Genomic DNA, 57,671 nt, shown 5'->3' with positions numbered 1-57,671 from the left:
CCTGTAATATCTAGTACATAAAGTGATAAGGCAAACCTTAAAAGCGCAGACCCTAAAATAGAAATAATTTGCCCAATCACCATAAGGTTAAAATCTGTTGAAAAGCCTTTTCTATTAATCTGTGATTCCATTCATTAGACCCCTTCCTTTAACATTCATGACCCTTTTGAAAGTGTAGAAATTGTATTGTAAGAAGAAAGACATTACTAAAAATACTTATCGTACTTAACCAAATGAGCCACTCCATTTGCGTACTCCAAGACATTATTAGCAATAAGAACCCCACGATAATGGATACATAATTTCCAGTACGACTAATTTTTGAAATCCGATAAAATTTTTCCTTAACCTCATACGCAGATTTCTTTATTTTACGTTTCATAAGATAAACTTTTTCTGTTAACTTCTGCTTAGTATCTTTTGCTTTTTGAGGATAAAAAAATGGTGTATCTCCTTTAATCATGGCGTTCTTCATCTCCATATCGTCGTTTTAATAACTCAGTTAAAACTCGCTCTTGGAAGTCCGAAATCCGTTCTGGTTCCTCAATCTCCATATTTACCGTTTCTTCATACCCATCTAGTTCCTCACCATCAAAACGGTAAAGTTTTTGCAATAACTTCCACAATGTTTCAATTTCCTCAGTTTTAAAGTCTTTAAAGATATCTGCTAAAAAGTAAGTAGACTTCTCCGAACAAACAATCAAAGCTTTTTTTCCCTCTGAAGTAATCTCGACATTGATCGATCTTTTATCTAATTTACTTGGTATCGTTTGGACATATCCTTTTTTCACAAGACTCGTTATTAACTTATTCGCAGTTTGCTTAGTTGTCCCAAGCTTTTTAGCGATATTTACGAGCGTTGTATTTTCTACTGGTAAATGGGCAATGGCAATAAGAGCCATATGCTGTCTCGAAGTTAATACCTCTAAATATTCATCTCCTCTTATTTGAACTTTATTGACAACTGAAAACAATGTCGCATAACTTTGCTGCATAAAATGCAATTCCTTCAATAAAAGATTTAAATCCATATGTAGCACCTCTCTATTTAGTCACCATGTTTACCAAATGATACATAACGGTTCCCAAGAAGTCAACATGGTGACTTTTATACCTTTCAAATAGAATGAGATACCACACCAGTAGACCGACTGTCGGTTTATAATATTATATGATATCCCTCCAAAAAAAGGAACTTATTTTAAACATTCTTCTTGATAAATCCAGGAAATTTTCCATAGGAATAAATCCCTATCTATTCAATCATTTTATACCATTTCATACTAAATTATGTTAAAATTAATTTTTATCATTCCAATATTCCTTTTTATAGTATATTATATTCGTTGTTTCCTTTTATTGAAAAACTTGATTAAATAGGTGATTTCGTGAATCGATATTTTCAATTTTTGTTCCTTTGCCATAGATTACCAAGCCGATCTTTTTTTTATAGAGGTGTTCAATTTCCGATTTGCGCACGTTGCACAGGAATTTGTATTGGATATGTAATTGGCATTATATTGGCGTTATTTAAAGTTTTACCTTTTTTTTATGCTCTTATTTTAACAATTCCTATGATTATAGACGGAACGGGACAATTATTTAATAAATGGCTTAGTACTAACTATCGGCGATTAGTAACAGGAATACTCGGTGGAATAGGTATTGTTTTTATGATTTTACACGCCGCTCTCTTATTTTGGAATCTAACTATTTATCTCTATAAAAAAGGAGAATATATTGGTTCATTAATTTTTAACTAAGGAGACTGAAAATGTTTTGTACCTATTGTGCATCCAATCTATCAGAACAGGCAGAAATTTGCCCAAATTGTGGTGTTAGAAAATTCAAAGTACATAATTACTGCCAGAATTGTGGGAATGAATTAAATGCTTTACAAGAAATGTGTACTTCATGCGGTATTATTTTAAAAAAATCTCCAAAGGGTACTCATCCATTAGTTCCTGCATTACTTACATTTCTAATACCTGGTGTAGGCCAAATCATTAATAATCAAATGGGGAAGGGATTTCTTTGCTTATTTATATCTACAATAATTATTTTTTTCATTCCTTTTCCTTTAGGATTCATTTTTGTTGGTTTACCCATTTTAATTGATGCTTATTTAATCGGGAAAAAAAACAATGAAGGAAAAACAGTAGGAAAATGGGAATTCTTTTAATTTTAGGAGGTATAATTTAATATGTTTTGTCCACACTGTAATGAAGAAATTGCGGCACAAGCAGAAATTTGTCCAAAATGTGGTGTTCGTGTAAATAATACAAACCCCGAGGATAAACCAAATATAGCTATTAACATCCTTTCTTTTTGTTGTGTACCGCTCTTAGGGATTATTATGTACTTTGTATGGAAAGATGAAAAGCCTAAAGCAGCTAAATCCGCTTTAATATGGGGGCTGATTGCAATCGCTGTATATGTAGTAATAATGCTCTTATTTGGAATATTAGGGTTTGTACTTGGTTCTGTTGACGAGTATAATTATTAAAAAGAGGCTTGGTCTTAGCTATCGAAACTTTAAAAAGCGCGAGAAATCAATTTTAAAACATTGATTTCTCGCGTTTTTCTGATGTGGAATTTTTTATGTTCCTGCCACCTATCCTCATCACCTTCTCATTTCATATTCAGTTCATAAAGACATGCTATAGTTAGTAACATAAAAGATTCATATTTTATTGTTGATGAATTCGAAGGAGGATTTATTTTGCAGGAGGCTTCAAAAGATACGACAAAACTGAAGGATTGGCGGCGCTTTGTTCGCTTAGTCAAACAGGCTGAGCCACCAATATGGCTTTTAATTATTGCATTAATAATGAGTTTAGCAACTACGGGCGTAGGCTTTATCGTTCCGTTATTTACAAAAAAATTAGTCGATGGCTTTTCATTAGCATCCCTTGATTATTGGCAAATACTTTTATTAGGGATTGCTTTTATCGCGCAGGCTATTGCGGGTGGACTTTCCATTTATTATTTAAACCGTGTCGGACATCATGTTGTCGCGAAATTACGAGATCAGCTTTGGAGAAAGCTACTTCACTTACCAATTCCTTATTATGATGAGAACGATACAGGCGAAACATTAAGTCGTGTTACGAATGACACAGCTGTTGTCAAGGATCTCATTACGGAACATCTTGCGAACTGTTTATCAGGCGTTATTTCTATTATTGGATCGACCATCATTCTATTAATCTTAGACTGGAAAATGACCTTAGTCATGCTGATTGCTGTTCCGCTTGCTATGGTTATTTTAATGCTGTTAGGAAGACGAATGTTTGTCATTTCAAAAGGAATGCAAGATGAGACAGCAAAATTTACGGCTGTGCTCAATCAAGTTTTACCTGAAACGCGCTTAGTAAAAGCTTCAAATGCCGAGAATATTGAATATGAGCGTGGCAAGAAAGGCATTACAAACCTCTTTACGTTTGGTTTAAAAGAGTCTAAAATCCATGCTCTTATTTCGCCTCTCATTTCGTTTGTATTAATGTCAGTTCTTGTGGCTATTATTGGTTATGGCGGTGTACGAGTTTCTTCAGGAGAGCTTACAGCTGGCGACATGGTGGCATTTATTTTATATTTAATCCAAATCATCATGCCGATGACCCAATTAACAATGTTCTTTACACAGCTACAAAAAGCAATGGGTGCTACTGAGCGAATTAGTGCATTACTTGAGCATGAGGAAGAAAATATTTTCGAAGGAAACACATTAGAAAAAGTGGATCAACCGATTTATGTAAAAAATGTTGACTTTGCATATGGAGAAGACCTAATTTTATCGAATATTAATTTTACCATTGAACCAGGTAAAGTTACCGCCATCGTCGGACCTAGTGGCGGAGGAAAAACAACAACATTTTCTCTGTTAGAAAGATATTATCAGCCTACTAACGGAAGTATTACACTTGGAGAAACCCCTATCAACACGTACTCCCTACATTCTTGGAGAAGCCAAATCGGCTACGTTGCTCAGGAGAGTGCGCTGCTATCTGGAACGATTCGTGAAAATATTTGCTATGGCATTGACAGAGAAGTGCAGGATGAAGAGCTTGATAGAGTTGCTAAAATGGCCTATGCCGATCAATTTATTAATGAATTACCAGAGCAATTTGATACAGCGGTAGGAGAACGTGGCATTAAGCTTTCTGGCGGTCAACGACAACGAATTTCTATCGCTAGAGCTCTTTTGCGTGACCCTCAAATATTAATGCTAGATGAAGCAACATCTAGTCTAGATAGTAAATCGGAAATCTATGTTCAAAAAGCATTAGATAATTTAATGCAAGGTAGAACAACGCTTGTAATTGCACACCGCCTTTCTACAGTAGTAGATGCAGATCAAATACTTTTTGTGGAGAAAGGACATATTACGGGCAGTGGCACTCATGATACTCTATTTGAGACTCATGATATGTATCGAGAGTTTGCCAAGCAACAATTACGTATTAAAGAGGAATAACGAAGGGATTTGTTAGCATGACAAAACTATTAATTGTAGATGATGATGCGCATATTCGGGAATTAGTTAAGGTATTTTTACAAAATGAAGGTTTAGAGGTAATTGAAGCTACGGACGGTGTGGATGCACTGTCCAAATTGGATTCCGATAAGGTGGATATGATTATTATGGATATTATGATGCCAAATATGGATGGCTGGGAATTATGCGAAGAAATTCGTTCATTTAATGATAATCTACCAATCTTAATGTTAACCGCAAAGGGAGAAACCTCGCAAAAGGTAAAGGGTTTTCATCTTGGGACAGATGATTATCTTGTTAAACCATTTGAGCCTGCAGAGCTGATCGTCCGTGTGAAATCAATACTTAAAAGATACCATATTTCCCTATCTCAACTTGTGGAAGCCGGCAATATTAAGTTAAATCGTAATACACATGAAGTCTTGTATAGCGGTGAATCTTTAACACTTCGTTTAAAGGAATTTGAACTATTATTTACGTTAGCAAGCTATGCTGGAAAAACTTTTTCACGTGAACAGCTAATCGAAGAAATTTGGGGATACGACTATGAAGGTGATGAACGAACAGTCGATGTTCACATTAAAAGACTTCGTCAACGTTTCCCTCAAGAAACAAGCGGATTTTCTATTCGTACAATTCGCGGCCTAGGCTATCGATTGGAACTTGTTTCATGAGAAGACTAAAAAATTTTTTAAAGCTTTTTTTAACTTTAATGCTTCTTCTTATCATTAGCATCGTCTTTGCCTTTATTTCCTACCACATAACGTCCTGGATTTATGATTGGTTAGGCAAACATCCACAAGGTTTCTGGCTTCAATTATGGACCGTAGTTGGTGTTTTTGTTCTCTTTGCTTGCTCAGTCATCATCACCTTTTTAATTGGGCTAAAAAGACAACGGAACTATTGGAATACGATTGTAGATGCATTAAGCCGGATTGCTAAAGGTGATTTTTCTGTCAAATTAGATCTGAAAGCAGATGACGAAGATCAATTTGGTCAATTAATACATGGCATCAACCATATGGCAGTCGAATTAGGTGAAATGGAAAGAATGCGCCAAGAATTTATTTCGAATGTATCTCATGAAATTCAGTCGCCTCTAACATCTATTAACGGCTTTGCTAAAGCATTGAAAAACATAGACCTCCCAGAGGATAAGCGACAGCATTATTTAACAATCATTGAGATGGAAAGTAATCGACTATCAAAAATTAGTGACAATTTACTAAAGCTAACGTCGTTAGAATCACAACACCACCCCTTCGAGCCAAGGCATTACCGACTTGATAAGCAATTGCGTAATGTCGTACTATCGCTAGAACCAAATTGGTTAGCTAAAAATATCGACATGGATATGCAATTAGAAAATATTTCGCTAATGGCGGATGAAGATTTAATGAATCAAGTATGGATGAATTTACTAAGCAACAGCATTAAATTCACGCCAACTACTGGCACTATTACAATATCAATGACAAAACAAATGGACACGATCACTATTGCCATTCGTGATAATGGTATCGGTTTAACAACGGAACAACAAAAGCATGTATTTGAGCGATTTTATAAGGCTGACCAATCAAGGACGGCTGAGAATGGCGGCAGTGGTTTAGGACTATCTATTGTGAAAAAAATCATCGATATGCATAACGGAACCATTACTGTTGAAAGCAAGCTTGCTGAATATACAACGTTTTTTGTAACACTGCCAGTAGAAATAGATCAGACTCGTGCAAACGAATAGAAGATTCAATCTTCGTCCGCACGAGTCTATTAGGCAGATGAACTAGTAAGCTATTTTTCTAAAATATTGATAAACTTTTTCGAGTCTTCTGCTTTGTCTCCCCTTCCCACTCTCCATGTTGCCAAATTCAAAAAACTTCACTTGTTTAATGCCAACAAAATTAAATAACGCTCTTTTCATTAATATTTTATGAGCATTATTTAGCCATAATAGTGGATATTTTGTTGGCCCCTTCATTGTCGAAATACACACCACTGATTTTCCTTTAAGAAGCCCCTCAGGAAATAGTCCTTTTTTATCTTTATAAGCAAAATTGGCCGAAAACAATTGATCAATATACCCTAGAAGCATTGCTGGTGGCCTTCCCCACCATATCGGATAAACAAAAACGATTTTATCAGCCCACCTAATTTGTTCTCGATATTTCTCAAGTTTTGGATCACGAAACATATCACGACGGCGTTTATGTTCATGGAATACTAAAAGCGGATCAAATTGCTCCTCGTATAAGTCTAGTACTTGAATATCCCTTATGAAAGGATTGTCATTACAGCCCTTCTTAACCTCCTGTAAAAAAGCATAATTCAAACTTTTATGATTGGGATATGTATAAATAATTAATGTGTTCATCATGCACCTTCCATTACTTATCATTTGATAACTAAATAATAAACCGCCTGATTTTAGTTGTCAAATGATAATTGTTTTAAGATAAGTTTTTTGTTATCTTGTCAATAAGAGGTGGTCACGTTTGGACAAAAAAGAATTATTTAATCAGTTTGTAGCATTTACAACAGCGGTACATCAAGTAACACATGAACTAACTCAAAACGTTAAAATCGATAATATTACACCTGTACAATATAAAATTCTAGAATATATAAAAGTAAGCCAACCAGTTACGCCTACTGAAATTAGTGATTGTCAGCATATGTCCTTACCAAATACAAGTCGTGAATTACGGAAATTACAGGAAAGAAAGTTAATTAAAAAAATTAACGATACCGAAGATCGTAGAAAGCACTATGTTTGCCTTACAGAAGATGGAGAAAAAGTAATGGAGAAAGCATTTGCCTGTATAGAAGAGCGTTTTCAACAGCTTATTCAACATGCATCTAAAAAAGACTTAGATGACATTCATCATGCATTAAACATTCTTGACCAAAAGGTTTTTAATCCAAAATCATAAAAAACCTGCATTGCTTTTCATTAGGAAAAGCAATGCAGGTTTTTTCATTGTTTATTAAATTGACATAGAAAGCGTTCTACACCTGGGTATTTCTCTCCTAGGCTAGTTACGAAAAAACCATAGCGTCGATAAAAATCTACGGCCTCATAATCTGTTTCAGCAACAATTGATGGGTACTTACTTGCTATAAAATTAATCATTTTACTCCCAATGTTTTTTCCTCTTTGATCAGCTAATACAGCAATATGCTTAATCTCGCACTCTGATAAGCTGATTTGTTCTATACCAATACAACCAGCAATTTCACCTTCGAATTCAATGCTATACAATGTCCTATTCGATAAAAGTATATATTTTTCATACTCTTGTTGAACTTTTTCATCCGAAGTTGCAAAAGAAAGTAGTTTTCTAATAGCTGGAGAAATAGTTTTTGCTTGAACTATATTCATAACTTACCTCCTTAAATGTTGGAAGCAGGAATGACAACAGCATGACAAGCTTTTTCATAAAATTCAATTGGACCTGCTCCTCCTATAATTGCATATTCATATCCAATTTCGTGCATATCTTTTAAACAATGATGGAGGAGGGAATATCCTATCCCCTTTACTCGATTAGATTTCGCTACACCCATTGGGCCAAAATAACATTTTTTATTTTGATAAACGTCAAATCCAGCAAATCCAATAAGATCTCCCTTACTATCAAAAGCTACATAGATGGAAGGCGCAGTACTTAAAAATGCACTTTTTAATTGTTTCTGACCACTCTTGCGAAAAATGACTTTCTACAAAATGAATTAGCTTGTTTTTATCATCGCGATTGACTCTACGAATATTACTATAAATCAAATCTGGGAAATTGTAATTGTGAAGATGAGCAACCATATCCCGCGAAGTCGTACCAAGTTTTAAAATCATTTTCTTGTCTTTTTCTGAAACGAATTCCTCAAGCATATTCGCCTTTATTATTGCTTTAAGTAAGTGTCCTTCATTTATATAAACCTGGTTATAGTTTTGCATATAACAAGTGGCTTGTTCCAATACTGTTAAAACATCATTTGTTATTGGAACATTAAATAAAGTATGGCTCGTAACCTTCTTGTCTGATTTTGTATTAAGTTCATTAACCAAATTTCTTATAGAAGCTTCATCTATAGTACATTTTAATACAATTTCGCCAAGGACCCCCTCTTTTTCTTTTAAAGAAGCAAGTAAAAAATGAATAGGCTGTAACACTTTATGTTGTGAAGAGGTAGCTTCTTTTTCTGCATTCTTGAAGATTCTTAGCATACGATTTGTTAATTTTATATTAGATGAATTCATTTGCCCCTCATCCCTTCGTTTTATCTGACCTTAATGATCGAGCTATATGTAATTTTTAATTGTCAGAACTTTATCTTATCATTAATCATTTTTTCTATAAATAAAATTTGAACTACTTCGTGGGGATCCCCTTTGCTTTTTCCATTTATAGATCATTAATGCCTATACATCGTCACCCATTTGCTTTTTCTTTAATAGAATAAGGATGTATAGAAGGAGGAGACATAAGTGGAAGTAGCGGTGTTAGACAGGAAGTGGATAGAAGAACATTTTGTAACACTTCCATTATGGCAACAGTCAGCATATACCGACTTCGCTGCCATGGTTGCAGATGAAGCAAATACGTTTCCCTGTATTCCAGCTAGAAAAGGTTTTTTATCGAACGAGCTTCGCTATAGTTTTATCGGAGATCCACGAGAGGAGCAATCGATAAAGACGTTAGCACGATGCTTAAAGGAATATGATAAGTGCGCTAAAACGTTTGGTAAATATACAACACATACCATTTTCTTCAAAACCCCTAATGATATGCATAAAAATTTCGATGTTGAAGATTACAGAAATTTATTTTGGTCTGTTTTAAACAATTTGACGAAATTCGATGATATCGATTGGCCAAAGGAAATTCCAACCGATCCAGCGCAGCATGAATGGGAATTTTGTTTTAACGGTGAGCCTTATTTTGTGTCTTGTGCAACGCCCGCACATAAATTGCGCAAGAGTCGTAATTTTTCTACTTTATTAATGGCCTTTCAGCCACGCTGGATATTTGAAGAAATGAACGACTCTACTGTCTTTGGTCGAAAGTTAAAGAAGCTTATTCGTCAACGTATTAACGAATACGATGCTATTCCAGCTCATAGTGATTTAAAATGGTATGGGCAAGAAGGTAGTTATGAATGGAAGCAGTATTTTTTAAGTGATGATAATAGTAGTGCATCGAAATGTCCTTTTTTACGAATGCAACATTCTCTGCAGAACAAAGAACAATAATCAATTATGCCTCGGTATTATTGTGTCTGAATTGGCTTTGTGCTAGCACAAAGCACTCCTTTCCGATTCCGTGCCATCCGCCGGAGGCTTTGGGCCAACAGATGTTTTTTGCGCGAAAGCGAAGCGTCAGCAGCATGATGTTTTTTGCGCGAAAGCGTAGCGACAGGTACAGATGTTTGGACACCCGCTGAAAGAAGTTAAACATGCTTACCGTGTTTTTGCCTTTTCATGACAATCCAAGTCGCAATTCCTATGATGATGATAAAAAGCAGGCTCACGAAAAAACCGAGTCTGCTTGTTTTTTCTCCTAACGTCCCAGACACCGTCACTACAATGAGCAACATCCCGATACTATTCTTCACATGCTCCCACTTTGACAGCTCCATTAGCTTTCTATATGTCACTAATATAAAGAGCCAGTTATAAATTAGCATTAAGCCTGCCGCTGTAACCAAATATTCAAAAATCTTTTCTGGCATAAGAAAGCCTATAACAATAGTGATGATTAAACCACTAGCTAAAAAAAGAAATGCAGGAAATGGAATCTTCATCTTCCCTTTTTTCGCCAAAGCCGTTGGAGCATCATGATCCTCTGCCAATGTAATGAGAATCGTTATAACCGCATATAAAGAGGCGACCATTGTTGAAAAACCTGCAATAATTAACACGCCATTAAAAATGTCTGCAAAAAAAGGAATGTGATAGCCATTAAGCGCTGTAATAAATGGGCTTTCCTCAATATTAAAGTCCTTCCAAGAAACAAGCGTCAAAGCAAGCATAATAGCCATTATAAAAATGACAGTTATAGTAATAATCATGACTTTTCCAGCTTTCGGTGCTTCTTTAGGATTTTTTAAATCAATGACCATTAATCCCATAACTTCAATCCCACCAAATGCATAAAAGGCATATAGCAGCCCAAGCCATAGTCCTTTCACACCTTGTGAGAAAAATTCTTCATAATTTGCATGCAGTGAATCGAGTGTCGTTGATTCCGAATTAAATCCTTTTATTAGTAAGACAACCGCTACTATAATAAACATCACAACCGCTGCTGCCTTTAACGCACCAAAAATATTTTGAAATTTTTCAAAGCCCTTCATACCCGTAAGAATAACAGCTAATCCAAGTGCAGCATAAATAGACGCAGCAACCCATAATGGAAGCGTTGGAAACCACAGTTTTGTGAAAATACCAAGCGCCGTCAATTGGCTACCCATAATGAGCATCTCAGAAATCAAGTAAATCCAGCCATTACTAAATCCTGCCCAATTGCCAAAAGCTTGCTTTGCATAAGTACGGAATGAACCCTTATCTGGATTATCAACTGACATCTTAACAAGAGCATCATAGACAATATACGTAGCAATTGCCGCTAACAAAAAAGGAATCACAACAGCAGGACCACTTTTATGAATGGCCATACTTGTCCCAAGAAAAAATCCTGTTCCTAGTGTACAACCTATACCGAGAAGAGAAAGCTGCCACCAAGACAACCTCCCTTTACTTGTTTTAGATGTCATTTTGATCAACCCTCCTGCCTTTTTGCTACTTTCTTAACAATGGCAATGTCATGCAACGAATGCCACCACCGCCTTTTTCAAGCTCTGTGACATCAATTTCTATCAAATTCTTCTTTTGCAATAGTGGATGCTTCGTCCATTGCTGCTTCGTTGCTTGCTTACTAATTAACAGTGTTTCGGGATTAAGATTGATAAAATTAATATCAGGGATTGTGTTATATTTTTCAAGCCAGTAAACGTCAAAGCCATGGTGATTTAAAAATTGCTCAGTCATTTCAAAACGATTTGTTTCAGCTGTGAATACATGAACAGGAAAATAACGCATAAAGTTTTTAGCTATTAGCATATTAGCGTTCGTCACATTACAATTCATATCTAAATGAAGTGTATCGGAGCGTCTTGGCAAATCAATGATCGCAATTTCCGAAAATCCTTCTTGGAAGATACGATCCTTGATACTTTCCACAGCCTCTAATGTTGTTCTCATCCCAATATTAATAAGTACGGCATCTTTATTTAAAATCAGCACGTCTCCACATTCTAAAGCAGTCGAAGGTTGTTTAACTTTTAAATTTTTTTCTGGAAACCACTTTACTAATAATGAGTGTGCATGTGGATACTCTGGACGCCTTAGCGAACTACCTGCCTCTCCAAGGAAAATACTATTTCCTATAACACAGGCAAGATCGCGTACAAAGTATCTATTAATAAGCTGCTCACTTACTGTTTTCTGATCAGTTGTTAGCTCTTTCGAATAATCAATAACATGGACACCCGCATTTTCTAGTGTTGTCTTAAATTCCATAAAATTCTCCATTGCTTTAACATGATTAACAGTAGCATCCCATCCTACATTTTCAGCTATTGTTAAATCTGGTACATCTAATTTTGAAGGTGCACAAAGCATAACAACCTTAAGTTCTTCATGCTCCGACCAACAATTCGGTTGAAATGAGTCCATATTGTATTCTCCCCTTCTTCATTCCTATCACTGTTAGCGTTACCACCAAGATTGGGATTATACAAATTAAAGGAGGATTTTTTTGTTATTTAGATAATTCATATATATAAGTATAAAAACAATTAAAGAAATGAGTGTAACTATGGAATATTATAAATTTTTAAGACAATATGTAGGACACCAACCCATCATTTTACCTGGTTCAGTTGTATTAATTCTTAATAACGCAAATGAAGTGTTATTACAAAAAAGATACGATGGAGGTTGGGGTCTTCCAGGTGGTTTAATGGAATTAGGAGAAAGCTTAGAAGATACCGCAAAAAGAGAAGTGTTAGAAGAAACAGGATTGGTTATAGCGGACCTAAAGTTATTAGATATTTTTTCTGGTCCAGAGTATTATCTTAAAGTTCCGAATGGGGATGAATTTTACTCAGTTACGGCAGTCTATTATACAAGAAATGTTAAAGGCAATTTAGTTATTGATTATAAAGAATCAGAGACAATGCAATATTTCTCACTATTAAATTTACCGGATGGATTAGATAGCAGATATATTGAACCATATATAACGCAGTTAGTTATAGAATAAGATTTAGAGAGAAAACTTATTACGTCTTCTCTCATTATAGTGTTGAAAATGCACTTTTTAATGTAGGAAAATCAATGCTAATGAACTACTTATTGTAAGCCTCTATCAATGAAAATATTGGTGATAAGCTTGCTCAGCATCCATTTCTCTAGTAAATATTAACATATCGTTTGTTAGTGGATAATACGAATCAAAGAGAAGTAGCCCCAGTTCATTTGGATTATCAGGATTGTTCACCACTGCCGCTTCCTGTATGTTTACTACTTGCTGAATAGATGGATGTTGATAAAAAATGAAAACTATATCCCCTGCACTATATTGCTTTTGCTTCATTCCATCACCTTCCTAAGCCTTTCCATTAGTTTGGTGTAAGAAGATGTTAAATATAATCAATTTTTGATTTCTCATATAGATTTTATTTAAATGCAGAAATTTCATGGTTATGGGAGCTTATCTGTTTGGAATGGAAATGTTCTTGGTGCAACACTTATAGGCAACGGGGCAAGAACATTATAAACTAGTTGATCGTGTTGGTAATAATCTCGCTCACGGTGCTGGCTTGTGGGATCAATTAGCGATAGTCTTCCTGTCAATGTTGGTTAGCCGATAATTCGTGTTAGTGAAATGAGGAAGAGAGGGGGATTAATTAAATCTGATAAAGTAGAAAAGGATTTATTGAGCGAGTGAGGCTTCCCAAAATGTTCATACCACAACTAATTGCAGGCCAGTTTCTCTTATAAAATCAAAAAAGCAAGTCACCTTTTAATGATGACTTGCTTTCTCTTCAATTTATTTCGTCAAATCAATTTTTTTATTTAATAAATAAATAGTCATACCACCAACAGTCATGGATAGCAATTCTCCAACACCTACTGTAAACCAGGTTGCCCAAAACGGAAGATCATAGAGAATTGTTAATTGTCCTGCAACGGTGAACATTGATATAGCAAAAATCAATGCAGTTATAACCATCTTCACAATATCATTTGTTATATTTTTCGTTACTCTTCGGCAAAGAATTAAAACGAGAAATGTCGCAATTCCACCAATAGGTACATCTAATATCCACGTTGGTGACATGAAATTTGCGAGTACTACTCCTAGAGTCACTGCTAACACATAGCGCTTATTGTATAGGGCCAGGTAGTTAAACATCTCCGATAAGCGTAGTTGAACTGCCCCAAAACTAATAACTGACAATAAAACAGTTACAGCCACATATAAAGCTGCAACAAGTGCCGTCTTTGTAAGTTCGGTTACAGAAGTACGGCTAGAATCTTTTACAATAGATGTATTCAATTTTATTCTCCTTTGTAAAATAGCACATCCGCTATTTTAGTAATAACTACGGCCAAAGGAAGAGAGCTTTTGCCCTATCTGAAGTGCCGCAGTGCAAGCTAAATTTTTGCTTACTTGCGTATTATAGCAGAAGAATATCTTATAGAACAATACTATTTCGTCAGCCAGCCGCCATCAATCGGCATAACAGCTCCATGAATATAATCAGCTGCTGAACTTGCTAAATAAAGTGTTAAACTTGCCACTTCACTTGGTTGAGCCCAGCGTCCAGCAGGCGTTTCATCGGCGACCCATTTTGCAATTGCACCGTCACCTTCAAAATCCGCTTTGTTCATCGGTGTTTGAATGGCTCCCGGTGCAATGGCGTTGGCACGAATTCCTGCACGACAATAATCTAAGTCTAACTGCTTCGTATAGCCAACAATTGCATGTTTAGACGCTGTATATGCCGCACCTCCACCGCCGGCAACAAGTCCAGCAATAGATGCCATATTAACGATTGTTCCAGATTTTCGTTTAACCATATGGGGTAATATCGTATTTGTCACAAAATAAGTACCTTTTACATTGGTATTCATAATTTTATCCCAAAGCGCCTCATCTGTATCAAGCGTTTTAGCAAAGCCATCTAAAACGCCTGCGGTATTTAATAAAATATCTACTTGCTTAAATATAGAAATCGCAGCTTCAAATGCGTGCTCTACATCGTTCTTATTACATACACTACCTACTGTATAGGCAAATAGTTCAGGAAATTGGTTATGTAGATTTACTAACCCTTGCTCATCTAAATCAAACCCGAATACACTCGCCCCATTTTCTAAAAATGCAATAGCTTGGGCTTGACCAATACCTGAAGCAGCCCCCGTTACAAATACCGTTTTACCGTTATATTCTTCAAACTTCATATATATCTCTCCCCAAAAAACAAAGAAACCACCTCATTTGAGATGGCTCTTTCGATTAATTGACAATTACCCAATCTTCCGCTAATAAATCACAAACTGTCGGTGTGAACATTGTATAACCCTCACCACGTACATTAATTAAAAAATAAGGATTCAAAGCCTCGCCATCATGTTCGCTTTGTCCAACAAGCTTCACATACAATTCGGCACCGCCCCAACCTTTACGAATTACTTTTTCTCCCGCTTTTAAGCGTGGTAATATCTCTTCAAACGTCATTAAAATTCATCCTTTATTTACATTCTTTATCGGATTAGTATACTGGAATTCTTGAATGTTGACAACCTGTTAAAACTAGCCCTCAAGTAAAACCGTATAAAGTAGTTGTTGCCCATTAATGTCAGCAATGATTGGAAAAAATCTCTGTTCCACTTTCTCCAGCCTAACGTTGACTTTTAAACCATCCCTAATTTTCTCTACTCATCTCGCAAACATATTTTTTCATTTGCACTTGCTCTGTCTTAACCTCAAGCCCATTTTCCATCAAATAGCTCGCCGCCGGATTGCTTGCTAAAAAGTTAACTGTGGCTAAATTTACTTTATGATTTGTAATGCTTGCGATAAAGTGTGGAATATGTTCCACATTGCCATTCTCCAATAACTCTAATTGATAAAGTACTATGTGGTTAATGGCTCCATCCTGATCCCATACTATTTTATATAACATATAGCCAAGCGCTTCATTATTCTCGTTGTAAAAAACTTTAGCTTCACCTTGTTTATTACTTTGCCAGCTACATTGCCAAGGAACATCTTCCTGATAAAAAGATAAATATGGAAGCTGTTCTGGCCGAATTGTTTCCACATGAATTGCGACTTGCCCCTCTACTTTTGCTTCATATTCGCCACTTAAAAATAACAATTGATTAGTAATTGTATAGCCATACTTCTCATATAACGCAATTGCTACTTTATTCTCTTTTATAGCTTCAAGCGTTGCAACCTCCACCTTCTCTCTTTCATAGATGGCGGTTGTTTCTTCCATTAAAACACGAGAAACACCTTTACCACGATAGTCTGGAGAGATACCTGTTCCGCCATTCCATGAGGTTTTCTTACCATTTATTTGTCTGAAGCCATTTAATACAATACCCACAGGATTATTATGATCAAATGCGACAATTGAAAGCTCTGGCGATAGTCCTTCTCCAACGAGTCGGTTTAAAAACATCTCTTCATTCATTTCTATTTGTACAAAATACCCCTCAAAGCCTTTATTCCAAGTTTTTAAAGTTTCCTCTAAAGTGCATTGTGAGACCGTTTTTATGTCCATACTTTTCTCCCATCCCTAGCTTAATTAGAGCTACTACCTAAAAGTGGTAGATCTTCTAAAGTTAATTTTTTTATTATTTCATACCCATTTCCAGGACCTTTTGGCTTAATAATAACCATTCCCATATTAGAAATATTCCCTAATCCAACACCTTCGGGAAAGCTATGGGCAACAATCACTTGATTCGTACCCTGTGGTGGCTCTCTTTCTAACATCGATTGTAGATTTGATAATATATTTGTTTTTTCAACGATTGGAATGTTTCCACCCAATTTATAAATTTCATATCCAAGTGGATCAATTTGGATATAGGAATAAGGAAATGCGAGCTGTGCCGTTTCAATTGTACGACAAAAAGGACTTACGACAATCGGTGAACTGATCGGGATTTGTAAATAGCGAAGCATTTGTCCAAAGTAAATTGCCTCCCTTCGCCCAACTTCAGACAAATTTCTTTGAGTATAACAATCTTGAAAATTTAAATTTAGCTGATCTACCCCGACAGTTGCTTGGCCATGCCTCGCATACAAAACAAATCCACCCTTTTTCAATAAAGAAAGGATTGATTTATCCAAATATTTCATCTCCTCTTAATAGAGTACCATTTTGATTATTATTAATATATGAAATGAATTGCTCAAAAAATGTAAAAATGAAAGTTGAAAATGCTTTTCACATAGTGAATGAGTTACTTCACCAGTAGAGCAGCTAATTTAGTCTGCAATTCCTTTATTTCGCCGGATGAACTTCTATTTTAGCCGCTAAACCCCTTTACTTCGCCGCTAAAACTCCCACTTTAGCCACTAAACCCCTTTACTTCGCCGCTAAAACTCCCTATTTAGCCGTTTGCCGTAAGGGGGAAACTTTGTTATATGGGTACCGTCAGGAAAATGCGAATTTACAACGCTAAGCCCATTTTCCTGACGGTACCTCTTATGCAGTTTTAATTTAATCCTATTCATCAGATTTTTGAAATCTTATTCTATCCTTATTTGTTGGAATTCCATTATTTACTTTTTCCCATTTGCCATTTTTAAATAATTCGTATTGTTCAAAAGCAAAAGGCAATCCGTGTGCAGTAGTGATGTCACTACTATCCATAAGTTGAAAATGCAAATGCGGAGCAAAGGAGTTACCTGAATGACCAACTCTAGCAATTACTTCACCTTTTTTTACACTCTGACCAACTGAAACCTGAATTGCCCCTGTTTGAAGATGGACTAATGCAGCATATACATTGTCGCCACATTCTATAATGATGTAGTTGCCAGCAACTGATTGTATGTCGTCTTTCTTCGGGTCAAAATAATGAGCATTTTTATAAGCGTTAGACATATCTGAAAGCAATTTTGTTCGTGGTCGTTCTTTATAACCATCCTCTGCTTGGACAATAACCCCATCGCAAGGAGCATATACCTCTTGCCCCCAACAATAATATTCATCTAAGGGGACCCCAAAAAGTAGATAATGCGCCAAACTAACGCGATAGGCGGGCCAGCCCTTTCTTTCCCAATCCACTTGTATAAAGTCATAAGCATATCTTGATGCTAATTTGTTTGTGCCGTGACTCGGAATTTTTGTACCTGGAGTGTTAGGAGAGTGCCATTCTCCTCTCAAAGGAAACTCTACAATTATCGGCTCACGCGCATCAATCATCTCATATCCCTCCCCCGTCGATTCTTTACCTACATTATTGAAAATGACTAGTGCTACAAGGGGAAGTCCCAGTACAATACAGACACGTGCAGTCAACCGTTTTTTTCGTGTTGAACGCACATTTCCCAACCCCTTATTCATTTAATTTTGTAGAATACTTTTCTAAGTTCATCAAAATATCCATCAAGTTTTTCAACAACGAGTTCATAGTTTAAAGACTGCGATTCTGAATTTCTAATATCATCTAATATTTCATTAGTAAATCCAATATTAGACCAAAGTATAAACTGCTTGCACTTTTCTATATCCAACCCTTTTCTAAACTTATCTTCATCTATTTCATCAAATAATTTAGGATAACAGCTTGAATGTTCTTTGTTTGTTCTATTTTCAAGTTCCTCATTAACCTCGTTGGAATTAGTAGTTCCTGAAAGTTTATTAAACTCTAAAATCCAAGGGGACTTTTCCGATAGTTTAATTTGCAAAAGATATGATTGACGCAATCTGTCAAAAATATCTTTCGTATCATAATTCATCAATTCAAAATATTCTTTTTTAATTAGGTCAGAGAAGTAATCATACACAACAAGAAATAGCTCCTGCTTGCTACTGACATAGTGGAACATAAGGGCTTTAGAAATTCCGGCTTCTTTTGCTATTACATTTGTTGAAGCGTTGTCATACCCCTGTGATGAAAATTCTTTTAACGCTGCATTTAGAATTGCGTTCCTTCTTTGAGAGTCTAAATCTAATAACTTTGTCAACATTCGTCACTCCTTTATAAGAAACATGATTAACCTATTAGGTCAATTCCGTTTTAAGGTTATTTACCTAAAAGGTCAACGAATGTGTTAGTTCAACAAGAATTACACAATTTTATTATTAAATTTTGAATGCAAACAACTTTTAAGAGCCTTATTACAATAAAATGAAATACACGACTTTAGTGATTCCAGCGATCATTTCGGAGGAGCAATCCGTCACTTCGGAGGTTCTTTCCATTAATTCAGAGATTCTATCCATGATTTCGGACGTTCTATCCATGATTTCGGATGTTCTATCCATCATTTCGAAGGTTCTATCCACGATTTGGGGCGTTCTATCCATCATTCCGAATAAACTATCCACGACTTGGGGCGTTCTATCCATCATTCCAAAGGTTCTATCCATGACTTCGGACGTTCTATCCATCTTTTCGAAGGTTCTATCCACGACTTGGGGCGTTCTATCCATCTTTTTGAAGGTTCAATCCATGATTTGGGGCGTTCTATCCATCTTTTCGAGGGTTCTATCCACGATTTGGAGCGTTCTATCCATCATTTCGAGGGTTCTATTCACGACTTTAGTGATTCTAGAAGATATCAAGAAGATAATGCTATAAAGGAATATATGCATATGACGAATGAACATAAAGATCCATCTAAGGGCTTGGAGCCGTTCAAAGATTATACTGAGTTTGAAGATTATGTTTTAAAACGGATGGCGGATGAATTAGGAACAACACAGCTAGAAGGAGAAGATTCAATTAGAGCAATTACTAAATTTTTATCAAAGATTGAGGAGGAACATAAAGACTATTTAGAGAGTGTTGCTTAGAAATGCGTGCGTGTAATAATTGCAAATAAAGCCGTCCAATCCGACGACTTTATTTGCATTACTTTAACACTTGACTTTTAGTTTGGAAATTTACTTTATTGGAATGGTTACTATTGCTGTTGTCTCTAAACGTTTTGATGAATCGATAGAAATTTGACCGTCGTACTTATTAACAATTTCATTCACAATAAACAAGCCCTGGCCTCTTATTTTACCAGCTTCTGGTTTTTTAGTAGAAAATCCTTGCTTGAATATTTGCCCTGCTTCTACAATATTTGGTCCAGTATTTGTAACCTTAAATTCATATTGCTTGTCATCAGCTTTACAGCAAATTGTTATTTTACGTTGCTCATCCGATAATTCATTTGCCGCATCAATCGCATTATCTATTAAATTCGACAAGATTTTGATTAAATCTGTTGTTTTAATTTTATTAAATGCATCCTGTGATACTGAAAAATCCATATCAATATTATGATTTTGTGCAGTTAGTTTTTTCGTTTGTAATAAGATTGCCAAGCCAGGATGATCAATATTTAATTTGAGTGACTTAATAGCCTGAACCTCTTTGGATAGTGAATATAAATATTGTTTGGCCTGATCAGGTTTGTCTAATTGCAGAAATCCATGCAGTACTTGTATATGATTTGTGAAATCATGTCTTAAAGAGGACACGGAAGTGATTAAAGTTTTAATTTCTGCTTGATATGTATCTTCTGTCGCTTCAACTTCCTCCGCCACTTCTTTTTGATACCATCTCTGTAAGAAGAAAACTGAGCCAATCACGATTAAAATAAGTACACCATTAAAAATAAAGACTAAAAGATTGTCTTCGATCACTTTTCCCTTAATGTCATTTAATGTGTCTGCACTAATATCAATTCCTATGTATGCAATAACCGCCCCTGTTTCATCCTTAATCGGTGCACCAACAGTTAAGTAGGAGCCATATATAGAATCTTGTATTACATCTGTTATAAATGTTTCTCCATTATAAGCTTTTTGCACTTGTGTCTCGGGTACTGTACAGTCCATTCCGATATAAAAGCCTTTAACTTCACTTGGTAAACCCATAATCATTGCTTTGGATACCTTTGGATTTTCAATATCTAATGTATAAACAAATAAAGCACCTATTTTTACTCTTGCATCGTTTAAGTAGCTTCTTATTTGCCAATAATACTCATTTTCCTCGGGGTTATCTAAAAATTGTTTGTACGCCTCTACATCAATAGTAGATGCGATAGAAATAGCCGCTTTCAGACTTTGGTTCGCTATTGACTCTTCTACTGTCTTTTTCATTTTTATATAAGATGTAAAGATGTTTAAACTTGTAAACAGTACTAATAAGAGAGTTGATAGTATTAAAATTAGTTTTATTTTTCGTGTTTTCATACAAACTGGTACTTCCTTATCTATAGACATGAATAATGCCTTAATTTAGTTGGGCTTGGCTTTCGCAAATACAAAAATCTTTGCCGAAGTTAACATCATGTCATACTCTCCACTGGGGAAATGATTTCAATCCATTATTGTAAACTTCTTTTTTATGGTTGTTCAATTATGCCTCAGCATAATTACTTCCGGAATCAGCTTGGGTAAATGCATACGATTCAGGATTCTTCGCCTCTCTAAATAACAATATTCGTTCTTATCTTATCATCCCAAGAGAGTTTTGACTATTACCAACCCACATTTATCGCCACTTACTTTTTTGGGCTATCTCCTTCCCATTATTGACGTTGGAGAAGTCTGTCTGGAACTGATAAAATGCTAAAACAATTTTTATTTTTCGAGCGAAACATCGTTCCAGTCGCAACCATTAGTTTAATAATCCTTCTCTAGAAAGTAAACTAAAAAGGAGAAGAATTTTTATCATGCCCCCTCCTTATTATATATTGCTTATTCCATTCCATCTTTGTAGTTTAAATCAATCCAACCTTTTAACTTTTTAGGAAGCGTTAGAGCTTCGTTCAAATAATCTTTAAAAGAAATTGTTATCGGTTCTGCGTCCTCCCCTATTCCAACGATAACTTCTAGAAGCTTTGGCGAATAAACTACAGTATGTAATGTGCCAAAGTATTGTTGATAGTGTTTGAAAAATAACGGAGAATTTCCATTATTAAAATGTCGGTATGCAGCGATTGTAGTCAAATTCTTTTCTATTAAATTATTTATAAAATGTTTTCGATTGACGGACCCTTGAATGTTTTTCTTATTTTTCTCTTTCATACTCGTTGTTTGAAAATGATTCGTACAAATTAACGGATTTTCATATCTTAATTCCTGCTTATGTGGAGAAGCTTCTACTACTATAGATTGTCCGCTTTGATCTGTCATTGAGTAATTGTAACAATAACCATGTGGGAGTTCTGTAATTAATTTAAGTGCTTCTTCAATATTTTTACATTGCTCTAATAATATTCGGACAATCGTTGAAGCGATAAAGCCCTCACCATGGTAATCATTGTTGACAAAATGCAGACCGACAACTAGCCCATATTCATTCATCCCATCAAGTCTACCGATAATTTGTTGGCTAAATCCAACACTTGCATATCCATTCATTGGATTAGAAAATACAAGTCTTGCATCATACAATGTTGGACTAAAATCATAGTTTCTAATATAATTTCCATCTAGCACAAAAGATGTACAGCCCATTTCAGGAAAGGTAATATTATAGCCACTATATATATCAATGACAGAATCCAGCGTTTGAGCTAATCCAACGGCCAATCCTTCCATTTCTTGCAAAAGACTAGGGGAATGAAATTGTAGTAGTTGTTTTGCCATTTGGACATTTATAAAATTCAGAGATTCATTCTGTATTGGATGAGAAGTTGATAGTAGTTCTTTACTTTGCTGAAGCCCAATTTGATAGTAACTGCCCCTTACATTTATAACTTTTACGATTAATTCTTCATAAGATCTCATTACTTTTCTCTCCTTACCTACTGTAATTGGTTTTCTATATTCATCTTAAAGCTTCAAGTAAATATAAGGTCAAGAAATAAAAAGATCAGGCCTATAAAAGCCTGATCTCTACATTCTAAATATTTATTTTTTCCTACTCGATGTCTTTGTCTCATCCTGCACATTTAAGAATTTGGGTCGCGTACGATAACCTGCAGGAGATAAGCGAACTAAAGATCTTTTAATGTCCGTCCAATCTAAATCTGCGCCCATACTTAAGTACGGAACACCTAATACTCGTAAGTTTGCGGTATAAAGAAGTATGAAAAACACCGAAATGAAGAATCCAAATAATCCTAAAAAGGCAGATGCTAAAATGATGATTACCCTGAGAATGCTCATCGCTGTTACGATGGACTGATTGACAAGTGTATAGGCTGCAATACTTGAAGTAGCTATAACTACAATCATGGAAGCGCTCGTAACACCCGATTTAATAGCTGCATCTCCAATAATTAATCCCCCGACAACACTTATTGAACCACTGATAACATTGGGTAGATGAATATTTGCTTCTCGAAATAATTCGAACATAAAAAGCATCATTAATATTTCAAGAGTAGTTGGAAATGGGAGTCCCATTCTTGATTCAACGACAGTTGCCAATAGGATGAATGGCAGTTGTTCTTGATGGTGGGTCGTTAATGCAAGCCAAAAACCTGGTAAAAGTATACTTATTAAGATAGCTATTATTCGTAGTATACGCTCCATAGAACTTACAATAATCGGATACTCATTATCCTCACCGGATTTAAAAAGTAACATTGAATTAGCCGGGGTAATGATGGCATATGATACTCCATCAACTATAATGATAATGCGTCCTCTACTTAAAGCTTGTACAGCAAAATCAGGGCGTCCAGTATAATCGTGTCTAGGTAGAATTTTTGCACTTTGCTCAATTCTCTCCATCAATAAATCCCCACTAAATACAACATCCGTATCAATTCGTTGCAGCTGTAGTTTTATTTGCTCAAGCATTTTTTGATTGACGATATCTTCAAAATAAAGTACAGCTACAGTTGTTTTGGATCGTTTACCAAGTTCATATGTCTCAACACTTAATGAATTAGTAGGAATCCGTTTTCGTAATAAAGCAATATTGATAAAAACATCCTCAATAAAATCATCTCTCGGACCTTTGACAACTAATTCAAGGGTTGTTTCTTTAGGCTCTCGATTCGGTTTTTTAGCGATATAGCTTGAATATAACAAATTCATATCTTCAAAATAAAGTAAAACATGTCCTTTATAAACTCTTGTAATAGCTTCATCTTTACTTGTTATTTTCTGAAGATGGGGAACGTGTAAATTGTTTTGTATATGTTCTTCTAACATTTCCTCTGTTGTTGCAGTAAATAATGATTGAACTCGTTGCACAATAACGGTCTGCAGTAACCGCTCATCAACCATCGCTTCACATTTTATCAAATGTACTTTATGTTGCTGAAAGGAATACTCTTGGAATATCACATCAGCAGAGCGTTGAAATAGTGACTTCAAAGATTTCAAATTTAATTCTTGTTCCATTGAAGAAATATCCATCAACTCCTACTGAGCCAGCCCCTAATTAGTACATTTATGAGTAATAACATAAATACACTTACGGATATTTTCCCCATTGTCTAAAAAAATATTCAAGAAAACTTTAATGTTTATAATACTTTTTCAGAATAATTCATCTGCGAAATTTTCATACTATTATTAGGAAAAATTTATCCAATCATCTTCTTTAAATTTGCCATTTCAATAGCGGACATTGCTGCATCATAGCCTTTATTTCCTGATTTAGTCCCTGCACGCTCAATCGCTTGTTCAATATTTTCTGTAGTTACAATGCCAAAAATAACAGGTACATTTGTAGTTAGTGACACATTTGCAATTCCTTTTGCTGATTCATTACATACATAATCATAATGTGTTGTTGAGCCACGGATTACTGTACCTAATCCAATAATTGCATCATATTTCTTTGTTTCAGCTAACTGTTTCGCGATGAATGGCACTTCAAATGCACCAGGAACCCATGCTACATCGATAGAATTCTCATCCACACCATGACGCTTTAAACCATCTAATGCACCGTCTAATAATTTGCTTGTAATAAATTCGTTGAAACGACCAACTACTACTGCTATTTTTAAATCCGTACCAATTAATTGTGCTTCAAATGTTTTAACCATTTTGAATCTCTCCTCTATTATTTAGTCTAATCATCATAACGTGGGGTTGATTTCCGTTCCGACTGGGCGCTTTGTTATTGCTTTCGCGCAGAGCAGAGCTTCCTGAGGGCGTCCGATGAGCCCCTTCGCTTGCGCTCCAGGGTCTCGGGCCAACACGATGTTGATCACGAATTATCACAGGACGTGATGGTTTTAGCCTTCGTTCCTCTATCCGCTAATCCTCAAGGAGTCGCCCAGTCTCCACTCCAATCAACTTATATACATAAAGTACGTTTTAACAAATGTCATTCCAAACTTTTGTTGATGATCCTTTATATTGTCTGTGTGTTTTCTTCCATTATTAGTTTAAGACGATAAGTGGCCAATGCTTCAATTGAAATCATTTTTAAATCATGTTGCGCTGCATATTTAACAAGGTCATTAAAGCGTAGCATTTTGCCATTGTCCCCCATAATTTCACAAATAATGCCCGCAGGAATACTATGACACAGCTTGGCCAAATCAATTGTAGCTTCCGTATGTCCTCTACGCTCTAATACACCATTGTCCTTTGCAATTAACGGGAATACATGGCCCGGTCTACGAAAATCCGCAGCTTTTGCCTGTGGTTTTAGCATTTTTTGTATAGTCATTGCCCGTTCAAAGGCGCTAATTCCAGTTGTTGTGTCTACATGATCTATACTAACGGTAAATGCCGTTTGATGATTATCAGTATTAATACTAACCATTGGCTTTAATGCTAATTTTTGTGCAAGCTCCTGCGAAATCGGCGTACAAATAAGACCTCTTCCATAGGTCGCCATAAAGTTAATCGTTTCTGGGGTCATAAATTCCGCAAGTGCGAGTAAGTCCCCTTCGTTTTCTCGGTCCTCATCATCTACTACGATAATCATCTTCCCTTGTTTTAAATCCTCTATTGCTTCTTCAATTGAATGTAGCAATATCGCCACCTCCAGTTCTTAAAGTGTTATTAGATCAATTATGCCTCGGCATAATTGCGTCCGGATTGCTTAGGCCTGCAAGCATGACGTTGGTCACTCAGCCGTTTCCACAGAACGTGGCGTTCTTAGACTAAGTTCCTCTATTTCAGCGGATGTTTTTTGTACCGAAAGCGTAGCGACAGGTACAGATGTTTTGGCTTCGCTGAAAGAAGTTAAAACCCGTTTTTTGCTAAGAAGTCTCTTGAAATGGTTGGTTCCTGTCCATACTTAAGTTGATGCAAAATGTATTTTCCAACTAAATCGGTTTCTATATTGACGAGATCACCAATTTTTTTCATACCTAAAATTGTTTCCTTGTATGTGTGAGGTATCAGTGATACTGTGACACCGTTTTTCTCGACCTGAAAGAGTGTTAGACTCGTTCCGTCAATTGTGATGGAGCCCTTTGGAATACAGTAGCTCGTTAACTCCTTCGATAGTTCAATATCAATATAGACTGCATTTGCTAATGGCCGCTTGCGCACTATTTTCCCTACCCCGTCAACATGTCCGGATACAAAATGACCACCGAAACGTCCATTAGCTGGCATAGCGCGTTCTAAATTTACCGGATCTCCAACTGCGAGCTGCTGTAAATTTGTTGCGCTCACTGTTTCAGGCATTACATCCATCGTTAGCTCTTGTCCATTAAAATATATCACTGTTAAACAAACACCATTGACCGCTATACTGTCCCCTAGCTTTACATCCTCTACCATTTTCTTTGAAATAACGGTGATTTTCATACTTTGTCGATCGCTTTGCATGGTTTTTACGGTGCCAATATCCTCAACAATTCCTGTAAACATTTTTTCACCTGCTTTCATTCATTTAATAATTTCCGCTCAAACAAAAAACCCCTTAGAATAAAGGGGTTTGGGAGTTCATATACATAAGACGTCAACAAATAAACCTTATGGATATAATATTTTTTCCATAGGCTGTCATCTCATCGTTCTTCTCCCATCCAGACTGTCACTGTCGGTTTTGGATTTGCACCAAATCAGCTTGCGCTCACGGACTTTGAATTTCTTCATCACCGCCGATTGGGAATTTCACCCTACCCCGAAGAACTACTGCTATTCAATTTTTTAGCCAAATAAAACAAAAACTACTTCCCGACTATAAAATGGGAAGTAGTTAACATAAAAGCATACTCAAATACACCTTATAAACTCAAGCGAATTTAAAAAGCTCATACTTTTACCCTTCTCCCATCCAGACTATAACTGTCGGTTTTGGATTTGCACCAAATCAGCTTGCGCTCACGGACTTTGAATTTCTTCATCACCGCCGATTGGGAATTTCACCCTACCCTGAAGGATATTTTTATTTAGCTATTTCTTACGATAACACTAATTTATTTTATTATCCAGATAATTCTTTATAAATTTTTTTCTATAGTTCATTTCACATTCGCAAGTTTGCCTATCGTTGCGTTTGTAAATTGCTACAAAAACAATGAATTTATACAGTCAAACTACCATCAACAGAGACAACAGCATCAGCCATGAAGCTTGCTTTATCTGATGCTAAGAATAGGACCGCTTCTGCTACTTATTCTGGTTCACCATGGCGTCCCATACGTACACGTGACATTTCTTCTGGTACGTACCCTGTTTTTTCAAGTGTTTCACCAACACTTTGAAATAATGGTGTAACGATGCCGCCTGGACACACAGCATTAATACGAATACTTTTATTTGCATACTCGACCGTGACGCCTTTCGTTAAACCGATTACCGCATGTTACTTGCGGAATATACAGCGATACTGCGTTCTGAACGAATACCTGCCGATGAAGCAGTATTAATAATCGATCCTTTACCCTGCTTTTCCATTACTGGAATAGCACATTTCATGCCAAACCATTCCTCTTTTGATTAAATACTGCCTAACCTGGCCAGTATCAATTCAACTATCGCGTCCTGAATAATGGCGATTTCTCCTATATTTTTTCGCTTCCTTCACATGCTATGTTGTACCATCCCATTTGTCATAAGCAAAAAATTAATAAACACTTACATAATGAATAACAATAATTTAATTATGCTAAAACTAACTAAGTAAGCTAAAATCTACTATATAATTAAGGAACCTCTATTCAATTAGCACGTTACTTTATAATGGCATTTTTTAAATCTGCTTGACATTAAAAAATTAGTGATATTGTGAGTCATTTTCGTGCCATTTTAACAATGAACGCATAAGTACAATCAGATTCCTTTCTCACATTGGAGGCTTTTTATTGCAAAACATCTTGAAAAAAAAATCTAAATTTATATTTTATACCTTTATCGCAATTTGCTTTATCGCTTCTGTTTTTTTCGTTTATCACAACGAAGCATTTTATGATCGTCCAATTGCGGAAGTTATAAAAACGGAATTAAAAGAATCAAACCCTGTAACAGATATGTATGAAAATGAAGATCATTTATATACTCAGCAAATTACAGCTGTATTAAAAAATGGTAAAAAAAAAGGTAAGCTTATTCATTTTACAAATGAGTATTCAGCATCTGGGGCTTTTGATCAAGAGTACCATGTTGGGAATAAATTATTTGTTTCCATTAAAGTAAATACAGACAAAAATGGAGATTTAACTGGGGCTATTTTAGACGTGAAACGTGATCAGTTTGTCTTGATAGTGGCGTGGATTTTTATTTTTGCTTTGCTAATTGTCGGTAAAAGACAAGGATTATTTTCAATCATCAGTTTAATTGTAAATTCGCTTGTATTATCATACGCTTTGGATTTATATATAAATTCTAATATAAATTTGATATTTATTAGCGGGGTATGTGTTCTTTTATTTACGGTCATTTCTTTAATTCTCATTAACGGCTTGAATGAAAAAACATATGCAGCGATAGTGGCAACACTTATAGGAACATTTATTTCTATATTGATTAGTGCTTTAGTTTTGTGGATTACATCCGAGAATGGGCTTCGATATGAAGAAATGCAATTTTTAACGCGTCCATATCGAGTGATTTTTATGGCTGGGTTATTTATTGGAGCACTAGGAGCTGTAATGGATGTCTCCATCACAATGGCTTCTTCAATGTTCGCTTTATTTGAGCAAAACGAAGAAATATCTGACCAAGCATTGAAAACCTCAGGGATGGACATCGGGAAAGACATTATGGGAACGATTACAAGTATTTTGTTTTTTGTTTATATTTGTGGCTCAATCCCTATGTTGATTTTATATTTAAAAAACTCTTATCCATTAGGGCAAACACTTTCCATGAATCTTTCATTAGAATTAGCTAGGGCCCTAGCAGGTGGAATCGGTGTTGTCTTAACGATTCCAATCAGTTTATACACTTCTATTTTTTTCATTAATCGAAAGAGGGCAAAATAATGAATGTATTAGTATGGTTAACTGCCATTTTATTCATATTGATGAATGTTATCGGTGGAAAAAAAGGAGTACGATCTTTTCTATCTTTATTTTTAAACTTTGGAGTACTCTTTATCACCATCTTTTTAATGACCAATCAGAAAAATAGTCCAATTATATTAACGCTCATTGCCTGTACCGTCATTAGCTGGATTAGCTTATTTTTTATTAATGAAATGAGTAGTAAAACAGTAACTGCATTCATTTCTACAATGATTACGATTGTAATTTTATTACTATTCATTGTTTTTGTAACGGAGAAATCAATGATTCGAGGATTCGGGGAAGAATCCTCTGAAGAGATTAGCATATTTTCTCTTTATATTGGCGTCAATTTTGTGCAAATTGGAGCTTCCGTTATTATTATGAGTACGATTGGAGCAATTTTGGATGTTGCCATTTCTATTGCTACTTCCATGCATGAGATTCTTCATCATAATCCGTTAATTAGCAGAAAAAAATTATTTACATCAGGTTTAAGCATTGGAAGGGACATTTTAGGTACAGATACAAATACATTATTTTTCGCTTTCTTTGGTGGATATTTAAGCTTGCTCATTTGGTTCAAAGATTTATCTTATTCAATTGGTGAAATCATTAATTCTAAAGTATTTGCCACTGAACTTATTATGATATTTTGCGCAGGCATTGGAATCGCACTTATCATTCCTATCACTTCCTCGGTAAATGCATATTATTTAACAAAAAAACGAGATACAACATCACAAGATGCTTCATAATAGTCGTACCTGTCATCCAGCTCAATACTAACGGATGACAGGTACTTTTTTTGTCCATTCAACTACATAAAAACTGTATAGATAATTTCATTATTGATTTCGACACATTTTTCGGTACAATTTTTACCAAAGAAGTTGCCATAAGCCCCTTTACCCTGAAAAAATATTTACCCATTAGTAAAAAAATTATTCATCTGGGGTCATTTATAATACGCTGTTACATATTCTGTATAATCATGTCATTATTTTAAAATAGGCAGTAACATTTTCAAGAAAAAGACGTCTTTACAATTAGATGATTAAAGGAGAAAGTTTGTCATGAAATATATAATCTTTGATTTTGATGGAACACTGGCTGATTCAACAGCAGTGTTTGCATCAGCTTGGAATACGATTGCGCAAAAGTATAAATTTAAAGGAATAGAGTTAAAGGAAATCGAATCATTAAAAAAACTATCTATAGCGGAACGCAGTAAATTATTCGACTTCCCTATGTATAAATTGCCCATGATTTTACCACAGTTTTATCGCCTGTACCGCCAGTCATTAAATGATGTTCATCTTTATGATGGTATTAAAGAAGTCCTTACGGAAATTGATCAAAGAGGCTATAAAATCCTTATTATTTCCTCCAATTCACAGGAGAACATTTTAGAATTTCTAAAAATGAACGGTATTCATTGTGTGTCAAATGTTCTTTCTTCAAACCGTATTTTTGGAAAGGATAAAGTGATAAAAAGTTTTTTAAAGGGCTCGGGCATTACACCTTCAGAAGTTATATACATTGGTGATGAACAAAGAGATATTGTAGCCTGCAAAAAAGTGGGCGTGCCTATTATTTGGGTTAGTTGGGGATATGACGCTATTGAAGTTGTACAACAAGAGGATCCCGAGTACAAAGTAGCTACACCACAAGAAATTTTAAATATCATATAAGCTAAGAGGATCATAGCAATTAAAAAATTGCTATGATCCTCTTGTTGTTGAAAAAATTATTGTGGGAATGATTTAGGGTGTTCAGATATACCACTGTCGCTCCGCTTTCGCATATAAAAAACATTGCTGCAGCTTCATTTTATTAGAGGAACAGATTGAAGATACATATTAAGCGAAGTGGTTGATTGGAGTGGAGACTGGGCGACTCCTTGGGGATTAGCAATAGAGGAACGAAGGCTAAAACCATCACATCCTGTGATAACGCCTTCGTGACTAACATCCTGCTGTTGCCGCTGCCGCTACGCTTTCGCGCAGATGAAACCCTTTTGCTGTTGCTTCGTTGCACTACGCTTTCAATGAAACCCTTTTGCTGACGCTTCGTTAGCACTACGCTTTCGCACAAAAAAACATCTGTTGCCCTAAGCGGCTCATCGGTCGCCCCCAGGAAGCTTTGCTCTGTGCGAAAGCGAAGCGTCAGCAACCAAGCGCCCAGTCGGAACGGAAATCAACTCCTCGTTTTGTAAAGAGCAATACTATTGCTTTTTCAAGATTTCTACATATTTTTCCGCTGTTCTTACCTCAACTGTAAGAGAATTTTTACTATAGCTAGCTTTAATTAAAAAAGGTACGTTAGTTGTATTTTGAAATCTGAAATCTAAGCCACCATAGGAAACTGTAGCGTCTCTTCCTTTTGGAACGTACCCGACATCTAAAGAATGGTGATGACGTTCAACAAATTTTACTGGTATTTGATCAACCGCATTAAATAAGGTTGAGGACGTTTGACAGATACCTCCCCCAATGCCCATCACAACCTTTTTGTTGATGATTTCTGGTGCAGGCTGATAACCATTTACTTCGTCCCTAGGTCCAACGACTGTATTAAAGGAGAAAGAATCTCCACTTCCAACGATAACATTATTAATTGCCTTCGCAGAAAGTTCAATATTTTTATTTCTTCCTACATCATGCGTATTGAAGTAAGTTGTATAGGATGCCACAACCACGTCTTCTAAATATGGAATATCTTCAAAATTATAGCCGCTTTCTGTAACAGATAGAGGCATCTCCACTGTACCACCAGTTGCTGATGCTTCTAATATTCTCTCTACTAATTCACTTTCTTTTAAAACAGTTAAAGGACTACCTTTAATTACTTTTCCTTGATCGTCCAGCTTATCAAGTATCATACGCTTATCATAGCCGGTTGTATTTTCATTCCCTCTCGCTAAACCTTTTGCTAATTGCTCAATTTGTTTTGTATACGATAGTCTATCACGTTCATAGTCCATTTCTTGCGGTGAAATGGTTTGTACGATGGCTTGTGTAGAAGGATCTACAATTTCAACAACGACTGGCTCTGCTTGTTGTTGTTCAAAGGTAACAGGCTTTTTTACACCATCAGCTTTATGCTCTGACTCTTGAACTTGTTGTTCTTGTTTTTTCTCATCCGCAGATTTCCCCTGACAGCCAATTAGCCCAATCGTACAAATAATACATAGTGTGGTTATCCACTTCTTTTTCAAATAAAACACCTTCCCTATCTTCATACTACAGAGACATCTTATTCGTGTATTGCTGATAGTGTGTTTCATTTCATTATTTTTATTTGTTTATAAAATGAAAACACTCTACAAAGTTGAGTGACATTGTAGAGTGCTATTTTTTATAGATGCAGGGCACGGTACATCCCTTTATCAATTTTTTCATTTTGCATATTTCACATTAAACCTAAAGATCAATACTATATAAATCCAATCATAAATAAAAATTGCAAGCGAAATGATAGTAATCAATGGTGTTCTAAAATACAAATAGAAGCAAACTGCTGCTAACACAGTTCCAATCATTTTACAAATGGCTATGCCCATTGATTGTCCACTTAAGTTCCCTCTTTGAATGAATAAGGCGATAAAAAGCCCTGACATCATCAGATTTTGGAAAAACGCGGCATATATGCCTGCCGTATCTTTGAATTCATGCATCATCGCTAAAATCGTGAGAAAGCTTACTACGAGTGTTATGAAAAAAGATGTATAAAATACCTTTCTCGGAATAATTTTTTTATACTCCTTATAACCATAAAGTAAAAATTGCATCAAAATGAAGATATCCAAAAGAAACCACAGGAAAGTAAGGATCCTTTGCAAGTCATTTAGCGGATACATAAATGAAAAAATAAATTCCCATGAAATATTGGCACAAATTGCGGCCATGGGCATCCCATATCTCTTATCCTTTATTCCTTGTTTGATGATTAATATATATGTAATAATCCAAAATAGCCACATGCCGAATTGGGAAATCAGTATGAATTTTTCTTGAGTCAAATCTACAAACTCCTTCCCTCTAATTATCATTCTTCGATTACTATATGTGAAGAAATCAATTCTTTATGTCAAAAGAATTGTAGAAAATACTCAAGGCTCTTAAAAATCTTAAGAGTAAGCGCCTATACATTCATTAAGCAATCATATATAGTAAGACGAGGTGATGATATGAAAAATAAAATTTATTTTGATAACGACCAATTTATCGCAGGCACTACCTTAAAGGATGACATCGAGCTAGAACAAAACAATTTGGCACTACATACATGTGTGAATGAAGCTGATGTGCTAGAAAACCGAGAAAAATTGGCAACTACATTGCATTGTAACTTGAATAATTTTATTTGCACTCAACAAACACACAGTGCCAATTTCCATAAAGTCACGATTTCTGATAAAGGACGCGGCGCAGAGCAAATGGACACTGCCATTAGTAATACCGATGCACTTTATACATTAGAGCCAAATTTACTTTTATGTAGTTTTACAGCAGATTGCGTACCTGTCATTTTTTATAATGAAGTTAATGGTCTTATTGGCGTAGTACATTCAGGCTGGCAAGGCACAGTTAAGGAAGTCACACCAAGGCTTCTCGAACATTTGATAGAGCATGAACAATGTAATCCACAAGATTTTCACGTACAAATCGGTATGGCACTTAGTCAGGAGAAATTTGAGGTGGATACAGATGTCTATGAAAAATTTCACAACCTAGGCTATGCTGAGGATTTTATGTATTACAATGCACAAACAAATAAATATCATATCGATAATCAACAAACTGTGAAAAAGCAATGTGAGCTTGCAGGTATCCCTTCTAAGCAGATTTCGATTGATTCAACGTGTACATTCCTTAGCCCAGATGGTTTTTCTTACCGTCAAGATAAACAGGCTGGCAGACATTTAAGCTTTATTATGCGAAAAGAACAGTAGTTAAAAGGGACAATCCAATTATTAATGGAGTGTCCCTTTTGTAGTATTGAAAACCAAAATGGTTAAGAAAAGTCGTTTCATTTTATCACAATAAATTAGAGTGATATGCCTGAGGATACATGCTAAGTGGTTGATTGGAGTGAAGGCTGGCAGTGGATTTTTTCTGTGCGAGAGCGAAGCGTCAACAACAAAAGCAGCTCATCAGACACCCCAGGAAGCTCTGCGCGAAAGCGAATCGGCAGCAACAAAACGCTCAGTCAGAACGGAAATCACCCCTCGTTTTGCAAAAATGACAATATCTTTATCACAAAAGCAAAAAGGATGTATCTCATAAATGAAATACACCCTTTCAACATTTCATTATTTATTAACTCGTCGTTCTTTTCCAATTCTAAAAACATAATAGCTAATGATAACAAGAGCTAAGAAAATAATTCCCACAATAAGTGAAACTCTAGTATCATCATTAAACCACATACCGATTAGCACCATTACTAAAAAGGCAATTGTTATATAGTTTGTAAATGGTGCAAAGGGCATTTTGAACGGGTGCTTTGACAGTTGTTCACCTTTTATTTTTCTAAATCGTATTTGACTTATTAAAATAACAAACCAAGGAATCATCCCCGGTAATACACTTGCACTGTATACATATACAAATAAATTTTTTGGCGCTATGTAGCTTAGAACAACACCGATGACCAAACCAACTAACACGCCTACTGTGCCGAAAATAGGAACACCATTACTAGAAAGCTTTGCAAAAAATTTAGGTGCCTGTCCATTCATGGCAAGCGTATACAGCATACGTCCCGCACTATAAATGCCACTATTACAGCCTGACATTGCTGCTGTAATGACAACAAAATTAATAATTCCTGCCGCAGCGGTAATTCCAACCTTTGCAAAAGTTGCAACAAATGGGCTACCAATCGTACCTAATTCATCCCACGGATAAACTGTTACGATGACAAAGATTGCACCGATATAAAATATTAAAATACGCCAAATAATACTTTGAATCGCATTCGTAATCGTTTTTTGAGGATTTTTCGCTTCTCCTGCCGTAATCCCAATAAGCTCAACGCCTTGATAGGCTGCAACTACTAATGATAACGCAAAGAAGAAGCCTGTCCAGCCACCTGTAAAGAAGCCTCCATGATTCCAAAGGTTCGATAATCCGATTGCCACACCTTCGTTACCAATACCAAAGAAAATAAGACCAAAGCCCGCAACAATCATTAAAACAATCGTCACAATTTTAATCATGGCAAACCAAAACTCAAATTCTCCAAACGTTTTAACAGAAATGAAGTTGGCAACGCCTAAAATCACCATTGCAATTAAACCTGGAATCCATGCTGGTAAATCAGGATACCAGTACTGCATATATGTTCCTACTGCTATAATCTCTGACATCCCAACAATGATCCACTGAAACCAGTTACTCCATGCCGTTAAATAACCGGCTAATGGGTGTATATATTTATAGCCAAACGTTGCAAAGGAACCTGTACTTGGCTCCATATAAAGCATTTCTCCCATTGCTCGCATAATGAAAAAAATAAAAATACCTGCTATAGCATATGCAAGGAGCACGGAAGGCCCTGTCCATTGAATGGCACTAGCAGAACCCATAAACAGGCCCACGCCAATAGTTCCACCAAGAGCAATCATTTGGATATGACGAGCATCTAATCCCCTTTTTAATTCTTTATTTGCCACTAAATTACGCCTCTTTCTAAAGTTCTTTCTACAATGAATTATCTTATAATAATAATAAATTCCGTTAAAAAACACAATTGTATTTTTAGGAAAAACACGATTATGGCAATACGACAATGATTCTGAGCATTGTGTTCTATCCGTCACTTTGGATGTTCTATCCACTGTTTCGGGGGTTCTATCCACGACTTTGAATGTTCTATCCACGATTTCGGCGGTTCTATCCACGACTTTGAATGTTCTATCCATCACTTTGGCTGTTATTACAATTGGATTAGCTGTTGTAGCAACAATTTTATCTTGCTTTTGCCGTAAACGGATCAACTTAGGGTAAAAGCCTATTTTATTACGTAAAAAAACTCTATTCCATCATGTAACAATGAATGGAATAGAGTCTACTTTGTTACTGTAATAACGTCTGTTCTTGGAGCTTTGCAGAGAAATATTTGCGTGCATCCGCTGTTAGAATTTGCAGCAGAACAACCTCTTCTTGACGCGCAAATTCTACAAACATTCCACTTAGATTTTCATAAACATATTTGATTTTAAAGCCACTATCTAAATAATGATCCACTTTTTTTATTTCTTCTGTGCTTTGTTGATGTTCTGACATACTATCACTCCACCTTTCCGTTATCAACCTCTTAAAAATACGTTTGGTGTTTAATTCATCCCGCTTTAACGGCCGTAATTTGTCTTTGCCGAAAGCGAAGCGTCAGGTACAAAATCAGTGGGTGATGAAGAGGAACCCCACGTTTCACTTTATTCAGCACCTTTTATATCTAACACCGGATCTGGTTGTTCAACGACACTATCCTCATTTGGAACAACGGTTGGAGCAGGCGCTTGTTGCTGTCCAAATAGTTCATCCAAATTGTGACCAGCTGTAATCCCTAAATATTTTGCATCACTTGGATCTTTTAGCTCAGCTTGAGGGTATTTTTTGAACCACCAATACTTCGCTAATACATAATATACAAGTGCCCCTACAAAGAACCCTACTAATGAAGAATAAGTGGAGAATATATTTGCCACTGCACCACCGATAACCCAAGCGATTAAACCAGCTATGTTAAAGCCCTTCAAATATTTAAACTGACCCTCTAAGTCATAAAGTGCTTTTACATGCACGCGACGTTTACGGATTAAATAATAATCGGCAAATAGAATACCAACGATGGCTGTTAAAATTCCCCCGATAATTAAAAGTGCATTGACTAACACATCAAATAAACTCCATGGTTGTGCTAGAATACCAATGATTCCTGCAATAACAACCCCCACCCAAAACGGCACTTTTGGCCCACCGATATTCGAGAAGATCGTTGCAGCTGGGATAACATTTGCAGAGGTGTTAGTCGACCATTGTGCTAATACAATCATTAACAGTAAGATTCCTAAAATAAAGCCACTTGCGCTTTGCTGTAGTGCATTGATTGGATCAGCAGAAGCAACAGCCATATAGCACACGGCACCAATTGTTACTATGAAAGTATTTGTAATCGGCATGACGATTAATGAGCCAACTAGCTGTGTTTTATTGCGTTTGAACCAATTACGTTCATTTTTCGGTGCTTTAAAGAAGCGTGAAAGTGAAGGCATATCGGCTGCTAGCGTCGACCAAAATCCCATATTCGCCATAATCACTACCATAAATGCAGTGAAGGCTGAGAATCCTGTTGTTGGCGCTTCCACCCACGTCCAAATATTTTTCCCTTGAGCTACTGCATGATCTGCCAGTGTATAATACATCCAGCAGGAAATTAAAATGATAACTGGTGCTGCTAAATCTGCAAAGCGTTCAATAGATTTAATACCTAGTGATGTATTAAATAACTGAAGTGCTGCAAAGACAATGAAACAGACAAACCAATTATCAAAACTAAAAAGTAAATTTAAAATGCCGTTTATCGCTAATGCTCCAAAATAAGTATTCAGACCGAACCAACAGGCAGCCGTTACACCTCGGACAAGTGACGGAATATGTGTGCCAAATGTACCGAACGGAGCACGCATATATACTGGGAATGATAAGCCATGTTCAATGCCTATATCTCCAATTAACGTCATAAATACACCAATTAGACAAGAGCCAATCAACGTTGCTAAAATCACCATTGGCAATGGTAAGCTTATAATTGCTGTGCCACCTATTGCAAAAGCCGCTAATACAATTGCCATCCCTATCCAAATTACTGCAAAACCAAATGTTCCGATATTTCTTTGTTGATGTGTCACTGGAAGTAAATCTGGGGATTTTAAATAATTCCCATCACGTTCCATATAATCTCTCCTTTTTTATCAAATTTCCGTGACAACTTACATGAGGTTATTCCTTCCTCCAACGAAAATGCTGAAGGAAGGTGGAATTTCAGTTTATCTTCCTTCGACAAAATACTCCCACCTCAGAAGGTAGTGAGACGAATGAAGATTAAGCATACAAACGCAATTAAGCCAAGGTGAAATTGATTTTAGACTTTTTACTTAGATAGACTGCTAATTAAAGATTGACGTTCATTCCAAGTCATTGGTGGAACTGTAGATTTGCGTTCAACCATTGTAATAGCATCATCTACAGGACAAACAATTGAGCATAAATTACAGCCTACACAATCCTCTTCCCGCACTTTCAGCATTGGGCGGCCATCTTCTGAATATAAGTCGATACATTGATGCGATGTATCCTCACATGCAATATGGCACTTGTTACAGTTAATGCAAACATCATTATTAATTTCAGCCACGATTTTATAATTTAAGTCCAGGTCACCCCAATTGGAATATCTAGAAACTGAGCGACCTACTAAATCCATGACAGAGGCAATGCCTTTATCGTCTAAATAGTTATTGAGTCCATCAATCATATCCTCAACAATACTAAAGCCATGATGCATTGCTGCTGTACAAACTTGCACGCCTGTAGCTCCCATTAATATAAACTCAGCAGCATCTTGCCAGTTGGAAATACCACCAATGCCCGAAATAGGAACATTGATTAATGGATTACGAGCACACTCTGCAACCATATTGAGCGCAATTGGTTTAACGGCAGGACCACAATAGCCACCATGTGCACCCTTTCCAGCTACATGAGGCACTGTATTCCATGTATCTAAGTCAACACCAGCCAAGCTGTTAATTGTATTAATCATACTAATGGCATCCGCTCCACCTCTTGTAGCCGCTTCTGCCGTTACCGTAATGTCGGTAATGTTCGGTGTTAACTTCACAATTACTGGAGTTTTCGCAGCCTCTTTCACCCAGTACGTTTGCTTTTCCACCAACTCAGGTACTTGACCAGAGGCAGACCCCATTCCTCGTTCTGCCATCCCATGTGGGCAACCAAAGTTAAGCTCAAGACCATCAACTCCCACATCTTCTACTCGTTTAACAATCTCATGCCACTTTTCTTGCTTTGGCTCCACCATTAAGGAAGCGATAATTGCGTGATGCGGAAACCTTTTTTTCGTTTCATAAATTTCTTGTAAATTTACCTCTAACGGACGATCCGTAATCAATTCAATATTATTGAAGCCAGCTACTCTTTGTCCGTTAAAGCTAACAGCTGCAAAGCGTGAAGAAACATTTAAAATCGGATCCCCCAATGTCTTCCATACAGCACCACCCCACCCCGCTTCAAATGCACGTTGTACTTGATAGCCTGAATTCGTTGGCGGTGCCGACGCAAGCCAAAATGGATTAGGCGATTTGATGCCCGCTAAGTCAATACGTAAGTCTGCCATAGTAGTTCCTCCCTTATGCAATCTCACTTGGTTTTATCAATTATGCCTCGGCATAATTGTGTCTGGAATCGGCTTTGTGCTAGCACAAAGAACTCCTTTCCGATTCCGTGACATCCGCCGGAGGCTTTAACTTCTTTCAGCCTGTTGAAAAGTAGCTTAAATCTGCATTCATCTCATCACCTATAGAGGAGGGAGACTTCCGCTGAAAGAAGTTAAACGTTCATGGATCTTGTATGCTGCGTCTTTTCCTTGCTGTACAGCGGTTACAACCATCGCCTCGCCCTGGCCATTTCCGAAGACGACATCTCCACACGCAAATACTTTGTCATTCGAAGTTTGCATTGTCGTTTCATCAATATCAACAACACCATTTGTATGCTGTAAGCCAAAAGCTTCAATCAATGATACAAAACGTGTTTGCCCGATTGCCTTAATAACAGCATCCACTTCAATAATAAAATTGGACCCCTTAATCTCCTCAGGTCTTTGACGACCATCAGCACCCGCTTCACCGAGCTTCATTTTCGTACATTCGATACCTACGACCTCACCTGACTCATTACCAATAATTTTTTTCGGTGCTGTTAACCACTTAAACTCCACACCATCTTGCTTGGCAAATTCATATTCAAATTTGTAAGCAGTCATTTCTTTTTGTGTTCTTCTATAAAGAATTTGAACATTATCAGCACCTAAACGCACTGCACATGTAGCACCGTCAATCGCGGTATTTCCCGCACCAATGACAGCCACCCGCTTCCCAACTATATCTTTTGTAAGCGGTCCCATTTTTGTCTTTCTGACAAACTCTATTGCATCATGTACACCGTCTAAATCTTCTCCTTCAATGCCTAGATTCGGCACAGCTCCCATACCAACTGCTAAAATTACACTGTCATATTGCTCCAAAATTTCTTCAGCAGAAATATCTATACCGACAGTTGTGTTTGTTTTGATTTCCACACCAAGCTTTTCGATTTGTTCAATTTCCCAATCAACGACTTCATTTGGTAAACGGAACGACACAATACCATAGCTTCCTAGGCCACCAGCTTTCGATTCAGCTTCATAAATAGTGACCTGATAACCAAATCGACTTAGTTCACGAGCAGCCGATAAACCAGCAGGACCTGCACCAATAATCGCTACCTTATGTCCATTGTTTTGCCCTTGCTTAAATAGCTGAGCGTTCGTTGCCATTGCCCAATCTGTTGCAAAGCGCTGTAGCTCTCCGATTTTAATTGGCTTTGTTGAGGAATTTAACACACACGCCCCTTCACATAGTTCCTCCGTTGGACAAACCCTTGCACAGCTTGCACCAATTGGATTTGCTTCTAATATAGTCGTAGCAGAGCCCTTCATATTACCAGAAGCAATTTTTTTTATGAAATTTGGGATTTGAATACTCGTTGGACAGGCTTTAATGCACGGTGCATCATAGCAATAAAGACAACGATTAGATTCCTCTATTGCTTCATTCTTTGTCATCCTGCTAGTCAATTCCATAAAATTACGGTTTAACTGTTGGGACATTGCATTTTCTTGATTCGGAGCCATTTCCACATCCCCCTCATGTGTTCATTTTTTCCTTCTTATTACACCTAGGCGTAATTGATGCTAGGACCATTGAAAAAAGCCACATTCAACATTCATCTCACCACCTATAGAGGTAGATAGTCTTCTGTAGCTAAATGAAGATATTACGAGACCGATTGCTCTGTTCTCCATCCAAAGCAATCGGTCATAAAGTGAAACTTTAATCAGTGGGGGTCTCTTCATCCCCCATTGATTATTAGTTGAACGAATCGGGCTTTTTATCTCCCACCTAACTTCTCAGCTTTTGCAAAAATTTTGTGGTGGGAGTATTACTGCCCGTTAATGCGGGATCATGCTAAATGTTTAGTGCTTCTGTAGCCGTTGTTTTTAATGCACGTTTTATATATTGTCCGCTACCTAGTACACCGACAAACTCTTTATTTTTAATGACATATTCTCCACGTACTAGTACGCTGACTGGTTCACCTGTTACTTCCCATCCCTCATATGGGTTATAATCCACGTTCATATGATGTGTTTTAGCCGAGATTTCTCGTTTTACCTCTGGATCAAAAATAACGATATCGGCATCAGAACCGATTGCAATCGTTCCTTTTTGTGGGAATAAACCAAATACTTTTGCTGCACTTGTGGAAATCATATCGACGAACTCATTGATAGAAATTTTTCCTTTTGCTACGCCTTCTGAATATAAAATACTAAAGCGATCTTCAATAAAAGGCCCACCGTTAGGAATTTTAGAAAAATCATTTATTCCTAACTGCTTTTTACCCTTAAAACTAAACGAGCATTGGTCAGAGCCAATTGTTTGTAGTTGTTTTGCTTTTAGAGCATTCCATAAATGAGCCTGATGATATTTCGGTCGAAGTGGTGGGGACCAAACATATTTTGCACCCTCAAAACCTGGTTGTGCTAAAGCAGATTGATCCAAAGTTAAATATGGTGGACATGTTTCACCATAAACGTCATAGCCTTTTTCACGCGCAGCAATAATCTCATCTACTGCCTCTTTACAAGTTACATGTACAACATAAAGGGTAGCGCCAGCAATATGGGCTAACTCAATTGCACGTTTTGTCGCTTCGCCCTCTAATTCAGCTGGACGAGTAAGCGCATGATAAATCGGCTCCTTATGACCTGCACGTCGCGCCTCTTCTACAAGCTCATCAATAACAGAACCATTTTCACAGTGCACCATAACAACAGCACCGAGGTCTTTCGCTATTTTAAAAGCCTTAAAAAGGGTGCGGTCTGAGGCTTGAAATTCTTTCGCATACGCCATAAATACCTTGACAGAAGTAATACCCTCTTGCTCTAAGATCTGCGGCAATTCGACTTCTGTTTCAGGGGTTAAATCACAAATCATTAAGTGGAATCCATAGTCGATGGCTGATTTCCCCTTCGCCTTGTCATGCCACTTTTCAACTGCAGCTGAAAGTTTATCCTCGCCAGCCGTTAAGCAGAAATCCAAAATAGTAGTTGTTCCACCGAAAGCTGCTGCAATGGTACCAGATTTCCAATCATCATCAGTCACAGTATTGTTAAATGGCATATCTAAATGTGTGTGAGGATCAATTCCTCCTGGCATCACATATTTACCTGTAGCATCAATAACTTCTGCCCCAATGTCGGATAGATTTTTGCCAATTTGAACAATTTTTCCGTTTTCAATTAAAATATCTGCCTCAAAAACATCTGCAGCTGTCGCCACTCGTCCACCTTTAATAATTTTCTTCATTCTGCCCCTCACCCTTCGTAAAATAATGGAGAATGCTCAATCATGACAATGTTTGGAAAACCAACTTTAATGTAACGTGTAAGTCTCCCCCACACTAAACTTTGTTTGTAGCGTCAACACTGTTTCAAGTAATACATCTGCTCCTTTCGCACAATCCTCAAATGTTGTTTCCTCTTCCTCGCAATGACTCTTACCATTAATACTTGGTACGAAAATCATTGCTGATGGGACAATGCTTGCGATATATTGCGCATCATGTCCTGCTCCGCTAAACATTCGATGAGCAGTATAACCGAAGCTCTGACAAGCCCTTTCCACTTCATTACAAATATGAGGTTCAAAATAGACTGTATCTCTACCCCATAGCTTAACTGGCTTAATGCTACAGCCCATATCCTCTGTAGGAAGATTATTCAGTATGTCCTCTACTTTTTGCATGATCTCTGGTTTTTGATGACGTGAATCTATCGTAAATGTCACATTGTTCGGTATCACAGTATGAATATTTGGAGAAACATTCATTCGACCAAAGGTAAACACTAACTGTTCATCAATTTTTCCGAGCTCTTCATGTAAATACGTAATGATTTTTGAAGTTACGATCATCGGATCTTGACGCATTGTCATCGGTGTCGTTCCAGCATGATTGGACTGCCCTGCAACCGTAATTTCATAACACACCATACCTAATACACCTTCAACAACGCCAATTTCCAACTGCTTCGCCTCTAGAACAGGTCCTTGTTCGATATGCAATTCGATATAAGCAAGTGCTTCCTTTAAACGATTTTCTTGATCTCCTTCAAAGCCACTTGCTTGCAGTGCTTCTTTGAAACTAGTGCCATTTTTATCGATAGATTGCAGCATTTTTTCTTTATCAAATTTCGCTGAAATAACCCCAGAGCTCATCATCGCTGGATCAAAACGAGCACCTTCTTCATTCGTGAAATTCACAATCATTATCGGGATATCTAGCTCAATCTCGTTTTCTTTTAACGTTCTAATAGCCTCAATAGCCGTTAAAACGCCTAATACACCATCAAATTTCCCACCCTTTTCAACGGAATCTAAATGCGACCCCATAACAATTGGAGGAACATCCTTTTTCCCAGGCAAAATGGCATAAATATTACCCATATCATCGATTTTGATATCCATCCCTAATTCATCACAACACTCACAAAAATAGTTTCTTGCTAATACATCCTCATTCGAAAGAGACAAACGAGTTACGCCACCATTTTCAGTAGCTCCAAATTGACTAAATTGTTCAATTAACTCTTGCAATCGTCTACTATTACACTTATACATATGCAAGTCCTCTCTTTCACAGTAGTTATACACATTCTATAAGAGATAAAAATTATGAGATATAGATAGCAAGCTAAAAAAATATGTGCATCTGCACATAATATATGGTAAGTTATGTTCATAATAAGGGGGGAGAAAATGGGGACAATTCGCAAAATTGTAGAGGGTGTCCAATTCCCAATGCTAACATTAGTAGCTGGACATAACGGAACGTATCGAAGAGTTACAGGGATTAATGTAGTAGAAAGCATCGATTTAATTATGTTTTGTAGACCTAATGAATTAGTCGTGACCACAGGTATTAATTTATCTTCAGATGGAGATTCCTTAGAGCAACTCGTAAAACTAGCTTTCACTAAAAAGGTAGCAGGTTTCATTATTAATACCGGACCATACATTCCAAATATACCAGAATCAGTCATCTCTTTTGCCAATGAACATGATTTCCCTATTTTTCACATGCCATGGAATTATCGAATAGCCGATCTATTAAAAACAACATTTCAATTTATCGCCAATCACCATCAAGAGCTTTCTATTGAAGAAAAGGTTCTTTATAACTTACTTTTTCACTACAAACAAAACGCCAACTATATTAAAGATCAATTAGCACTACTAGGTTTTCCACAAGGTAGGGAGCTAGCCATTATTTCATGTACAACAAATGGTGCACAAGCTAATATTGACCGCTACGAGGTCATGATCCAATTTGCATTTCAAAATAGATATAAACGCTTCTTAAAACTAAAGCATAAAAATCACCTCATCTTTTTAATCGACAGAGCACAAATCAATACACCAAATACTCCCTTCTCAAAAGTTGTTGAAGAAATTTACGACAAAATTACGCAAAAAAATGGTTACTTGGATATTATCATTGGAAAAGGAAATTATCATAAAGAGCTTGAAAATGTTCGTAAAAGCTATGATGAGTCATTAACAGTAATCCAATTAGCAAAGCTTCATAACAATCGCTTCCTATATAAATATAAAGAAATTGGTGCCTACAAAATTATTATGGCCGTGCAAAATCAAACTTTAATCAAATCATATAGCCAAGACATCTTAGGTCAGCTTTATCGCTATGATGAATTGCATAACTCAGATTATGTACAATTTCTACGCATTTACCTCGATGAAAATGGAAGTACCCGTAGGATTAGTGAGCGTCTATTTATTCATCGCAATACAGTACTTTATAAAATAAAAAAAATAGAAACGCTATTAGATATGGACTTAAGTAACCCATTTACAAAAACAAATCTCTATATTGCATTTTTGATTGAGGATGTGTTGACGCACCAATAAATTTTATCACCATAAGATTTCCGTTCTTAAATCCAAATCTAGTTTGTTGGTGTCCATGTACCATTTCTAAGTGATAGCGGCTAATGAAGGGCTTCAAGTAAAAATCCGCTTCGTTATCTGGGTGCCAATCCCTTATATCTTTGCGGATTTTTTATCCTAGCCATAACGAAAAAACTGACAAACCAAATGGTCATCAGTTTTTTTGAGGAATAAACTCGAGGTTATTTTTTATTTTTATTTTTGTTTTTATTTTTACTATGTGAATCCTTTTTTTCTTCTTTTAGCACATTAGTTGTTTTTAATGCAGTAAAATCTGCTTCATCACCAAACTCCATACCATAGCTTGGATTTCTGTCTATGCGAGAATGATGGTCACGATCATGAACAAGATCTTCGTCCTCATCAAATCGCATAATAAGAACAGGTAAGGATACTAGTCCTGCTAATCCAACGAATGCATAAATCCATCGTGACAATACTGCTGTTTGTCCACCGAACAAATAGGCAACTAAATCAAATCTAAAAAATCCTATAAGTCCCCAGTTGATTGCTCCAATGATGACTAACACTAAAGCGATTCTATAAACTACGCTCACGTTTACACCTCCTTCACTTGTAAATACGAAGCCAGTAATACACTTGAAGTTCATTCCTCACATGTATAAAAAGCGTCGATATTGCAAAAAAACTGTCATAACAAGTGGAAAATTACAAATACTTATCAAGTAATTAAATCACCCATTTTGACGGTCTTATTTTTAGCAATTGCCGCTTATTTATACAAAACGTATTCCTAGGCTAAGTTATGTTACAAACAAAGGAACGTTAGAAAATCAAAGGTAATAAACCACTTTTTAAATGGTTTATCACCCAAACGTAGAGATGATAAATCATAAATTTATTTCTTAATTCCCTTACTATTCCATTTTTCATGTTGTAGTAGCCATTCCTTTCTCCACATCCCTCCTGCATAGCCTGTTAATGTTCCGTTTGAGCCAATAATTCGATGACAAGGAATGACGATGCTTAAGTGATTTTTGCCATTTGCACTTCCTACAGCCCTCACAGCTTGTTCATTGCCAATGGAAGCCGCAATTTTTTTATATGTTGCTGTTTCGCCGTAAGCAACACTTGTTAAAGCAGTCCAAACTTCTTTTTGAAAACTCGTTCCCTCAAAAGTATAAGAAAATGTAAACTCATGGAGCTTACCGATGAAATATTCATGTAGCTGTTGTTGACAATCTATAATAACCTGAGGTGTATCTTTTTGAGGAACATTTACTATTTGATCATGTTCAGAAAACATTATTGAATATACCTCTGTATCAGAACCTACTATTTCAATGATGCCGATGGGAGAGTTAAAATCTAATTTATATTGTTTCATCGTATAGAGACCTCCATAATTAAAAAGTGGCATAAGCCTCCCATTCTTTCCAATGTGTTGAAATGTTCTTGATTTCCTCAACAGTCGGCTTACGATTTAATGCTAATTGATTTTTTAAGGCATTATGAAGACCCACATCTGCAATAGGAAACGAGGTTGGATCTTGTATGCATTTCATCAGCACATAATCAGCTGTCCGTGCACCAACACCCCGAATTGACATTAAGAAATTTTTGCTTTCTAAAAAATCTTCCTGTTGAAGCAATTTTTCTTTTGTTAATTGTCCGTTTGTCATGATTTTTGCAATATTTATAATGTACTCAGATTTTCTAGCTGTAAATTGTAAGCTTCTTAAGTCGTCCACTTGAATAGCAGCAATTCTTTCAGATGTCGGAAACAGCCAATAGGATTCTCCTTCAAATGTTAAGCATTCTCCAAATTGTTCTACAAATCGTCTTTTTAATGTGTATGCGAATGTTAAATTAATTTGTTGTCCAATAATTGCCCATACGAGTGCTTCAAATAAATCTGGCATGCCTATTATTCGTAATCCATAGTATTTTTTAACGAGAGGCAGCAAAATTTTATCTTTTTGAGCCATTTCATAAAAACTGTGCAAATTTCTTTCTAAATCAAACCATTCACAAATGTACTGTACAATTTTTTCTAAGACTCTTTCAGATGGTGCGTGTATTGGAAATTCAACTTTGATACAATTTGATTGATATCCTATTTTACATAAAATATTTTGTCCATCCACTTGAAGCAATTTATATAAATAGCCGTCTTTTATTTGATGCAGCACCTCTTGCTTAGATCTATTTAAGAATATTAAACACTCAGTATAATTAAATGCTGCAGGTGTATTAATCACAATATAGGTTTCGTTATTGATCCAATTCATGTCCAACTCCTCACAAGGTTTCGATATTCACTTGGTGAACAATATTTTAAGTTCCGAAACACTTTATAAAAGTTTGATGGGCTTTGAAATCCAGCTTCATAGCAAACCTCAAGATTTGTATAGCTTGTATTTTTTAAAAAATATACGGCTTTATCTATTCTTATTTTTTCTAAATAAGCTCGCGGTGTTTCACCTGTTTCTTGTTTAAATAGGCGTTCAAGATGAAAAGGACTTATCCCTACAAAATTAGCAATATCCTGTAATGTTAACCGTTGTTTATACTCATTTATTAAATAGGTTGTTACTTTTTTGATGAGTTGAGTATGCGGAGAGAGTACCACTTCAGGCTGGCACCTTTTACATGCACGATATCCAGCACTCTCAACCTTTTGAATATCGTCGTAAAATTCTACATTTATTTTTTTCGGCTTTCGCGATTTGCATGAAGGACGGCAATAGATTTTAGTAGTCTTTACAGCCGTATAAAATAGCCCATCATATGTTTGATTACAGGCCATAATTTTCTCCCACATTTCCTCAAATGAAAGATTGATTTTGTTGTTCACTATTCCATCCCCTTTGCAGCCTATTTCTCATATAAAAACGCCGTATTTTGCTTTTCCAGTAATTGGCTAGATTTCATTTTTAAATAAGCTATTATTTTGTCTGATAGTGCATTGCCGAAGCTAAAACGTTTTACCCCTAATTCTTTAAGCTTATTACAATCCGTCAGTTCAGGTAAAGAAAGTAGATTAATGGGTGCATCTATATTCAAAGTTATTTCGCTTATCTCCTCATCATCTGTTAATCCTGGAATAAATATGCCACTTGCTCCGCTCTCCGCATAAGCCTTTGCTCTATTCATAGTTTCTATAAATGGATGCTGCATCAGAAAATACGTATCTGTTCTAGCATTAATATAGAAATTTTTATAACCGTGATTATCTAACATCGTTCTCATTTCTGCTAGAAGGTTACAATGCTCTTTTAAATTACGTAATCCCTTTTGTTTTTTGAGTGAATCCTCAATATTGATACCTGCAACACCAACATCTGCCGTCCTTAAAACATTTTCTAAAATTGTTTTCTGATCTTGTCCATATCCCGCCTCAATATCTGCGGAAACAGGTATTTTTACATTGTTTGCAATTGTTTTAATAATGGCTAAGTGTCGATCAAAATCAATTAACTCACCATCTTCATACCCTAGTGAATTGGCAATTCCCCAGCTTGTTGTACCAATTGCTTTGAAACCAACTTTTTCTAAAGTTAACGCAGATAATAAATCCCACGCATTTCCTATAAATAATAGTTCTTTAGCTGAATGTAGCTCATTAAATTCCTGAATTTTTGACATCATGATGCCTCCTTATTACTTATTAGCCATCATATTATCAGGAAAAACACATTCATTCGTCCTCATTCTTGCTCTTATGGTCTTTGAAAATAATTAAAGGATTCCTAACCGAATTATCTCTTTTTATTCGTAAAAATCCTAAACATAGAATAAAGTGTGATATATTTACATAATACTCTATTTTAAGAGCACCTTATTTTACCTTTCATCAGCATACTAGTAACTGAAGGATAGGAATTAGGATAGGATAGGAGAAAAAATACATGATGAAAAATAAAATTATAAAAACCAACCTGTTATTTTATTTTTTTATCGTACTCATATTTACTTTTACACAATTCAGCTTACCATGTCATGCTGCAGAACTATCAGAACCTATAAAATTGGGAAAGCATTATGATATTTTGCGTGATCCGTCAAAAAAAATTACGATCGATGATTTATTAAGTGGTACATACCACAATTCCTTTGTCACTAGTAAAGAGAATTATTTATTCTTTTGGCATACGAATGATACGATTTGGCTACGATTAGATGCCGATAAACTATTAACGGATAAACAGGAGTCATACTGGTTAGAGGTAACAGACAAGCTTGATAGCATTGAAATGTTTATAGTGAAAGAAGATGGATCCTATAGGGTTCAAAAGAGAGGCATTTCAAATATTGACGATCAAAAAATTCATTATCGCTCTAATTTATTTCAAATCCAAGACTCATCCGTCAAAGAAATTTATATAAAATTAGATGGCGAATTACCATTAAATTCAATTTCTTATCTTTTCACAACGGAAAGCTTTATCAATAAGATTATTGACTATAAATATTTAACAGGAATTTTTTATGGGTTCTTAGCAGCATTATTAATTTACAATTTATTTTTATTTTTTTCGTTAAAAGAAAAGACTTACTTTTACTATGTTTTGTATATGTTTAGTTTTATCCTCTATCAAGCCACATTGAATTCTTTAGATATTGAATTATTAGGACAACTTTTCCCTAAATGGTACTTTATAAAATCATCTGCAATAAGCGGCAATATATTACTTTTATTTATGATTCTATTTTGCAAAGAGTTTCTGGAACTAAAAAAATATTTACCTCGATTCTACAAAATCGGAAATCTACTATTATGGATCACTATACTTTCATTAATTGCTTCATTCTTTGTCCCTGATGTTACGATTACAAATAATTTTACAATTATTTTTGCTGTATTTGTCTTTATTTTTCTTTGGTTATCAGGAATATTTGTGTTGTTAAAAGGTCAGAAAATGGCTCGATTTTATATGGTAGGTTGGACTGTTCTGCTTGGTTCCATTATTGTACAAGCATTGGCCTTTTTAAGTTTAATTCCATTTCATCCATCTATATTTGAAAGAGTTCCTGCAGCAGGTGCTATTTTTGAATCTATATTTTTATCATTAGCATTAGGCGATAAAATCAATATTATTAAAAAAGAACATCAAGAAATGCAACAAACGCTAAATGAAACGCTCGAACATAAAGTAAAGGAACGAACACAAGAGCTAGAAAGAGCAAAACTTGAGCTTGAAAAGTTAGCAAATACAGATCGCCTAACTAAAATTCCAAATCGTGTAAAGTTAGATGATGTGTTAGAAGAAGCACTTCAACACGCTCAACATCAAGAGGTTCCGTTCTCTATTATTCTACTAGATATTGATTATTTTAAAGAAGTAAATGATGGATTTGGCCATCAAGTAGGCGACTTAGTTTTAATGAGCGTAGCAGAGATCTTGCAAAATACGATTCGAGAACAAGATACAATTGGAAGATGGGGTGGCGAGGAGTTTTTAGTTATTTGTCCTCAAACTACATTAGATGATGCTGTAAAGCTTTCTGAAAAGCTTCGTCAACAATTAGAAAATCATCAATTCCCTGTTGTTCAACGAAAAACTAGTAGCTTCGGTGTAACTAGCTACGTAGATGGTGATACTCGAAATACATTATTATCAAGATGTGATAAAGCGTTATATCAAGCAAAAGAACGAGGCAGAAACTGTGTTGAATTTTTAATAGATGATGGTAATGTCTCCTCTTTGTTATAAAAAACAAAAGAAGCGTCAATGACAATTTTCTTGTCTTGACACTTCTTTTTCAATTATTCGATTACGTCAGATGAGTATCTGCGGATGTGTGAAGGTTTAACATCTTGAGGAATTGGATTTTGATAAACCTCATTTCCTAAACGTTCTTTTAACTCTTGCTTTGCTTGTTCAATTAATTCCGGTTGTGCCAGCATCGCAGCAGCAGTGGCAGCCATAACTTTCCCAGCATGAAGCATTCCTTTATGAGCAATAGATGTCGTACCTGTAGCAACGGCCTGCCAAGAATGCAGTTGTGTCCCTTGTGCATGACATGTCGTTGTACATTGTGCAGTTGGGACAACCCAGCTTACATCCCCCACATCTGTTGAGCCTGGCATCGTGATAGATGTAAATGCTTTATTGTAAGGGAATAACGTTGTTGATAATGCCGTATCCTTTTCCTTTGCAAGTAGCTCTCTAAATACTGGAATAGCGGCCAGACCTCCTCCATTCTTTTCCTGCTCAGAAAGAGTCTTTCTAATCTCTTTAGCAAATTCATAATCTTGTTCACTAAATTGTGGCGTACCAAGTTGTGTAAACTGTTCAAACATTATTTGCTGCATTGTATGGTTTGGAACTAGATTAGAGCATGCTTTGTCAAAGATGATTTCAACATTTGTACCTGTCATTAATGTGGCACCCTCAGCAATCTTACAGACACGATCATAAATTTCATTGACTTGGCTTGTCTTTGGTGCACGTACTAAATAAAGTACACTTGCATCTGCTTGTACAATATTCGGTGATAATCCACCTGTATTTGTCACTGCATAGTGCACACGTGCTTCTGGAATTATATGCTCACGAAGATAGTTAACTCCCACATTCATAAGTTCAACGGCATCCAGTGCACTGCGACCTAAATGAGGTGCCTGAGCTGCATGGGCAGAACGTCCAGTAAACTTAAAGGAAGCTTGAACATTTGCTAAGGAGCTCGTACACATCATTAAATTATGGTCAGCAGGATGCCAGCATAAAGCAAAATCTACATCATTAAAAAGGCCTGCACGGACCATTAATGTTTTACCAGATCCACCTTCTTCTGCTGGACAGCCATAAAATCTGATTGTACCAGGAATATTATGTTTTTCCATGTAATCACGTAAAGCTACTGCAGCTGCAAAGGATCCTGTACCCAGAAGATTATGTCCACAACCGTGACCATTTCCCCCTTCTTGAATAGCAGCTTTTATTGCTGCCCCTCCTTCTTGACTTAAGCCAGAAAGTGCATCATATTCTCCTAAAAAAGCAATAACAGGTTTCCCACTTCCGTAGCTGCCAATAAAAGCCGTTTCTAGGTCAGCCACCCCTTTTTCAACTTGAAAATCTTCACTTTCCAATGCCGTGCATAATAATTCTGCAGATTGAAATTCCTCAAAACGAATTTCGGCAAAATTCCAAATTTTATTGCTAATATCTATTAATTTATCTCGCTTATATTCAATTATTTTAGATATTTCATTTATATAAGAATTAGACATAAACCTTTCACTCCATTTTTTATTTTTATTAAACTGTTTGATTTGTAGTTATTGATGTTTTAGTTCTTAAAGTTGTCGCTGTTAGAATAGGAATTATAACCATAACCATTAAGAACAAGAATGCTGCTGAATAAGATCCATTGAATAGTGAGATGATGTACCCCATTATAGATGGAGATATTGCACCAGCTATCTGACCACCAAAATACATAAACCCTGTTGCCGTTCCAATAACATCATGTGAGAAATATTTAAGTGGTAAAGTTAGTATCGTTGTTGTAGCAAACAAGCAGCCCGCCAATGTTAAAGCTTGAAATGTTACAATCATCGTAATTGAAGATGCATTCGTCATGAAAAATAAACTAATGCCTGCAATAAAAGCACCAAACATAATTAAATATTTCTCTTTACCAACAGCAAATTTATCAATTAGCCAGCCTGTAAGCATTACAGCAATTAATGCTGCTAACGCAGGAATTATTGCTAGCGCTCCCATCGAAACCATATCTAAATTTTTTGCCTTTACCATATAAGTCGGCATCCACGATGTAAGTCCCCAATTGACAATACTGACGCCAAAGTACATCAACATTAACTGCCAGAGCATAGGCATTTTTAATAATTTTTTTAGTGGCACTTTCACTTTAATAGACTTTGCCTCTTCTTTGTATTGAGTGTCTGGCTTTAATAAAAAATAAAGGACAATCGTTAATAGGAATCCTAAAACACCAAAAATAAAGAATAAATTTCGCCAGCCAATAGAAATTATTAAAGTTGCAGCTACAATAGTCGAAATCATACTACCAACAGTAGTAGCAGCTGTAAGCGTTGACTTTGCACGACCTCGTTCTGATTTTGGGAAATTGTCAGCAATTGCTAATGAGCTAGCAGCAGGAAAACTTCCTTCGCCAATCCCAAAGAGTAGCCGAATCGCAATAAGTGATACAAATGACCATGCAAAGCCAGTCAAAATCGTGAAAATAGACCACAATAAAACCGAAATAAGAATCATACGTCTTGCCCCATATTTATCTGATAAATATCCCCCAACTAACTGCATCACTGCATAACTCATGAAAAAGACACTGATAATTAACCCTGCTTGCGTCTCATTTAAACTAAACTCCTCCGCAATTGGAATAATTGCTACATTCATAGATAGCTTATCCAAATAATTCACAATCCAAGTTAAAAATAAAATCCCAAGAATTATGTACTTCTGCTTACTTGTGTTAGATCTTTCCAATAAGAGTCCCCCTTGCGTTTATTTTTGGACATATTAAAGACTGTCTTTAAATGATTATAGAGGATGCTTATGAAAAAAATCAACAAAATTCAAAAAATATGCTTCAATATTGCTATAAGATGCAAATGTCAAATATACTAGAGCTAATAGAAAAATCTAGGAGGAGAATGCAATTTGATTCGAATCGGTGTGATTGTAGCGCATAATTCACTACAAGATGTTTTACCAATTAAAGAACAATTAAAAGAACGCTGCGAATTAACTTTTTTTACATATAAAAAGCTTTCTGAAATTAAACCATTATATTTAGAAAACTATTTATTTTTTGATGCGGTAGTTATGAATGGTCTAGCCCATTTAGTATTGCAAAGCTCAAATGTTATTTATCAAATACCCACCTATTACTACATGGCAAATGAGCGAGATTTTTATAAAAAGCTATTTCATATCAGTAGAAAATATTCTAACTTGGACTTTTCTAAGGTGACATTTGACTTTAGTGGATATACAGATTTAATTAAATTAGAGGAGTTATATTTAAAAAATGAAGAAGCACATATTATCCATTTAGATATTACGGATAATTTTTATGAGGAATTATTAGAAAGACATATCGAATTAAATAGATCTGGAAAGGTAGATCTATCTATTACTGCTTTTAGTAATATATTAGACAAGCTTTCTAAGCAAGGTGTGAACGTAGAGCTTATCACAGCATCTCCAGAAACGATTTTAGAAGTATTTGAAAAAGTTATTTCAGAGGTCCGACATAAACAATTATCAGAAAGTATTATAGCGATTGGTGAGATAACAGGTGATGCTTTGGTTCCTTCTAAAATAGAAAATACAAATGCAGAATTTAATCAAAGCTTGTTGCATACTTCACTATTGGAATATAGTAAAAAAAATCATTTAACGATGATTATACAAAAACAAAGTGTTCATTTTGAAATTTTCACCTCTCAAAAGGAATTACTAATGATGACAAATAATTTTTCACAAGATGCATTAGTAGAGGCTTTATCTGAAAGCTTACCCTTTACTTTTCATATTGGGTGGGGAATTGGTCAAAACATTGATGAAGCTCGGAAAAAGGCACATATCGCCAATCACGAAGCTCATCAACAGGAAAAGCCATCCTTTATTATTACTGAAAGTGGTCAACTAATAAATCCAAATACAGAGGAAAAAGTTGTTTTACAAATGACAGAAGAAACTCCTGAGCTACAACGCTTAAGTGAAAAATTAAATATTTCCCTCCTGTTAATCCAAAAGATTCTATCTGTCATTGAAAAAACAAATACAAATGAATTATCCTCTGCTGATATTGCCTTACATTTAGATATCACCATCAGAAGCTCTAATCGCATACTGAACGAGCTTGAAAGTAAAGGCGTCGCTGAATTAATTTATAAAAAGCATGAAAAACTTCGCGGCAGACCAAAGAAATTTTATAAGATTAACTTTCATCAAGGTGAATCGTAAAAAGATTGTTGTACTTAAATAGCATATCGCCCTCGTAGTCGCGTCCGTGCGTCGAGGGCATTCTTTGTGAGTCCATTTTTTTCAGATTTATAGCCTTTTTATTTTTTGCTCCTCTTGTTGCACTATTCGCTCGGGTTGCCCTACTTATCGCACCACTCAACACTCTATTCGCTCAGGTACTCATACTTTTTACTCAACTCCCAGCTTTCTTTGCCCAAGCACTACTTTTTGGGCTAAATTTCCCTTTCTCTAATCCTCAAAAAATAGAACAGCGACCTGTAAAAATGTTGATTCAATCAATGAATTAACCATTTTAATTTGGCTAGGCATGTTTACAAATATTCCAAATAATTAGACAAGTTATGACGCGGAGGTAGCAACCAAAATTGTGATGAACTATATATCTCAGATAGTACAACGCTAACTTATCTAGTTTCCAAAACAAAAACAATTAACAAAAATAGTCATAGATAATATAATTAATATGAATATTTCTATAAATGGTTTCACTACTTATTTTTTCAAAAAGTCAATTACACCATTCTATCCCCTTAACTAGTTTGTTAAGGGGATTTGTATTTTCTCTTCCCCTTCCTCTTACTTTATTATCTCTGTTTTCTTTAATTTTAATTTATGTTTTTGTGTGCTCGTCTTAATTTCAATGATCCAAACAATAAGAGACTCCCAATTATAGCAATGATTAAAATAGCAGTTGTTATTAAATCGTCAAACATTTGATTTTTATAGTAAAATGTCTTTCCACTGAGCGCTAAGAACACTTCGTTCAGTGGTATATGATTGATAATACTATTTAATAAGATGAAGAAAAAGAAACACATTTGATTGATTATACTTCCTAGTTTAGACCAACTACTACGTAATAGAAGACTGGAATCTTTAAATGAATCAGTTGCATCATAAGCAAGGCGATTTAATCTTACAGCCTGTAGTGATGAAAAGAAACCTATAAGGAAACCACCAATTGAGATTGTCCACGGTATCACAGTTAGTAAAATTCCTAAAACAAAAGCGATATTGATTACGGAAAGTGGATCATATTGTTTAAAATAACTTATGATTTTATTTCCTATAAATAATGAAAATATAATACCTAATCCATATGGCATATAAATATTGTAAATCGCGAAAGTATTACTTTTTTGCGATAATGCAAAAAAAGTACCATACAGTAGATAAAAATTAACTACCATACCTTGGATAAAGGAAAAAAAGTAAATAAACTTCGGTAATCGAAGGTGAATTTTTGATTTTGTAATCATTAAAGTAAGAACCGTCATTGTAATCAGGATACTTACAATTAATAATACGGTAAGAATTTGAAAATTCGTTTCACGGGTAGCTTTTATAACAAAAAGTAATAAAGTGAATAAAATAAATAATATAAATGATGATGCTGAAAAACGAGAAGAATGCAGTATGGCAATCGGGTATTTCGGCATATGTCTTAATGAAATATAGCATATTGAAAGAACAACCCCATAAATTACAAAAGCTAAACTTGGATGATTAGAGTTAGCGGTAAATAAAATTAACGGAACAATTATTATAATAGTTAGTAACGCGAATAAATAATGCTTTGATTTCATTGTAGTTCTAAAAAAGTGCTTTTCATGATATTGAGTTGTTGTGTAGAGTGGCAACAAAATACTCACTGCAATTCCCATAAAAACAGCAGATAGCTCAATCCAAATTGTTGAAAATGGTGCTAAAGATCCACATATTGTTCCGATAATTGCGAGGATAAGAAAACCTAACAATAATTCGCGGGTGTTTACCTTTTTCCTGAATGAGTTAATAAGAAAAGTACCTGTGTTTTGGAAAGCGTAAAAGATAATAAGCGGAAACCAACCATTCAAAATTGTATTGTAAGTATTACCAATAATAGTAAAAAGAAAATAAGGCAAAAATATTATGGTATTCATAATGGCATATGTAAAGTAATTGTATTTAGTCATAAAACCAACCTCTTTTACAGTTTATATTTTCCTACTTTATAGTGTTTATATTAGCATGAACTTTTGAGATAGGTTATACGAGACACCATCAAGCCTGATTTCATTCGTATCAAGTGGTTCACCCTGATCTCGACCCTTCTAGAGGATTGTCTCATTTGTACATTCATAAAAAGCACGCAACTCCTTCTCATTCATATAAGTAAAGAGTAACATCTTTGTATAAGATTTGAGCAGTATTGCATCCGTTCC

Annotated in this window: 60 protein-coding genes, 1 pseudogene and 2 riboswitches (1 of these 63 running past the window's edge); of the genes and pseudogenes, 19 read left to right on the top strand and 42 right to left on the bottom strand. The window is 35.8% G+C overall.

Annotated elements, in window-relative coordinates:
• The 3 genes in view from ACQKOG_RS08260 to ACQKOG_RS08250 are tightly spaced (at most 17 nt apart) and all read right to left on the bottom strand, a layout consistent with a single transcriptional unit that may run on beyond the window.
• Positions 1–131: the 5' portion of an MFS transporter gene (locus ACQKOG_RS08260; RefSeq protein WP_427445942.1), read on the bottom strand. The gene continues 1,132 nt to the left of window position 1, outside the view; only the first 131 of its 1,263 coding nucleotides appear in the window; its start codon is at positions 129–131; its stop codon lies off the left edge, out of view.
• A 17-nt stretch (positions 132–148) separates the two neighbouring features.
• Positions 149–463 (bottom strand): YtxH domain-containing protein, encoded by a 315-nt coding sequence (locus tag ACQKOG_RS08255; protein WP_370082234.1) that lies wholly within the window; start codon positions 461–463, stop codon positions 149–151.
• Positions 456–1,031 carry a MarR family winged helix-turn-helix transcriptional regulator gene (locus ACQKOG_RS08250; protein ID WP_402868891.1) on the bottom strand — a complete coding sequence of 192 codons (576 nt, stop codon included), beginning with the start codon at positions 1,029–1,031 and terminating at the stop codon, positions 456–458. Before ACQKOG_RS08250 ends, ACQKOG_RS08255 begins: the two co-directional genes overlap by 8 nt.
• A 357-nt stretch (positions 1,032–1,388) precedes the next feature.
• Between ACQKOG_RS08250 and ACQKOG_RS08245 the strand changes: the two genes are divergently transcribed.
• The 6 genes from ACQKOG_RS08245 to ACQKOG_RS08220 all read left to right on the top strand — a co-directional run bounded on the left by ACQKOG_RS08245 (position 1,389) and on the right by ACQKOG_RS08220 (position 6,242).
• Positions 1,389–1,763: a DUF2085 domain-containing protein gene (locus tag ACQKOG_RS08245; protein ID WP_370082238.1), complete on the top strand. Its 375-nt coding sequence runs from the start codon at positions 1,389–1,391 to the stop codon at positions 1,761–1,763.
• Positions 1,764–1,774: 11 nt separating this feature from the next.
• Positions 1,775–2,182: a zinc ribbon domain-containing protein gene (locus ACQKOG_RS08240; RefSeq protein WP_370082240.1), complete on the top strand. Its 408-nt coding sequence runs from the start codon at positions 1,775–1,777 to the stop codon at positions 2,180–2,182.
• A gap of 21 nt (positions 2,183–2,203) precedes the next feature.
• Positions 2,204–2,506, top strand: coding sequence for a zinc-ribbon domain-containing protein (locus ACQKOG_RS08235; RefSeq protein ID WP_370082242.1), 303 nt, complete (start codon positions 2,204–2,206; stop codon positions 2,504–2,506).
• A 216-nt stretch (positions 2,507–2,722) separates the two neighbouring features.
• Positions 2,723–4,477 carry an ABC transporter ATP-binding protein gene (locus tag ACQKOG_RS08230; RefSeq protein ID WP_427445939.1) on the top strand — a complete coding sequence of 585 codons (1,755 nt, stop codon included), beginning with the start codon at positions 2,723–2,725 and terminating at the stop codon, positions 4,475–4,477.
• 17 nt (positions 4,478–4,494) lie between these two features.
• Positions 4,495–5,172 (top strand): response regulator transcription factor, encoded by a 678-nt coding sequence (locus tag ACQKOG_RS08225; protein WP_370082246.1) that lies wholly within the window; start codon positions 4,495–4,497, stop codon positions 5,170–5,172.
• The gene (locus tag ACQKOG_RS08220) at positions 5,169–6,242 is read left to right on the top strand and encodes a HAMP domain-containing sensor histidine kinase (protein WP_402868882.1); all 1,074 of its coding nucleotides are present in this window, start codon (positions 5,169–5,171) and stop codon (positions 6,240–6,242) included. Before ACQKOG_RS08225 ends, ACQKOG_RS08220 begins: the two co-directional genes overlap by 4 nt.
• 42 nt (positions 6,243–6,284) lie before the next feature.
• Here the strand turns inward: ACQKOG_RS08220 and ACQKOG_RS08215 are convergent, their stop codons facing one another.
• Complete coding sequence (locus ACQKOG_RS08215) at positions 6,285–6,872, bottom strand: NAD(P)H-dependent oxidoreductase (protein WP_370082250.1); 588 nt, start codon at positions 6,870–6,872, stop codon at positions 6,285–6,287.
• A 121-nt stretch (positions 6,873–6,993) separates the two neighbouring features.
• Here ACQKOG_RS08215 and ACQKOG_RS08210 point away from each other — a divergent pair, with 121 nt between their 5' ends.
• A complete protein-coding gene (locus tag ACQKOG_RS08210; RefSeq protein ID WP_370082252.1) occupies positions 6,994–7,431 on the top strand; it encodes a MarR family winged helix-turn-helix transcriptional regulator in 438 nt (145 codons plus the stop codon).
• 44 nt (positions 7,432–7,475) lie between these two features.
• Here ACQKOG_RS08210 and ACQKOG_RS08205 read toward each other — a convergent pair whose 3' ends face one another.
• From ACQKOG_RS08205 to ACQKOG_RS08195, 3 genes are read right to left on the bottom strand one after another with little or no spacing between them, the layout of a single operon-like run.
• A complete protein-coding gene (locus ACQKOG_RS08205) occupies positions 7,476–7,880 on the bottom strand; it encodes a GNAT family N-acetyltransferase (RefSeq protein ID WP_427445935.1) in 405 nt (134 codons plus the stop codon).
• A gap of 11 nt (positions 7,881–7,891) precedes the next feature.
• The gene (locus tag ACQKOG_RS08200; protein ID WP_402868931.1) at positions 7,892–8,119 is read right to left on the bottom strand and encodes a GNAT family N-acetyltransferase; all 228 of its coding nucleotides are present in this window, start codon (positions 8,117–8,119) and stop codon (positions 7,892–7,894) included.
• 16 nt (positions 8,120–8,135) lie between these two features.
• Positions 8,136–8,756, bottom strand: a complete 621-nt coding sequence (locus tag ACQKOG_RS08195) for a Clp protease N-terminal domain-containing protein (protein WP_402868877.1) — start codon at positions 8,754–8,756, stop codon at positions 8,136–8,138.
• A 228-nt stretch (positions 8,757–8,984) separates the two neighbouring features.
• Between ACQKOG_RS08195 and ACQKOG_RS08190 the strand changes: the two genes are divergently transcribed.
• Positions 8,985–9,749, top strand: coding sequence for a YqcI/YcgG family protein (locus ACQKOG_RS08190; RefSeq protein ID WP_402868875.1), 765 nt, complete (start codon positions 8,985–8,987; stop codon positions 9,747–9,749).
• 197 nt (positions 9,750–9,946) lie between these two features.
• Here the strand turns inward: ACQKOG_RS08190 and ACQKOG_RS08185 are convergent, their stop codons facing one another.
• Both ACQKOG_RS08185 and ACQKOG_RS08180 read right to left on the bottom strand, forming a co-directional pair.
• On the bottom strand, positions 9,947–11,272 hold the full coding sequence (locus ACQKOG_RS08185) for an amino acid permease (RefSeq protein ID WP_402868873.1): 1,326 nt from the start codon (positions 11,270–11,272) through the stop codon (positions 9,947–9,949).
• A gap of 25 nt (positions 11,273–11,297) precedes the next feature.
• Entirely contained in the window at positions 11,298–12,233 is a 936-nt protein-coding gene (locus ACQKOG_RS08180) for an arginine deiminase family protein (RefSeq protein WP_402868871.1), read from the bottom strand.
• Between the two features lie 142 nt (positions 12,234–12,375).
• Between ACQKOG_RS08180 and ACQKOG_RS08175 the strand changes: the two genes are divergently transcribed.
• On the top strand, positions 12,376–12,822 hold the full coding sequence (locus tag ACQKOG_RS08175; protein WP_370082769.1) for an NUDIX hydrolase: 447 nt from the start codon (positions 12,376–12,378) through the stop codon (positions 12,820–12,822).
• A 105-nt stretch (positions 12,823–12,927) separates the two neighbouring features.
• On the opposite strand, the gene ACQKOG_RS08170 is transcribed toward ACQKOG_RS08175, so the two are convergent.
• The 8 genes from ACQKOG_RS08170 to ACQKOG_RS08135 all read right to left on the bottom strand — a co-directional run bounded on the left by ACQKOG_RS08170 (position 12,928) and on the right by ACQKOG_RS08135 (position 18,780).
• A complete protein-coding gene (locus ACQKOG_RS08170; protein ID WP_402868869.1) occupies positions 12,928–13,155 on the bottom strand; it encodes a transcriptional regulator SplA domain-containing protein in 228 nt (75 codons plus the stop codon).
• A gap of 456 nt (positions 13,156–13,611) precedes the next feature.
• On the bottom strand, positions 13,612–14,121 hold the full coding sequence (locus ACQKOG_RS08165; RefSeq protein ID WP_402868867.1) for a QueT transporter family protein: 510 nt from the start codon (positions 14,119–14,121) through the stop codon (positions 13,612–13,614).
• Between the two features lie 152 nt (positions 14,122–14,273).
• Positions 14,274–15,029: a 3-oxoacyl-ACP reductase gene (locus ACQKOG_RS08160; protein WP_370082763.1), complete on the bottom strand. Its 756-nt coding sequence runs from the start codon at positions 15,027–15,029 to the stop codon at positions 14,274–14,276.
• Between the two features lie 55 nt (positions 15,030–15,084).
• Positions 15,085–15,306: a DUF2829 domain-containing protein gene (locus ACQKOG_RS08155; protein ID WP_142508321.1), complete on the bottom strand. Its 222-nt coding sequence runs from the start codon at positions 15,304–15,306 to the stop codon at positions 15,085–15,087.
• A gap of 187 nt (positions 15,307–15,493) precedes the next feature.
• A complete protein-coding gene (locus ACQKOG_RS08150; RefSeq protein ID WP_370082761.1) occupies positions 15,494–16,360 on the bottom strand; it encodes a GNAT family N-acetyltransferase in 867 nt (288 codons plus the stop codon).
• Between the two features lie 20 nt (positions 16,361–16,380).
• Positions 16,381–16,944, bottom strand: coding sequence for a histidine phosphatase family protein (locus ACQKOG_RS08145; protein WP_370082759.1), 564 nt, complete (start codon positions 16,942–16,944; stop codon positions 16,381–16,383).
• Positions 16,945–17,314: 370 nt separating this feature from the next.
• Positions 17,315–18,016 (bottom strand): M23 family metallopeptidase, encoded by a 702-nt coding sequence (locus tag ACQKOG_RS08140; protein WP_370082757.1) that lies wholly within the window; start codon positions 18,014–18,016, stop codon positions 17,315–17,317.
• A gap of 137 nt (positions 18,017–18,153) precedes the next feature.
• On the bottom strand, positions 18,154–18,780 hold the full coding sequence (locus ACQKOG_RS08135; RefSeq protein ID WP_370082755.1) for a TetR/AcrR family transcriptional regulator: 627 nt from the start codon (positions 18,778–18,780) through the stop codon (positions 18,154–18,156).
• 164 nt (positions 18,781–18,944) lie between these two features.
• Between ACQKOG_RS08135 and ACQKOG_RS08130 the strand changes: the two genes are divergently transcribed.
• Both ACQKOG_RS08130 and ACQKOG_RS08125 read left to right on the top strand, forming a co-directional pair.
• Positions 18,945–19,397 carry a hypothetical protein gene (locus ACQKOG_RS08130; protein ID WP_427445929.1) on the top strand — a complete coding sequence of 151 codons (453 nt, stop codon included), beginning with the start codon at positions 18,945–18,947 and terminating at the stop codon, positions 19,395–19,397.
• A gap of 14 nt (positions 19,398–19,411) precedes the next feature.
• Positions 19,412–19,612 carry a hypothetical protein gene (locus tag ACQKOG_RS08125; RefSeq protein WP_427445927.1) on the top strand — a complete coding sequence of 67 codons (201 nt, stop codon included), beginning with the start codon at positions 19,412–19,414 and terminating at the stop codon, positions 19,610–19,612.
• A gap of 90 nt (positions 19,613–19,702) precedes the next feature.
• On the opposite strand, the gene ACQKOG_RS08120 is transcribed toward ACQKOG_RS08125, so the two are convergent.
• From ACQKOG_RS08120 to ACQKOG_RS08085, 8 genes and pseudogenes are all read right to left on the bottom strand, one after another.
• Positions 19,703–21,007 carry a GHKL domain-containing protein gene (locus tag ACQKOG_RS08120; RefSeq protein WP_427445925.1) on the bottom strand — a complete coding sequence of 435 codons (1,305 nt, stop codon included), beginning with the start codon at positions 21,005–21,007 and terminating at the stop codon, positions 19,703–19,705.
• Positions 21,008–21,514: 507 nt separating this feature from the next.
• Entirely contained in the window at positions 21,515–22,549 is a 1,035-nt protein-coding gene (locus ACQKOG_RS08115; protein ID WP_427445923.1) for a C45 family autoproteolytic acyltransferase/hydolase, read from the bottom strand.
• A gap of 123 nt (positions 22,550–22,672) precedes the next feature.
• The gene (locus ACQKOG_RS08110; RefSeq protein ID WP_370082745.1) at positions 22,673–24,133 is read right to left on the bottom strand and encodes a spore germination protein; all 1,461 of its coding nucleotides are present in this window, start codon (positions 24,131–24,133) and stop codon (positions 22,673–22,675) included.
• Positions 24,134–24,303: 170 nt separating this feature from the next.
• Positions 24,304–24,771 (bottom strand): 6,7-dimethyl-8-ribityllumazine synthase, encoded by a 468-nt coding sequence (gene ribH, locus ACQKOG_RS08105; protein WP_370082743.1) that lies wholly within the window; start codon positions 24,769–24,771, stop codon positions 24,304–24,306.
• Positions 24,772–25,121: 350 nt separating this feature from the next.
• Positions 25,122–25,712: pseudogene (gene ribB / locus ACQKOG_RS08100) on the bottom strand (3,4-dihydroxy-2-butanone-4-phosphate synthase); the annotation flags it as partial.
• A 212-nt stretch (positions 25,713–25,924) separates the two neighbouring features.
• Positions 25,925–26,560 carry a riboflavin synthase gene (gene ribE, locus ACQKOG_RS08095; protein ID WP_427445921.1) on the bottom strand — a complete coding sequence of 212 codons (636 nt, stop codon included), beginning with the start codon at positions 26,558–26,560 and terminating at the stop codon, positions 25,925–25,927.
• Between the two features lie 142 nt (positions 26,561–26,702).
• A riboswitch (FMN riboswitch) is annotated at positions 26,703–26,828 on the bottom strand.
• Between the two features lie 125 nt (positions 26,829–26,953).
• Positions 26,954–27,079: riboswitch (FMN riboswitch) on the bottom strand.
• 229 nt (positions 27,080–27,308) lie between these two features.
• Positions 27,309–27,446 carry a hypothetical protein gene (locus ACQKOG_RS08090; RefSeq protein ID WP_427446035.1) on the bottom strand — a complete coding sequence of 46 codons (138 nt, stop codon included), beginning with the start codon at positions 27,444–27,446 and terminating at the stop codon, positions 27,309–27,311.
• A gap of 44 nt (positions 27,447–27,490) precedes the next feature.
• A complete protein-coding gene (locus ACQKOG_RS08085; RefSeq protein ID WP_427446033.1) occupies positions 27,491–27,592 on the bottom strand; it encodes a hypothetical protein in 102 nt (33 codons plus the stop codon).
• A gap of 407 nt (positions 27,593–27,999) precedes the next feature.
• On the opposite strand from ACQKOG_RS08085, the gene ACQKOG_RS08080 reads away from it, so the two are divergent.
• From ACQKOG_RS08080 to ACQKOG_RS08070, 3 genes are all read left to right on the top strand, one after another.
• Positions 28,000–29,118 carry a YibE/F family protein gene (locus ACQKOG_RS08080; protein WP_427445919.1) on the top strand — a complete coding sequence of 373 codons (1,119 nt, stop codon included), beginning with the start codon at positions 28,000–28,002 and terminating at the stop codon, positions 29,116–29,118.
• Positions 29,118–29,897, top strand: a complete 780-nt coding sequence (locus ACQKOG_RS08075; RefSeq protein WP_427445917.1) for a YibE/F family protein — start codon at positions 29,118–29,120, stop codon at positions 29,895–29,897. Before ACQKOG_RS08080 ends, ACQKOG_RS08075 begins: the two co-directional genes overlap by 1 nt.
• Before the next feature lie 318 nt (positions 29,898–30,215).
• Positions 30,216–30,833 (top strand): HAD hydrolase-like protein, encoded by a 618-nt coding sequence (locus ACQKOG_RS08070; RefSeq protein ID WP_427445915.1) that lies wholly within the window; start codon positions 30,216–30,218, stop codon positions 30,831–30,833.
• Between the two features lie 533 nt (positions 30,834–31,366).
• On the opposite strand, the gene ACQKOG_RS08065 is transcribed toward ACQKOG_RS08070, so the two are convergent.
• Both ACQKOG_RS08065 and ACQKOG_RS08060 read right to left on the bottom strand, forming a co-directional pair.
• The gene (locus ACQKOG_RS08065) at positions 31,367–32,359 is read right to left on the bottom strand and encodes a VanW family protein (protein ID WP_427445913.1); all 993 of its coding nucleotides are present in this window, start codon (positions 32,357–32,359) and stop codon (positions 31,367–31,369) included.
• Positions 32,360–32,539: 180 nt separating this feature from the next.
• A complete protein-coding gene (locus ACQKOG_RS08060; protein WP_370082729.1) occupies positions 32,540–33,163 on the bottom strand; it encodes a hypothetical protein in 624 nt (207 codons plus the stop codon).
• A 168-nt stretch (positions 33,164–33,331) separates the two neighbouring features.
• On the opposite strand from ACQKOG_RS08060, the gene pgeF reads away from it, so the two are divergent.
• Together pgeF and ACQKOG_RS08050 are read left to right on the top strand one after the other, a co-directional pair.
• Positions 33,332–34,096: a peptidoglycan editing factor PgeF gene (pgeF, locus tag ACQKOG_RS08055; protein ID WP_427445912.1), complete on the top strand. Its 765-nt coding sequence runs from the start codon at positions 33,332–33,334 to the stop codon at positions 34,094–34,096.
• Positions 34,097–34,235: 139 nt separating this feature from the next.
• On the top strand, positions 34,236–34,430 hold the full coding sequence (locus tag ACQKOG_RS08050; protein ID WP_427445910.1) for a hypothetical protein: 195 nt from the start codon (positions 34,236–34,238) through the stop codon (positions 34,428–34,430).
• Positions 34,431–34,456: 26 nt separating this feature from the next.
• On the opposite strand, the gene ACQKOG_RS08045 is transcribed toward ACQKOG_RS08050, so the two are convergent.
• From ACQKOG_RS08045 to ACQKOG_RS08015, 7 genes are all read right to left on the bottom strand, one after another.
• Positions 34,457–35,821, bottom strand: a complete 1,365-nt coding sequence (locus ACQKOG_RS08045; protein WP_370082725.1) for an amino acid permease — start codon at positions 35,819–35,821, stop codon at positions 34,457–34,459.
• 403 nt (positions 35,822–36,224) lie between these two features.
• Entirely contained in the window at positions 36,225–36,434 is a 210-nt protein-coding gene (locus tag ACQKOG_RS08040; protein WP_049666712.1) for a hypothetical protein, read from the bottom strand.
• 149 nt (positions 36,435–36,583) lie between these two features.
• Positions 36,584–38,104, bottom strand: a complete 1,521-nt coding sequence (locus ACQKOG_RS08035) for an NCS1 family transporter (protein ID WP_427445907.1) — start codon at positions 38,102–38,104, stop codon at positions 36,584–36,586.
• 197 nt (positions 38,105–38,301) lie between these two features.
• Positions 38,302–39,564, bottom strand: a complete 1,263-nt coding sequence (gene preA, locus ACQKOG_RS08030) for an NAD-dependent dihydropyrimidine dehydrogenase subunit PreA (protein ID WP_370082721.1) — start codon at positions 39,562–39,564, stop codon at positions 38,302–38,304.
• A gap of 180 nt (positions 39,565–39,744) precedes the next feature.
• On the bottom strand, positions 39,745–41,121 hold the full coding sequence (locus ACQKOG_RS08025; RefSeq protein ID WP_427445905.1) for an NAD(P)-dependent oxidoreductase: 1,377 nt from the start codon (positions 41,119–41,121) through the stop codon (positions 39,745–39,747).
• Positions 41,122–41,455: 334 nt separating this feature from the next.
• Positions 41,456–42,859: a dihydropyrimidinase gene (hydA, locus tag ACQKOG_RS08020; protein WP_402868837.1), complete on the bottom strand. Its 1,404-nt coding sequence runs from the start codon at positions 42,857–42,859 to the stop codon at positions 41,456–41,458.
• Positions 42,860–42,925: 66 nt separating this feature from the next.
• Positions 42,926–44,170 carry a Zn-dependent hydrolase gene (locus ACQKOG_RS08015; protein WP_402868835.1) on the bottom strand — a complete coding sequence of 415 codons (1,245 nt, stop codon included), beginning with the start codon at positions 44,168–44,170 and terminating at the stop codon, positions 42,926–42,928.
• Positions 44,171–44,308: 138 nt separating this feature from the next.
• Between ACQKOG_RS08015 and ACQKOG_RS08010 the strand changes: the two genes are divergently transcribed.
• The gene (locus tag ACQKOG_RS08010; protein WP_370082713.1) at positions 44,309–45,478 is read left to right on the top strand and encodes a PucR family transcriptional regulator; all 1,170 of its coding nucleotides are present in this window, start codon (positions 44,309–44,311) and stop codon (positions 45,476–45,478) included.
• Positions 45,479–45,699: 221 nt separating this feature from the next.
• Here ACQKOG_RS08010 and ACQKOG_RS08005 read toward each other — a convergent pair whose 3' ends face one another.
• The 5 genes from ACQKOG_RS08005 to ACQKOG_RS07985 form a co-directional block, all read right to left on the bottom strand.
• Positions 45,700–46,074, bottom strand: coding sequence for a DUF378 domain-containing protein (locus tag ACQKOG_RS08005; RefSeq protein ID WP_427445902.1), 375 nt, complete (start codon positions 46,072–46,074; stop codon positions 45,700–45,702).
• A gap of 302 nt (positions 46,075–46,376) precedes the next feature.
• Positions 46,377–46,865, bottom strand: coding sequence for a methylated-DNA--[protein]-cysteine S-methyltransferase (locus tag ACQKOG_RS08000; protein ID WP_427445900.1), 489 nt, complete (start codon positions 46,863–46,865; stop codon positions 46,377–46,379).
• Between the two features lie 19 nt (positions 46,866–46,884).
• Positions 46,885–47,769 carry a DNA-3-methyladenine glycosylase family protein gene (locus tag ACQKOG_RS07995; RefSeq protein WP_427445898.1) on the bottom strand — a complete coding sequence of 295 codons (885 nt, stop codon included), beginning with the start codon at positions 47,767–47,769 and terminating at the stop codon, positions 46,885–46,887.
• On the bottom strand, positions 47,766–48,335 hold the full coding sequence (locus tag ACQKOG_RS07990) for a bifunctional transcriptional activator/DNA repair enzyme AdaA (protein ID WP_370082705.1): 570 nt from the start codon (positions 48,333–48,335) through the stop codon (positions 47,766–47,768). Before ACQKOG_RS07990 ends, ACQKOG_RS07995 begins: the two co-directional genes overlap by 4 nt.
• A gap of 20 nt (positions 48,336–48,355) precedes the next feature.
• Entirely contained in the window at positions 48,356–49,126 is a 771-nt protein-coding gene (locus ACQKOG_RS07985; RefSeq protein ID WP_370082703.1) for an isocitrate lyase/PEP mutase family protein, read from the bottom strand.
• 263 nt (positions 49,127–49,389) lie between these two features.
• On the opposite strand from ACQKOG_RS07985, the gene ACQKOG_RS07980 reads away from it, so the two are divergent.
• A complete protein-coding gene (locus tag ACQKOG_RS07980; protein ID WP_427445895.1) occupies positions 49,390–51,195 on the top strand; it encodes a sensor domain-containing diguanylate cyclase in 1,806 nt (601 codons plus the stop codon).
• Between the two features lie 53 nt (positions 51,196–51,248).
• On the opposite strand, the gene ACQKOG_RS07975 is transcribed toward ACQKOG_RS07980, so the two are convergent.
• Both ACQKOG_RS07975 and ACQKOG_RS07970 read right to left on the bottom strand, forming a co-directional pair.
• Positions 51,249–52,715: a M20 family metallopeptidase gene (locus ACQKOG_RS07975; RefSeq protein ID WP_402868827.1), complete on the bottom strand. Its 1,467-nt coding sequence runs from the start codon at positions 52,713–52,715 to the stop codon at positions 51,249–51,251.
• A gap of 28 nt (positions 52,716–52,743) precedes the next feature.
• Positions 52,744–53,961 carry an MFS transporter gene (locus tag ACQKOG_RS07970; RefSeq protein WP_402868825.1) on the bottom strand — a complete coding sequence of 406 codons (1,218 nt, stop codon included), beginning with the start codon at positions 53,959–53,961 and terminating at the stop codon, positions 52,744–52,746.
• Positions 53,962–54,135: 174 nt separating this feature from the next.
• On the opposite strand from ACQKOG_RS07970, the gene ACQKOG_RS07965 reads away from it, so the two are divergent.
• A complete protein-coding gene (locus tag ACQKOG_RS07965) occupies positions 54,136–55,446 on the top strand; it encodes a hypothetical protein (RefSeq protein ID WP_370082695.1) in 1,311 nt (436 codons plus the stop codon).
• A gap of 626 nt (positions 55,447–56,072) precedes the next feature.
• Here the strand turns inward: ACQKOG_RS07965 and ACQKOG_RS07960 are convergent.
• Positions 56,073–57,422, bottom strand: a complete 1,350-nt coding sequence (locus ACQKOG_RS07960; RefSeq protein WP_370075835.1) for a hypothetical protein — start codon at positions 57,420–57,422, stop codon at positions 56,073–56,075.
• Positions 57,423–57,671 lie beyond the last annotated feature (249 nt).

Origin of the sequence: Lysinibacillus sp. NPDC093216, assembly GCF_050280325.1 — a bacterium.
In the GTDB taxonomy this organism is placed as follows: domain Bacteria; phylum Bacillota; class Bacilli; order Bacillales_A; family Planococcaceae; genus Lysinibacillus.
This window is presented reverse-complemented; position numbering and strand designations above follow the sequence as displayed.

Coding starts and splice junctions, on each gene's coding strand:
- ACQKOG_RS08255 (WP_370082234.1), bottom strand. CDS start 463: ATGATTAAAGGAGATACACCATTTTTTTATCCTCAAAAAGCAAAAGAT.
- ACQKOG_RS08250 (WP_402868891.1), bottom strand. CDS start 1,031: ATGGATTTAAATCTTTTATTGAAGGAATTGCATTTTATGCAGCAAAGT.
- ACQKOG_RS08240 (WP_370082240.1), top strand. CDS start 1,775: ATGTTTTGTACCTATTGTGCATCCAATCTATCAGAACAGGCAGAAATT.
- ACQKOG_RS08235 (WP_370082242.1), top strand. CDS start 2,204: ATGTTTTGTCCACACTGTAATGAAGAAATTGCGGCACAAGCAGAAATT.
- ACQKOG_RS08225 (WP_370082246.1), top strand. CDS start 4,495: ATGACAAAACTATTAATTGTAGATGATGATGCGCATATTCGGGAATTA.
- ACQKOG_RS08220 (WP_402868882.1), top strand. CDS start 5,169: ATGAGAAGACTAAAAAATTTTTTAAAGCTTTTTTTAACTTTAATGCTT.
- ACQKOG_RS08215 (WP_370082250.1), bottom strand. CDS start 6,872: ATGAACACATTAATTATTTATACATATCCCAATCATAAAAGTTTGAAT.
- ACQKOG_RS08205 (WP_427445935.1), bottom strand. CDS start 7,880: ATGAATATAGTTCAAGCAAAAACTATTTCTCCAGCTATTAGAAAACTA.
- ACQKOG_RS08195 (WP_402868877.1), bottom strand. CDS start 8,756: ATGAATTCATCTAATATAAAATTAACAAATCGTATGCTAAGAATCTTC.
- ACQKOG_RS08185 (WP_402868873.1), bottom strand. CDS start 11,272: ATGACATCTAAAACAAGTAAAGGGAGGTTGTCTTGGTGGCAGCTTTCT.
- ACQKOG_RS08180 (WP_402868871.1), bottom strand. CDS start 12,233: ATGGACTCATTTCAACCGAATTGTTGGTCGGAGCATGAAGAACTTAAG.
- ACQKOG_RS08175 (WP_370082769.1), top strand. CDS start 12,376: ATGGAATATTATAAATTTTTAAGACAATATGTAGGACACCAACCCATC.
- ACQKOG_RS08170 (WP_402868869.1), bottom strand. CDS start 13,155: ATGAAGCAAAAGCAATATAGTGCAGGGGATATAGTTTTCATTTTTTAT.
- ACQKOG_RS08160 (WP_370082763.1), bottom strand. CDS start 15,029: ATGAAGTTTGAAGAATATAACGGTAAAACGGTATTTGTAACGGGGGCT.
- ACQKOG_RS08155 (WP_142508321.1), bottom strand. CDS start 15,306: ATGACGTTTGAAGAGATATTACCACGCTTAAAAGCGGGAGAAAAAGTA.
- ACQKOG_RS08150 (WP_370082761.1), bottom strand. CDS start 16,360: ATGGACATAAAAACGGTCTCACAATGCACTTTAGAGGAAACTTTAAAA.
- ACQKOG_RS08145 (WP_370082759.1), bottom strand. CDS start 16,944: ATGAAATATTTGGATAAATCAATCCTTTCTTTATTGAAAAAGGGTGGA.
- ACQKOG_RS08140 (WP_370082757.1), bottom strand. CDS start 18,016: ATGATTGATGCGCGTGAGCCGATAATTGTAGAGTTTCCTTTGAGAGGA.
- ACQKOG_RS08130 (WP_427445929.1), top strand. CDS start 18,945: ATGAAATACACGACTTTAGTGATTCCAGCGATCATTTCGGAGGAGCAA.
- ACQKOG_RS08125 (WP_427445927.1), top strand. CDS start 19,412: ATGACGAATGAACATAAAGATCCATCTAAGGGCTTGGAGCCGTTCAAA.
- ACQKOG_RS08120 (WP_427445925.1), bottom strand. CDS start 21,007: ATGAAAACACGAAAAATAAAACTAATTTTAATACTATCAACTCTCTTA.
- ACQKOG_RS08115 (WP_427445923.1), bottom strand. CDS start 22,549: ATGAGATCTTATGAAGAATTAATCGTAAAAGTTATAAATGTAAGGGGC.
- ACQKOG_RS08110 (WP_370082745.1), bottom strand. CDS start 24,133: ATGGATATTTCTTCAATGGAACAAGAATTAAATTTGAAATCTTTGAAG.
- ribH (WP_370082743.1), bottom strand. CDS start 24,771: ATGGTTAAAACATTTGAAGCACAATTAATTGGTACGGATTTAAAAATA.
- ribE (WP_427445921.1), bottom strand. CDS start 26,560: ATGTTTACAGGAATTGTTGAGGATATTGGCACCGTAAAAACCATGCAA.
- ACQKOG_RS08085 (WP_427446033.1), bottom strand. CDS start 27,592: ATGGAAAAGCAGGGTAAAGGATCGATTATTAATACTGCTTCATCGGCA.
- ACQKOG_RS08075 (WP_427445917.1), top strand. CDS start 29,118: ATGAATGTATTAGTATGGTTAACTGCCATTTTATTCATATTGATGAAT.
- ACQKOG_RS08070 (WP_427445915.1), top strand. CDS start 30,216: ATGAAATATATAATCTTTGATTTTGATGGAACACTGGCTGATTCAACA.
- pgeF (WP_427445912.1), top strand. CDS start 33,332: ATGAAAAATAAAATTTATTTTGATAACGACCAATTTATCGCAGGCACT.
- ACQKOG_RS08040 (WP_049666712.1), bottom strand. CDS start 36,434: ATGTCAGAACATCAACAAAGCACAGAAGAAATAAAAAAAGTGGATCAT.
- ACQKOG_RS08035 (WP_427445907.1), bottom strand. CDS start 38,104: ATGGAACGTGATGGGAATTATTTAAAATCCCCAGATTTACTTCCAGTG.
- preA (WP_370082721.1), bottom strand. CDS start 39,564: ATGGCAGACTTACGTATTGACTTAGCGGGCATCAAATCGCCTAATCCA.
- ACQKOG_RS08025 (WP_427445905.1), bottom strand. CDS start 41,121: ATGGCTCCGAATCAAGAAAATGCAATGTCCCAACAGTTAAACCGTAAT.
- hydA (WP_402868837.1), bottom strand. CDS start 42,859: ATGAAGAAAATTATTAAAGGTGGACGAGTGGCGACAGCTGCAGATGTT.
- ACQKOG_RS08015 (WP_402868835.1), bottom strand. CDS start 44,170: ATGTATAAGTGTAATAGTAGACGATTGCAAGAGTTAATTGAACAATTT.
- ACQKOG_RS08010 (WP_370082713.1), top strand. CDS start 44,309: ATGGGGACAATTCGCAAAATTGTAGAGGGTGTCCAATTCCCAATGCTA.
- ACQKOG_RS08000 (WP_427445900.1), bottom strand. CDS start 46,865: ATGAAACAATATAAATTAGATTTTAACTCTCCCATCGGCATCATTGAA.
- ACQKOG_RS07995 (WP_427445898.1), bottom strand. CDS start 47,769: ATGAATTGGATCAATAACGAAACCTATATTGTGATTAATACACCTGCA.
- ACQKOG_RS07985 (WP_370082703.1), bottom strand. CDS start 49,126: ATGTCAAAAATTCAGGAATTTAATGAGCTACATTCAGCTAAAGAACTA.
- ACQKOG_RS07980 (WP_427445895.1), top strand. CDS start 49,390: ATGATGAAAAATAAAATTATAAAAACCAACCTGTTATTTTATTTTTTT.
- ACQKOG_RS07975 (WP_402868827.1), bottom strand. CDS start 52,715: ATGTCTAATTCTTATATAAATGAAATATCTAAAATAATTGAATATAAG.
- ACQKOG_RS07960 (WP_370075835.1), bottom strand. CDS start 57,422: ATGACTAAATACAATTACTTTACATATGCCATTATGAATACCATAATA.